Origin of the sequence: Bacillus sp. AY18-3, from assembly GCF_008042305.1 — a bacterium.
In the GTDB taxonomy this organism is placed as follows: Bacteria; Bacillota; Bacilli; order Bacillales; family Bacillaceae_G; genus Bacillus_A; species Bacillus_A wiedmannii.
This window is the reverse complement of the sequence record NZ_QKQR01000021.1, coordinates 57,672-114,341: the sequence shown is the minus strand read 5'-3', so window position 1 is coordinate 114,341 and position 56,670 is coordinate 57,672. Positions and strand designations below refer to the sequence as shown.

Annotated in this window: 66 protein-coding genes, 1 pseudogene, 1 riboswitch and 1 other annotated feature (2 of these 69 running past the window's edge); of the genes and pseudogenes, 15 read left to right on the top strand and 52 right to left on the bottom strand. The window is 36.6% G+C overall.

Annotated features, from left to right (window positions below):
- A protein-coding gene (locus DM800_RS19170) for a YhfC family intramembrane metalloprotease (RefSeq protein ID WP_116868002.1) crosses the window boundary here: on the top strand, positions 1-709 show its 3' portion. It extends 107 nt beyond the left edge of the window; only the last 709 of its 816 coding nucleotides appear in the window; the start codon falls outside the window, past its left edge; its stop codon occupies positions 707-709.
- A gap of 23 nt (positions 710-732) precedes the next feature.
- Here DM800_RS19170 and DM800_RS19165 read toward each other — a convergent pair whose 3' ends face one another.
- Positions 733-1,176, bottom strand: coding sequence for a hypothetical protein (locus tag DM800_RS19165; RefSeq protein WP_088064728.1), 444 nt, complete (start codon positions 1,174-1,176; stop codon positions 733-735).
- 134 nt (positions 1,177-1,310) lie between these two features.
- Between DM800_RS19165 and DM800_RS19160 the strand changes: the two genes are divergently transcribed.
- Entirely contained in the window at positions 1,311-1,865 is a 555-nt protein-coding gene (locus DM800_RS19160) for a histidine phosphatase family protein (protein ID WP_088080791.1), read from the top strand.
- 74 nt (positions 1,866-1,939) lie between these two features.
- Positions 1,940-2,419, top strand: a complete 480-nt coding sequence (locus DM800_RS19155) for a YbaK/EbsC family protein (RefSeq protein WP_048542306.1) — start codon at positions 1,940-1,942, stop codon at positions 2,417-2,419.
- 20 nt (positions 2,420-2,439) lie between these two features.
- Here the strand turns inward: DM800_RS19155 and lipA are convergent, their stop codons facing one another.
- Complete coding sequence (lipA, locus tag DM800_RS19150; protein ID WP_000166369.1) at positions 2,440-3,336, bottom strand: lipoyl synthase; 897 nt, start codon at positions 3,334-3,336, stop codon at positions 2,440-2,442.
- A gap of 189 nt (positions 3,337-3,525) precedes the next feature.
- Here lipA and DM800_RS19145 point away from each other — a divergent pair, with 189 nt between their 5' ends.
- Entirely contained in the window at positions 3,526-4,509 is a 984-nt protein-coding gene (locus DM800_RS19145) for a M23 family metallopeptidase (RefSeq protein WP_000944677.1), read from the top strand.
- 36 nt (positions 4,510-4,545) lie between these two features.
- Here the strand turns inward: DM800_RS19145 and yunB are convergent, their stop codons facing one another.
- The 3 genes from yunB to DM800_RS19130 all read right to left on the bottom strand — a co-directional run bounded on the left by yunB (position 4,546) and on the right by DM800_RS19130 (position 7,091).
- On the bottom strand, positions 4,546-5,277 hold the full coding sequence (gene yunB / locus DM800_RS19140) for a sporulation protein YunB (protein WP_046954393.1): 732 nt from the start codon (positions 5,275-5,277) through the stop codon (positions 4,546-4,548).
- Between the two features lie 54 nt (positions 5,278-5,331).
- Positions 5,332-5,634 (bottom strand): YunC family protein, encoded by a 303-nt coding sequence (locus DM800_RS19135; RefSeq protein WP_000248463.1) that lies wholly within the window; start codon positions 5,632-5,634, stop codon positions 5,332-5,334.
- A 65-nt stretch (positions 5,635-5,699) separates the two neighbouring features.
- Positions 5,700-7,091, bottom strand: coding sequence for a bifunctional metallophosphatase/5'-nucleotidase (locus DM800_RS19130; RefSeq protein WP_147787357.1), 1,392 nt, complete (start codon positions 7,089-7,091; stop codon positions 5,700-5,702).
- Between the two features lie 546 nt (positions 7,092-7,637).
- On the opposite strand from DM800_RS19130, the gene DM800_RS19125 reads away from it, so the two are divergent.
- Both DM800_RS19125 and DM800_RS19120 read left to right on the top strand, forming a co-directional pair.
- The gene (locus tag DM800_RS19125; protein ID WP_098133972.1) at positions 7,638-7,967 is read left to right on the top strand and encodes a PadR family transcriptional regulator; all 330 of its coding nucleotides are present in this window, start codon (positions 7,638-7,640) and stop codon (positions 7,965-7,967) included.
- Positions 7,967-8,713 (top strand): VanZ family protein, encoded by a 747-nt coding sequence (locus DM800_RS19120; RefSeq protein ID WP_147787356.1) that lies wholly within the window; start codon positions 7,967-7,969, stop codon positions 8,711-8,713. The genes DM800_RS19125 and DM800_RS19120 overlap by 1 nt, the downstream gene beginning before the upstream one ends.
- 215 nt (positions 8,714-8,928) lie before the next feature.
- Here DM800_RS19120 and DM800_RS29660 read toward each other — a convergent pair whose 3' ends face one another.
- The 20 genes and pseudogenes from DM800_RS29660 to DM800_RS19025 form a co-directional block, all read right to left on the bottom strand.
- Positions 8,929-9,054 carry a hypothetical protein gene (locus DM800_RS29660; RefSeq protein ID WP_255447010.1) on the bottom strand — a complete coding sequence of 42 codons (126 nt, stop codon included), beginning with the start codon at positions 9,052-9,054 and terminating at the stop codon, positions 8,929-8,931.
- 74 nt (positions 9,055-9,128) lie between these two features.
- Positions 9,129-10,526 (bottom strand): Fe-S cluster assembly protein SufB, encoded by a 1,398-nt coding sequence (gene sufB / locus DM800_RS19115; RefSeq protein ID WP_001118829.1) that lies wholly within the window; start codon positions 10,524-10,526, stop codon positions 9,129-9,131.
- Between the two features lie 48 nt (positions 10,527-10,574).
- Positions 10,575-11,006, bottom strand: a complete 432-nt coding sequence (sufU, locus tag DM800_RS19110) for a Fe-S cluster assembly sulfur transfer protein SufU (protein WP_000009525.1) — start codon at positions 11,004-11,006, stop codon at positions 10,575-10,577.
- Positions 10,996-12,216, bottom strand: a complete 1,221-nt coding sequence (gene sufS / locus DM800_RS19105) for a cysteine desulfurase SufS (RefSeq protein WP_001020765.1) — start codon at positions 12,214-12,216, stop codon at positions 10,996-10,998. Before sufS ends, sufU begins: the two co-directional genes overlap by 11 nt.
- On the bottom strand, positions 12,216-13,508 hold the full coding sequence (gene sufD / locus DM800_RS19100) for a Fe-S cluster assembly protein SufD (RefSeq protein WP_088064731.1): 1,293 nt from the start codon (positions 13,506-13,508) through the stop codon (positions 12,216-12,218). Before sufD ends, sufS begins: the two co-directional genes overlap by 1 nt.
- Positions 13,509-13,523: 15 nt before the next feature.
- On the bottom strand, positions 13,524-14,309 hold the full coding sequence (gene sufC, locus DM800_RS19095; RefSeq protein ID WP_000929162.1) for a Fe-S cluster assembly ATPase SufC: 786 nt from the start codon (positions 14,307-14,309) through the stop codon (positions 13,524-13,526).
- A 238-nt stretch (positions 14,310-14,547) separates the two neighbouring features.
- Positions 14,548-15,354 (bottom strand): methionine ABC transporter substrate-binding lipoprotein MetQ, encoded by an 807-nt coding sequence (metQ, locus tag DM800_RS19090; protein WP_147787355.1) that lies wholly within the window; start codon positions 15,352-15,354, stop codon positions 14,548-14,550.
- A 71-nt stretch (positions 15,355-15,425) separates the two neighbouring features.
- Complete coding sequence (metQ, locus tag DM800_RS19085; protein ID WP_147787354.1) at positions 15,426-16,238, bottom strand: methionine ABC transporter substrate-binding lipoprotein MetQ; 813 nt, start codon at positions 16,236-16,238, stop codon at positions 15,426-15,428.
- Between the two features lie 24 nt (positions 16,239-16,262).
- Complete coding sequence (locus DM800_RS19080) at positions 16,263-16,928, bottom strand: methionine ABC transporter permease (protein ID WP_000359548.1); 666 nt, start codon at positions 16,926-16,928, stop codon at positions 16,263-16,265.
- Positions 16,921-17,946, bottom strand: a complete 1,026-nt coding sequence (locus DM800_RS19075; RefSeq protein ID WP_000601756.1) for a methionine ABC transporter ATP-binding protein — start codon at positions 17,944-17,946, stop codon at positions 16,921-16,923. The genes DM800_RS19080 and DM800_RS19075 overlap by 8 nt, the downstream gene beginning before the upstream one ends.
- A gap of 299 nt (positions 17,947-18,245) precedes the next feature.
- Positions 18,246-18,353, bottom strand: a riboswitch (SAM riboswitch).
- A gap of 125 nt (positions 18,354-18,478) precedes the next feature.
- Complete coding sequence (locus DM800_RS19065) at positions 18,479-18,823, bottom strand: hypothetical protein (protein WP_048542324.1); 345 nt, start codon at positions 18,821-18,823, stop codon at positions 18,479-18,481.
- A 154-nt stretch (positions 18,824-18,977) separates the two neighbouring features.
- Entirely contained in the window at positions 18,978-19,286 is a 309-nt protein-coding gene (locus DM800_RS19060) for a thioredoxin family protein (protein WP_076541789.1), read from the bottom strand.
- 3 nt (positions 19,287-19,289) lie between these two features.
- A complete protein-coding gene (locus tag DM800_RS19055) occupies positions 19,290-19,634 on the bottom strand; it encodes a toprim domain-containing protein (protein WP_000640866.1) in 345 nt (114 codons plus the stop codon).
- Positions 19,635-19,715: 81 nt separating this feature from the next.
- Positions 19,716-20,246 (bottom strand): hypothetical protein, encoded by a 531-nt coding sequence (locus DM800_RS29275; RefSeq protein WP_179955687.1) that lies wholly within the window; start codon positions 20,244-20,246, stop codon positions 19,716-19,718.
- A 101-nt stretch (positions 20,247-20,347) separates the two neighbouring features.
- On the bottom strand, positions 20,348-20,731 hold the full coding sequence (gene gcvH / locus DM800_RS19050) for a glycine cleavage system protein GcvH (protein ID WP_000026896.1): 384 nt from the start codon (positions 20,729-20,731) through the stop codon (positions 20,348-20,350).
- Positions 20,732-20,772: 41 nt separating this feature from the next.
- Positions 20,773-21,138: an arsenate reductase family protein gene (locus tag DM800_RS19045; protein ID WP_000218969.1), complete on the bottom strand. Its 366-nt coding sequence runs from the start codon at positions 21,136-21,138 to the stop codon at positions 20,773-20,775.
- 608 nt (positions 21,139-21,746) lie between these two features.
- Positions 21,747-21,989: a DUF3937 family protein gene (locus DM800_RS19040; RefSeq protein WP_141499166.1), complete on the bottom strand. Its 243-nt coding sequence runs from the start codon at positions 21,987-21,989 to the stop codon at positions 21,747-21,749.
- A 121-nt stretch (positions 21,990-22,110) separates the two neighbouring features.
- Positions 22,111-22,236: pseudogene (locus DM800_RS29960) on the bottom strand (quinol oxidase); the annotation flags it as partial.
- Between the two features lie 13 nt (positions 22,237-22,249).
- Complete coding sequence (locus DM800_RS19030; RefSeq protein WP_137012387.1) at positions 22,250-22,363, bottom strand: tail length tape measure protein; 114 nt, start codon at positions 22,361-22,363, stop codon at positions 22,250-22,252.
- 55 nt (positions 22,364-22,418) lie between these two features.
- On the bottom strand, positions 22,419-22,946 hold the full coding sequence (locus DM800_RS19025; RefSeq protein ID WP_098078325.1) for a hypothetical protein: 528 nt from the start codon (positions 22,944-22,946) through the stop codon (positions 22,419-22,421).
- Between the two features lie 143 nt (positions 22,947-23,089).
- Here DM800_RS19025 and DM800_RS19020 point away from each other — a divergent pair, with 143 nt between their 5' ends.
- Positions 23,090-23,737 (top strand): phosphatase PAP2 family protein, encoded by a 648-nt coding sequence (locus tag DM800_RS19020; protein WP_048542336.1) that lies wholly within the window; start codon positions 23,090-23,092, stop codon positions 23,735-23,737.
- A gap of 55 nt (positions 23,738-23,792) precedes the next feature.
- On the opposite strand, the gene DM800_RS19015 is transcribed toward DM800_RS19020, so the two are convergent.
- The 10 genes from DM800_RS19015 to DM800_RS18970 all read right to left on the bottom strand — a co-directional run bounded on the left by DM800_RS19015 (position 23,793) and on the right by DM800_RS18970 (position 34,336).
- Positions 23,793-24,806: a PTS sugar transporter subunit IIC gene (locus DM800_RS19015; protein WP_000666174.1), complete on the bottom strand. Its 1,014-nt coding sequence runs from the start codon at positions 24,804-24,806 to the stop codon at positions 23,793-23,795.
- 22 nt (positions 24,807-24,828) lie between these two features.
- A complete protein-coding gene (locus tag DM800_RS19010) occupies positions 24,829-25,779 on the bottom strand; it encodes an L-lactate dehydrogenase (protein ID WP_088608556.1) in 951 nt (316 codons plus the stop codon).
- A 245-nt stretch (positions 25,780-26,024) separates the two neighbouring features.
- Positions 26,025-26,273 carry a spore coat protein gene (locus tag DM800_RS19005; RefSeq protein ID WP_001002991.1) on the bottom strand — a complete coding sequence of 83 codons (249 nt, stop codon included), beginning with the start codon at positions 26,271-26,273 and terminating at the stop codon, positions 26,025-26,027.
- Positions 26,274-26,286: 13 nt separating this feature from the next.
- Positions 26,287-26,472: a hypothetical protein gene (locus DM800_RS19000; RefSeq protein WP_001180550.1), complete on the bottom strand. Its 186-nt coding sequence runs from the start codon at positions 26,470-26,472 to the stop codon at positions 26,287-26,289.
- A 693-nt stretch (positions 26,473-27,165) separates the two neighbouring features.
- Positions 27,166-27,723, bottom strand: a complete 558-nt coding sequence (locus tag DM800_RS18990; protein ID WP_147787352.1) for a TetR/AcrR family transcriptional regulator — start codon at positions 27,721-27,723, stop codon at positions 27,166-27,168.
- A 3-nt stretch (positions 27,724-27,726) separates the two neighbouring features.
- On the bottom strand, positions 27,727-28,449 hold the full coding sequence (locus DM800_RS18985) for an MBL fold metallo-hydrolase (RefSeq protein WP_147787351.1): 723 nt from the start codon (positions 28,447-28,449) through the stop codon (positions 27,727-27,729).
- A 139-nt stretch (positions 28,450-28,588) separates the two neighbouring features.
- Complete coding sequence (locus DM800_RS18980) at positions 28,589-30,373, bottom strand: acyl-CoA dehydrogenase family protein (protein ID WP_000416287.1); 1,785 nt, start codon at positions 30,371-30,373, stop codon at positions 28,589-28,591.
- 115 nt (positions 30,374-30,488) lie between these two features.
- Positions 30,489-30,632, bottom strand: coding sequence for a hypothetical protein (locus tag DM800_RS29270; protein WP_088608559.1), 144 nt, complete (start codon positions 30,630-30,632; stop codon positions 30,489-30,491).
- A 128-nt stretch (positions 30,633-30,760) separates the two neighbouring features.
- On the bottom strand, positions 30,761-31,933 hold the full coding sequence (locus DM800_RS18975; protein WP_001206340.1) for an acetyl-CoA C-acetyltransferase: 1,173 nt from the start codon (positions 31,931-31,933) through the stop codon (positions 30,761-30,763).
- A 21-nt stretch (positions 31,934-31,954) separates the two neighbouring features.
- Entirely contained in the window at positions 31,955-34,336 is a 2,382-nt protein-coding gene (locus tag DM800_RS18970) for a 3-hydroxyacyl-CoA dehydrogenase/enoyl-CoA hydratase family protein (RefSeq protein WP_147787350.1), read from the bottom strand.
- 237 nt (positions 34,337-34,573) lie between these two features.
- On the opposite strand from DM800_RS18970, the gene DM800_RS18965 reads away from it, so the two are divergent.
- Both DM800_RS18965 and DM800_RS18960 read left to right on the top strand, forming a co-directional pair.
- Positions 34,574-34,720 (top strand): YuzL family protein, encoded by a 147-nt coding sequence (locus DM800_RS18965; protein WP_001096344.1) that lies wholly within the window; start codon positions 34,574-34,576, stop codon positions 34,718-34,720.
- A 97-nt stretch (positions 34,721-34,817) separates the two neighbouring features.
- Positions 34,818-35,657: a D-alanyl-D-alanine carboxypeptidase family protein gene (locus DM800_RS18960; protein WP_147787349.1), complete on the top strand. Its 840-nt coding sequence runs from the start codon at positions 34,818-34,820 to the stop codon at positions 35,655-35,657.
- 22 nt (positions 35,658-35,679) lie between these two features.
- Here the strand turns inward: DM800_RS18960 and DM800_RS18955 are convergent, their stop codons facing one another.
- From DM800_RS18955 to DM800_RS30070, 4 genes are all read right to left on the bottom strand, one after another.
- On the bottom strand, positions 35,680-36,597 hold the full coding sequence (locus tag DM800_RS18955) for a proline dehydrogenase family protein (protein WP_046955846.1): 918 nt from the start codon (positions 36,595-36,597) through the stop codon (positions 35,680-35,682).
- A gap of 310 nt (positions 36,598-36,907) precedes the next feature.
- On the bottom strand, positions 36,908-37,153 hold the full coding sequence (locus tag DM800_RS18950) for a YusU family protein (RefSeq protein WP_087986005.1): 246 nt from the start codon (positions 37,151-37,153) through the stop codon (positions 36,908-36,910).
- A 48-nt stretch (positions 37,154-37,201) separates the two neighbouring features.
- Complete coding sequence (locus DM800_RS18945; protein ID WP_001018862.1) at positions 37,202-37,504, bottom strand: MTH1187 family thiamine-binding protein; 303 nt, start codon at positions 37,502-37,504, stop codon at positions 37,202-37,204.
- A 77-nt stretch (positions 37,505-37,581) separates the two neighbouring features.
- The gene (locus tag DM800_RS30070; RefSeq protein WP_147787348.1) at positions 37,582-39,582 is read right to left on the bottom strand and encodes a methyl-accepting chemotaxis protein; all 2,001 of its coding nucleotides are present in this window, start codon (positions 39,580-39,582) and stop codon (positions 37,582-37,584) included.
- Positions 39,583-39,770: 188 nt separating this feature from the next.
- Here DM800_RS30070 and DM800_RS18935 point away from each other — a divergent pair, with 188 nt between their 5' ends.
- Positions 39,771-40,529: a TrmB family transcriptional regulator gene (locus DM800_RS18935; RefSeq protein WP_087986003.1), complete on the top strand. Its 759-nt coding sequence runs from the start codon at positions 39,771-39,773 to the stop codon at positions 40,527-40,529.
- 30 nt (positions 40,530-40,559) lie between these two features.
- On the opposite strand, the gene DM800_RS18930 is transcribed toward DM800_RS18935, so the two are convergent.
- The 7 genes from DM800_RS18930 to DM800_RS18905 form a co-directional block, all read right to left on the bottom strand.
- Entirely contained in the window at positions 40,560-42,716 is a 2,157-nt protein-coding gene (locus DM800_RS18930) for a SpaA isopeptide-forming pilin-related protein (protein WP_147787347.1), read from the bottom strand.
- Between the two features lie 267 nt (positions 42,717-42,983).
- Positions 42,984-43,151, bottom strand: coding sequence for a hypothetical protein (locus DM800_RS29265; protein ID WP_176546143.1), 168 nt, complete (start codon positions 43,149-43,151; stop codon positions 42,984-42,986).
- Positions 43,152-43,233: 82 nt separating this feature from the next.
- Positions 43,234-44,418: an MFS transporter gene (locus DM800_RS18925; RefSeq protein WP_142291827.1), complete on the bottom strand. Its 1,185-nt coding sequence runs from the start codon at positions 44,416-44,418 to the stop codon at positions 43,234-43,236.
- A 110-nt stretch (positions 44,419-44,528) separates the two neighbouring features.
- Positions 44,529-45,842, bottom strand: coding sequence for an APC family permease (locus tag DM800_RS18920; protein ID WP_088064746.1), 1,314 nt, complete (start codon positions 45,840-45,842; stop codon positions 44,529-44,531).
- 65 nt (positions 45,843-45,907) lie between these two features.
- Positions 45,908-46,144: a binding site (T-box leader), on the bottom strand.
- A gap of 451 nt (positions 46,145-46,595) precedes the next feature.
- Positions 46,596-47,396, bottom strand: a complete 801-nt coding sequence (locus DM800_RS18915; protein WP_147787346.1) for a hypothetical protein — start codon at positions 47,394-47,396, stop codon at positions 46,596-46,598.
- Positions 47,397-47,525: 129 nt separating this feature from the next.
- A complete protein-coding gene (gene yidC / locus DM800_RS18910; RefSeq protein WP_000920534.1) occupies positions 47,526-48,308 on the bottom strand; it encodes a membrane protein insertase YidC in 783 nt (260 codons plus the stop codon).
- Positions 48,309-48,336: 28 nt separating this feature from the next.
- Positions 48,337-48,621, bottom strand: coding sequence for a hypothetical protein (locus tag DM800_RS18905; RefSeq protein ID WP_000394932.1), 285 nt, complete (start codon positions 48,619-48,621; stop codon positions 48,337-48,339).
- Between the two features lie 276 nt (positions 48,622-48,897).
- On the opposite strand from DM800_RS18905, the gene DM800_RS18900 reads away from it, so the two are divergent.
- The gene (locus tag DM800_RS18900; protein ID WP_000530033.1) at positions 48,898-49,791 is read left to right on the top strand and encodes a YitT family protein; all 894 of its coding nucleotides are present in this window, start codon (positions 48,898-48,900) and stop codon (positions 49,789-49,791) included.
- Between the two features lie 110 nt (positions 49,792-49,901).
- Here DM800_RS18900 and DM800_RS18895 read toward each other — a convergent pair whose 3' ends face one another.
- The gene (locus DM800_RS18895) at positions 49,902-50,423 is read right to left on the bottom strand and encodes a GNAT family N-acetyltransferase (RefSeq protein ID WP_097906570.1); all 522 of its coding nucleotides are present in this window, start codon (positions 50,421-50,423) and stop codon (positions 49,902-49,904) included.
- Positions 50,424-50,884: 461 nt separating this feature from the next.
- Here DM800_RS18895 and DM800_RS18890 point away from each other — a divergent pair, with 461 nt between their 5' ends.
- Entirely contained in the window at positions 50,885-51,271 is a 387-nt protein-coding gene (locus tag DM800_RS18890; RefSeq protein WP_001077770.1) for a DUF3938 domain-containing protein, read from the top strand.
- A 397-nt stretch (positions 51,272-51,668) separates the two neighbouring features.
- Here the strand turns inward: DM800_RS18890 and DM800_RS18880 are convergent, their stop codons facing one another.
- The 4 genes from DM800_RS18880 to DM800_RS18865 all read right to left on the bottom strand — a co-directional run bounded on the left by DM800_RS18880 (position 51,669) and on the right by DM800_RS18865 (position 53,919).
- Entirely contained in the window at positions 51,669-51,809 is a 141-nt protein-coding gene (locus tag DM800_RS18880; protein WP_000404783.1) for a DUF3985 family protein, read from the bottom strand.
- 96 nt (positions 51,810-51,905) lie between these two features.
- Complete coding sequence (locus tag DM800_RS18875; protein WP_147787345.1) at positions 51,906-52,988, bottom strand: site-2 protease family protein; 1,083 nt, start codon at positions 52,986-52,988, stop codon at positions 51,906-51,908.
- A gap of 12 nt (positions 52,989-53,000) precedes the next feature.
- Complete coding sequence (locus DM800_RS18870; RefSeq protein WP_088064750.1) at positions 53,001-53,708, bottom strand: DUF3169 family protein; 708 nt, start codon at positions 53,706-53,708, stop codon at positions 53,001-53,003.
- A complete protein-coding gene (locus tag DM800_RS18865; RefSeq protein ID WP_087981953.1) occupies positions 53,698-53,919 on the bottom strand; it encodes a helix-turn-helix transcriptional regulator in 222 nt (73 codons plus the stop codon). The genes DM800_RS18870 and DM800_RS18865 overlap by 11 nt, the downstream gene beginning before the upstream one ends.
- A gap of 164 nt (positions 53,920-54,083) precedes the next feature.
- Between DM800_RS18865 and DM800_RS18860 the strand changes: the two genes are divergently transcribed.
- The gene (locus DM800_RS18860; RefSeq protein WP_147787344.1) at positions 54,084-54,878 is read left to right on the top strand and encodes a hypothetical protein; all 795 of its coding nucleotides are present in this window, start codon (positions 54,084-54,086) and stop codon (positions 54,876-54,878) included.
- Between the two features lie 55 nt (positions 54,879-54,933).
- Here the strand turns inward: DM800_RS18860 and DM800_RS18855 are convergent, their stop codons facing one another.
- Entirely contained in the window at positions 54,934-55,548 is a 615-nt protein-coding gene (locus tag DM800_RS18855) for a DedA family protein (protein ID WP_147787343.1), read from the bottom strand.
- A gap of 413 nt (positions 55,549-55,961) precedes the next feature.
- On the opposite strand from DM800_RS18855, the gene DM800_RS18850 reads away from it, so the two are divergent.
- Both DM800_RS18850 and DM800_RS18845 read left to right on the top strand, forming a co-directional pair.
- Positions 55,962-56,405 (top strand): DUF3978 family protein, encoded by a 444-nt coding sequence (locus DM800_RS18850; protein ID WP_147787342.1) that lies wholly within the window; start codon positions 55,962-55,964, stop codon positions 56,403-56,405.
- 30 nt (positions 56,406-56,435) lie between these two features.
- A protein-coding gene (locus DM800_RS18845; RefSeq protein WP_000735054.1) for a L,D-transpeptidase crosses the window boundary here: on the top strand, positions 56,436-56,670 show its 5' portion. The gene runs 227 nt beyond the window's last position; 235 of the gene's 462 nt are visible here — the first part of the coding sequence; the start codon lies at positions 56,436-56,438; its stop codon lies off the right edge, out of view.

Sequence of the window (56,670 nt, the reverse complement as noted above, 5' to 3'; positions counted from 1 at the left end):
TATTGCGTTTGTTTATTTCCGTAAAAAATATAATATTAATTGGAAAGTGGTCGGCGTTGGTGTTCTTATCTTTATTGGATTTACCCAAATTCTCGAAACACCGTTCCACCTATTTATGCGTGGTAATCCAGCAATCGCTCCATTTTTAGAAAATCCGTTTGTCTTTGCAATTTATGGCGGACTAACTGCTGGTATTTTTGAAGAATTAGGACGCTTCGTTGCCTTCTTCTTCCTACTAAAAAAATATCTAGAATATAAAGATGGCTTCGCTTATGGAATTGGTCACGGCGGGATTGAATCCATTTTAGTTGGCGGATTCTCTGCATTGCAGACACTTATATTCGCTAATGCTATTAACAATGGTAGCTTCGCTCAAATGGCAGAAAAACTACCACAATTAAATCTTGTAAAGGATATGTTAATAGAACAACCTGCTTATTTATACTTCCTTGGCAGCTTGGAAAGAATTATGGCTCTTGTATTGCAAATTGCCTTTACAATGCTTGTCTTATACGCAGTAAAACAGAAGAAATATATCTTCCTTGTTTACGCTATATTATTCCACGCATTTGTAGACTTTTTCGCGGCACTTTATCAAACAAAAACAATTAACATCTTTGTTGCAGAAGGAATTACCCTTCTCTTCACAATTGGTGCTGTCATTCTTATTCGTAAAATGAAAGAGAAATTAATGAGTGTACCGGAATAAAAAATAACCCACCAGCTGGTGGGTTATTTTTTACCACGATTTTCGCAATGATGATAACTCTTGCCCTCTTGCAGCTCCCTCTTTGTTTCTGCATCTATAACAATGTACTTATGAAACTCTTCTGCTTCATTTTGAGAAAAGGAAGCAAAAAAATAAACTTGGCGATCAGGGTGAACAAAAAAATCTTGAAGTACCACGCTACTACGACAACCCACGGCTGCTTTTTTTCTGAAAGAAAATTCTTTATCCGGCACTTCTTTAAATAGAATCTTTTTTCGAACGCTATATGCTGCATTGTTGTATTCTTTATAGATTTTCTTATCTAACTGTTCGTAAAACACATCTTCACTCACAAATGATTTATTTCGATTGCTTGGATAATTTAATTTTTGATTGGATTCTGCATATGTTGTGGACAAGTGTATAAAAAAACAAAGACCGAATATAATACATATCATTTTTTTCATCATTACACCTCAAATGTTCATTTATCCACATTACTTTTCCACATATTTAAATCAATATGCCGTTTCCAATAAAAAGGAATTTTTCCCACATTTGTCGAAGTATATAGCGTCAACTTGAAAGATGGGGATGAATTGTGAAGAAATTGATTGTAATACGACATTGTTCAGCAACTGGACAAGAACGTGATGCCGAATTAACGATTGCAGGAAAAAATCAAGCAAACACTCTTGCTACATTCCTCTTAGAAAACCAATCACAAATAGATCATATTATTTCAAGCCCATTTGTGCGAGCTATCGATTCTATTCGGCCCTATGCGCTTCAAGCTAACTTGTCTATCCAAGAAGATGAACGATTAGCTGAACGCATATTAAGCGACGTTCCAATGGATGATTGGTTGCAAAAACTAGAATCTACTTTTACAAATATAGATATCGCCTTTTCAGGCGGAGAGTCAACAAAACAAGCGACGGATCGTGCTATATCACTTATCCAAGACGTTTTAAAGTTAAACCATACTACAACACTACTTGTTACACACGGCAACTTACTGACGCTCATTTTAAAGCACTTTGATCATACGATCGGCTTTATTGAATGGAGAGCTTTAACGAATCCTGATATTTACGAAATTACACTCGATAAACAATGTATCCTAAAACGATTATGGGAAGCACCGTCCAAGTAATATCTCTTTCCAACACATTCAGTTGACGCCACGAGAAGAAACTGTACTAACAATAGAAAGGGGTATCACTCCATATGTACGAAGATGTACTTGCTTTACTACATAAAACAAATGCTTCTTACGAAAAGTTTGAACACGAACCAGTACTCGATTATGAAACAGATCGTATCGTACGTGAAAGGCTTGGCTTACACGGCACTCCAAGTAAAAGCTTATTTTTAAAATCAAAGTCTGGAGATTATTACGTATTTTTTACGTTAGAGGGTACAAGGCTCAACCGAGGAGAGATGAAAGAAATAACAGGAGAAAGCTTATCTCTCTGTTCTCCTGATGAGCTAAGAGAAGAAACAGGCTGTACTCCAGGATGTGTAGCTCCTTTCGGTTATTCACAAAATGTAACGATTATTGTGGATAGTGCTATTTATGCTTACGATAAAATTTTAATTACACCTGGTGTACCTGAATTTACAATTGAATTATCCACAGAGGAATTAAAGAAAATCTTATTAACATGCCCAAATACTGTTTTAGAATATAAACAAAAAGAGAGCTAATGATTAGCTCTCTTTTTTCATTATTTTGCTTCTGCTGTTTTTTCTTTTGCAGAACGAACCTGCTCGTCCGCATGGTAAGAAGAACGCACAAGTGGGCCAGCTTCACAGTGGCTAAAGCCTTTGCTAAGTGCAATTTCTTTAAGCTCTGCAAATTCTGCTGGTGGGTAATATTTAAGAACTGGTAAATGCTTCTTAGATGGCTGTAGGTATTGTCCAAGAGTTAAAATATCCACATTGTTTGCACGTAAGTCATCCATCGCTTCAATTAAATCTTCTCTCGTTTCACCTAAGCCCACCATAATGCTCGATTTAGTTGGAATATCAGGCTGCATTTCTTTTGCTCGACGTAAAAACTCTAATGAACGATCATATTTTGCTCTAGCGCGAACTCGGTCAGATAATCGACGTACTGTTTCAATGTTATGGTTTAAAATATCTGGTTTTGCATCCATTAACATTTTTAAGTTTTCTTCTACTCCACCCATATCAGATGGTAATACTTCGATTGACGTAAATGGATTTTTACGACGTACAGCGCGTACTGTTTCAGCAAAAACAGCTGCTCCCCCGTCCTTTAAATCATCACGTGCAACCGCTGTTATAACAACGTGCTTTAAGCCCATTTGTACTACAGAATCTGCTACGCGTTCTGGCTCTTGTAAATCAAGCTCAGTTGGTAAGCCTGTTTTAACCGCACAAAAACGACAAGCACGTGTACAAACCGCACCTAAAATCATAAATGTTGCTGTTTTTCTTACAGCCCAGCATTCATGAATATTCGGACATTTTGCTTCCTCACAAACTGTATGAAGATTCTTAGAACGCATCATTTTCTTTAAGCCTGTATAGTTTTCATTCGTGTTTAACTTAATTTTCAACCATTCGGGCTTGCGCTTATATTCTGTTTGTTTTGTCATGGTTATCAACTCCGCACAATATGAAATAATTTACCGTGTTCGCTTCTTTCAATGTAACATATCTATTCTAACGTATGAAAGCGATTTGCTCAAATGAAGATTCTAAGATTTTTTCCAATCGTTCCCTATAATGAAATACTCCGTATATCCCACACTAAAAAGAGTGATGTTGTGAAAGGAGTCTATTTCATGCTTCGAAAAATTTCTCTTTTGCTTTCGATTTGCTTTCTTCTCCACCAAAATATCGCTTACGGTGAAGATAATCAGCAAAGCATATACGAAAAGCGCATGGCACTATATAAAGAAACCGAGCAATCTTCAGGCATTCCGTGGTATTACTTAGCTGCAATGGATCAATACGAAAGAAATATACGGAGCGTAAGAAAAGATATTCCGAAAAAACCAGATGCCATTATCTCCCTTTATTTCAAACCAGAAATATGGGCTGGTCCCGTTAATGGTAACGACACTCTCCCCCATACAATTTCTCTATTTGGCGGATTGGGTTTAGATGGTGACAAAGATGGATTTGCAAACGCAAATAACGACCGTGATCTTCTGCATACAGCAGCGACAATTTTAAAGAAACAAGGAACGTCCGAAGACCGTGTTCACATTATGCTTTGGGAATATTATAGACGTGCGAAAACAGTTGAATTAATTACCGAATACGCCCAAATTTATAAACATTACGGACGTATTAATTTAGAAGGAAATGCTTTCCCTCTTCCGATTCGTAGTGACCATAGCTACCGTAGTACTTTCGGTGCTGGAAGAAGTTTTGGGGGAAGGAGAGTTCATGAAGGAACTGATATTTTTGCAGGCTATGGTGTACCAGTAAGATCTACTTGCTATGGCATTATTGAAACAAAAGGCTGGAACCGTCTTGGCGGATGGCGCATCGGTATTCGCGACCTTCATAATAATTACCATTATTACGCTCATTTAGGCGGATTCTCAAAAGAAATACAGCTTGGACAAATTGTCGAACCAGGAAAAGTAATCGGATTTGTCGGTAGCACCGGTTACGGCCCTCCCGGCACAGCTGGAAAATTCCCGCCCCACCTACATTTCGGTATGTATAAAGACAATGGTTATACAGAATGGGCTTTCGATCCATACATGCATTTAAGTCTGTGGGAGCGAAAAGAACGCACGAATACAAAACGATAACCGTAGCATATTGCTACGGTTATTTTTTTAATTCGGCTAACTATCCGTTTTCTTTTTATCAGGTACAACAACACTCCCACTTCCATAATAAGTAGGCACTTCCCCTTGAACAATACGCGTTGCAATCGGAACATCTTGTTTTACCTTTATTTCTTTCGTATGAAATGGAATAATCACTTGCAACGTGACTTCCATCTCCATAATAATTTGAATCGCTGTCGTATTGATCCCGTGCGGTTCAATTTTTTGTTTAATATCCGTATTCACATGACCAATCGTCGTGAAATCAATTGGAATATCGGGACCTATATTTCCAAGAAGCGCATTATCCGTTACACGACCAAAAGGAACTGCCATCGTTGCTCCATTTTTTTCAGAAATACCTAGCCCCTTCAAATCACCTTGTTCTACTTGCTGTAAATATTTTTCTATGTATGTGGTCGTTGACGTTACGATTTCATTTACTTGCTTTGTATTTAAATTAATTGTGGATACTTTCCCGTTTTTATCATTTTGTACTTTCATTAATGAATCGACATCAAACCCTTCATTAATTCTATCTTTTACCGCCTTCGTCATAACCGCTGTCGCCATTTTATGCGTCTCTACTTCCCCATATTTAAGTAATGTCGGCTGAATGCTTTTATTCACAATCCATAATCCTTGCACGAGTAATATGACAAAAAGAATAAACGACATAAGCAGTATGTGCCGAAAGGAAATTGGTCCCCTTCGAAACCGCGAATTTTTCGAACGAAATATACTCATAAAAAAACCTCCTTCTTATATCATTTCTATGCAAGAAGGAGGGACGATATATGCTTATCTCATTTTTAATAATGCTTCTTTTCCGATTGTGCCTGCCGTAATACCTAATGCTTCGGCTTCAATCGTGACTGATTCTAGCGGCGCTTCAAGAAGTTGTTCAATCGTTCTTACACCAACCGCACGGCCAGCAATAATTCCTCGATCACCTAACTTCTCATTTAAAAGACCTACATCTAATGCACCGCACATAATATATCCTTTATCGCTCATTACAGCTAGCAAATTTGTCTTTGGAAGTTTGACGCTAACCGCAATAAACGTATAATTATCGATTATAATTGGCTCCACATTAACCATAGTCCACACTCCTCTCTTTCTTATCTGTATGACAAGAGAAAAATGAGTGTTACAAGTTAACTAGCCTATAGTTTGACGGAAGATGTATGAGTTATCAACACGTCTGTTAACACATCTCTGAGTAACTCTGGCATATAATATTGTTTGTCAGAAAGTGTGGATAGCTCTGGGTATAAGTATCCGAATGTAAACATATCAATCGTTCCTACCGTATATATACGATCTAATTCCAGCGATTCCCCGTTAATCAATACATCTTCCAGTAAAATTTTATTCCCAGGAATCATATCTGGAATGACTTCGACACCAGCGTAAATCATTTTCCCCATCACTTTTCCACGAAATCCGAATCCTTTTACCTCAAGGTTCTCCATATTCGGGCGACGTGCTTTCAAAATAACTTCTCTTAACGTTTTCCCCGGCACTTTTAATAAACATGGATTAATTGGATGTGGACAAATTCTGTGAATATCTCCGCGCGTCACAACACCTTCTTCTAATCCTTCAAGAAGTACACCAGCGTTCACCATGCCAATCTCTGCACCGCACCACGTTTTCAGCGCATTTGCTAACATGTGCGAAAATGCTGTCTCATGAAACCAATCGACTGGTAAAGATTCCTTTAAATGAACGACAGGCTCTGCCATAATCTGTTTACTTTCTTCCTGCAGCAATTCAATTGTGGATAACGGTTTGCTATAAGCACCTAAACGTTCTGTCTTAATCGCTCTACCGTCCTTTTTCAACAGCTTCTTCGTCTCTTTATCCACAGTAAGCTGAACGTGCCCAACGTAACGTCCCCACTTTTCACAACAACAAAGTAAAGTATTATTCATAAGAATGCCACGCTCAAATAAATGGTGCGTATGTGCACCTAAAATAACATCTATATCATAATGCTCTGCCATATACTCATCCATGCTTTTTCCAAGATGAGAAAGGACAACCGTAATATGAGCCTCATTTCGCACTTCTTCTAAAATAGACTCTAAATGGATAAGCGGATCTTCAATATGCCAATCGAGCATATGATAAAACTCTGGATACGCTACTGTTAATCCGATAAAGGCAATCGTAATTCCATCTGTCGTTGTATGTAATTTATAAGGCTTTGCCCACGCTGGACGTACCCCTTCTTTTTCAAATAAATTCGCAACGAGCACCTCAAATCCAGCAGCATCATATAGACGATTCAAATGCTCCTTCGCTAACGTAATTCCTTCATTATTTCCGATCGTTACATAATCATATAACGCCTCATTCAAAAGCTTCGTATTGCCAAGTCCATTCGTCGCTTCCGAAATACTATGAAAACGATCCACATGATCGCCGATATCAACCGTCAAAACGGTCTCTCCCGCTTCCTGTCTTCGCTTTTTCTCCCCTTGTACAAACCGAGAAATTTGCGGCCAATTTTCAAAATGACTATGTATATCGTTTGTATGATAAAGGTGGATGATTGTTTCTTTATTTATATTCAGAGAAAAAACCTCCTCTCAGTTCCTTACTGCCATTTACGCTACACGTACGCAATAATCCTGTAAATACTTTTCGTCTTTTCTTGCTATTTTACATTGTACTCGCATTATAAGAAAAAGCAAAAGATTGTCCTTTTTGATAAGAAAACTTTTTCTAGTGTGTGGAAGGGTTTTAGATGATTGAACGGGGGATTTGTTGGGGTTCCGGGGATTTGTCAAAAAGTTTAACAAAGAGTTCGGTAGGTGGGCTTCAATTGAATTTTCCAATAGATTGTCAGTGGATTTGTCAGTATCTTTGCCTTACTTCCAGTCGGTCTCTTTTCCTACAACATGTTGTGGGGTATATACGGAATTTCTTTTGTCTTACTTTGTCAATAAGTCGATATCCCTTGTCGAACCGTCGATATATTTGAATAATCGCTGATATATTTCAATGCATACTAGATGGGGTATCCTCCGGAAAATATACCTTGTAATACGACATATGTCGTGTTACAATCTCACCATAAGGTGGTGAACCATAAAATGGATAAAGAGATATTAAAAGGAAGTATTGATATTTTACTGCTCTCCATCATTAAACAGCACGATACGTACGGATATGAAATTATTCAAAAGCTAAAAGAAAACAGCAATGATCTATACACGATGAGCCAAGGTACACTCTATCCAGCACTTAAGCGCTTGGAACAAAAGGATTTAATCAATTCCTACTGGGGTGAATCTGAAACTGGTATGAAACGAAAATTTTATCACATTACTACGAACGGCAAGAAAATTTTAGAAGAAAAACTAACAGCGTGGGATTCAGTTACAGCTCTTATTAAAACTTGTCAGAAAGGAGCTTTAAATTAATGACGATTGAAAAATACATAAAGAGTATCGTTCAAAAAACAAACCTCTCGCAACCTGATAGAGACGAACTTTACTTCGAAATTTACGATCATCTTACAAGTTTAAAACAAGAATTTCTCGATCAAGGAAAATCTGAAGAAGAAGCTACTACATTAGCCATTCAAAACTTCGGAGAAGCCTCTACTTTAGGAACTGAAATTGAAAAAGCGATGCAATCTTCTACGCAAAAATATGTACAGTGGATTGGTTGGGGATTATTTTTACCGTATTCATTTGTTTTATTATTTAAACTGTTGCTCGGGAGGCAAGCTTTTTACTTTGGTAATCTGAAGTACTTCTTTGAAACAGGTGACTGGCATTCTATACACGGTGGGTTAATAAACTTAATTCCACTCAAAAGTACAATCAGCTATCTAAGTGGATTCGATCCTACACATTTACTAGATCCTTATAATATAGAAATCGTACTTATGAATACATTAGGGAACGTCATCATATTTATCCCATTCGGATTCCTTCTGCCGTTATTATTTAAACAAATAAACAATGTAAAAATGGCATCAAAAATTTTCATTAAGTTTATTTTATTAATTGAATCATTACAACTCCTTACTTTTACTGGTGTTTTCGATATTGATGACATCATATTGAATATGCTAGGTGCTTTAATTGGATATGGTTCGTTCATTGAGATGAAACATATTTGGGAGCGTATTAAATCTGTGGATAAGGTGGATACGATTTAGGTTCGGGGTATACAGCCTGTTCTTCCTGTCGTAATTTGTTGATAAGTCGATATATTTAGTTAAACACCGACTGGATATCCCAGCCTGCCCTGAACTGACCTAAACTGAACCCAATCAAGCACAACATAAAAAAGCGCCCTGCATAGCAGGGCGCTTTCTTCATACATATATTATCCAGTTCCAGCGGCTAGAATGTTCGGTGGCTTCACTTCTTCCTATGAGGCAAAAAACGCCTCTACGTCAGAAGCTCCATCCCCCTCACATTCTGAACGAGCCACTTCCACTTTTAAATATTGTCCAGCTTCGCCTCCTAGACCCTCATGTCTAAGAACCTTCCGCACAAGAAAATAAACAGCATCTTCTGTGCGAAAGAACCTTAGCCAACGGGTCTGAATAGTCGGATCCGCATTTCTATTTAACCAATAGAACCTTCCATCTCAAACTTGATCAGGCGGTTCATTTCAACTGCGTATTCCATTGGAAGTTCGCGAGTGAATGGCTCGATGAAGCCCATTACGATCATTTCTGTAGCTTCTTGCTCAGAAATACCGCGGCTCATTAGGTAGAATAATTGTTCTTCTGATACTTTCGATACTTTCGCTTCGTGTTCAAGTGAAACGTAATCGTTTTTGATTTCGTTGTAAGGAATTGTATCAGATGTAGATTGGTTATCCATGATTAACGTGTCACACTCGATGTTAGAGCGAGAGTTTTTCGCTTTTGGTCCGAATTGTACGATACCACGGTAAGTTACTTTACCACCATGCTTCGCAATCGATTTAGAAACGATTGTTGAAGACGTGTTTGGTGCTAAGTGAATCATTTTCGCACCAGCATCTTGATGTTGGCCTTTACCAGCAATCGCGATAGATAATGTTAAACCACGAGCGCCTTCGCCTTTTAAGATAACTGCTGGGTATTTCATCGTTAATTTAGATCCGATGTTACCGTCAATCCATTCCATCGTTGCGTTTTCTTCACAAACCGCACGTTTTGTAACTAGGTTGTATACGTTGTTCGCCCAGTTTTGGATTGTTGTATAACGGCAATATGCATCTTTCTTAATGATGATCTCTACTACCGCACTGTGAAGTGAGTTAGTCGTGTAAACAGGTGCTGTACAACCTTCTACGTAGTGTACGTGTGCGCCTTCGTCTACGATGATAAGCGTACGCTCGAATTGTCCCATATTTTCAGAGTTAATACGGAAGTACGCTTGAAGTGGTGTATCCACTTTAATACCTTTTGGAACGTAGATGAATGATCCACCAGACCAAACTGCAGAGTTTAATGCAGAGAATTTGTTGTCTGTTGGTGGGATTACTTTTCCGAAATGCTCACGGAAAATATCTTCGTTCTCTTTTAATGCGCTATCTGTATCTTTGAAGACGATTCCTAGAGCTTCTAGGTCTTCTTTCATGTTGTGGTATACAACTTCAGATTCGTACTGTGCAGATACACCAGCTAAATATTTTTGCTCAGCTTCAGGAATACCTAATTTATCAAATGTCGCTTTAATTTCCTCAGGTACTTCATCCCAAGACTTCTCAGATTTCTCAGATGGTTTTACGTAGTACGTAATTTCATCGAAATCTAAGTCGTTTAAGTCGCCGCCCCATTGTGGCATTGGCATTTCATAGAACTTATCCAGTGATTTTAAACGGAAGTCTAACATCCACTGTGGTTCTTCTTTCATACGTGAAATCTCTTCAACGATTTCTTTTGTTAAACCGCGTCCAGCACGGAAAATCGAAACGTCTTTGTCTTTGAAACCATATTTATAATCGCCGATATCTGGCAGTTGCTTCGCCATGTTGGTGTGTCCCTCCTTAGATAACCTCGTTTTTAGGAACCTTTTACATTACTTATCTTCGTTTAAGCCCTTTTCTAACGCTTTCCACGCTAATGTTGCACATTTAATACGTGCAGGGAACTTGCATACGCCTTGTAATGCTTCAATATCTCCTAAATCAATGCTGTCATCGTACTCTTTTCCTAGCATCATGTCAGAGAAAATTTTAGAAAGCTGAAGTGCCTCTTCAATTTTCTTACCTTTTACTGCTTGTGTCATCATCGAAGCTGAAGACATTGAGATAGAACACCCTTCTCCTTCAAACTTCGCCTCTTGTACAATACCTTCTTCTACTTTCATCGTAAGTTGAATACGATCGCCGCAAGTTGGATTGTTCAAGTTAACAGTAACACTATCTTCTAACACGCCATTGTTACGAGGATTCTTATAATGATCCATAATAACTTGACGGTATAACGTATCTAAATTATTAAATGACATTTGTGAAATACTCCTTTGTCTTGATTAGTGATTCAACAAATGTATCAATTTCTTCTTTTGTATTATATAAATAGAAGCTCGCACGTGCTGTAGAAGAAGCTTTCAGCCACTTCATAAGCGGTTGTGCACAGTGGTGTCCTGCGCGAACCGCAATGCCTTCTACATCTAATACAGTTGCTACATCATGAGGATGTACGTCTTCAATATTAAATGTAACAAGACCAGCGCGATGCTTTGGACCATAAATTGTAACGCCATCTACTTCTGATAGTCTTTCTAAAGCATATTGCGCTAATTCATGTTCATGCTTTTCAATATTATGAAGACCGATTTCTTCTAGGAAATCAATTGCCGCACCAAGTCCAATTGCATTACCGATAATCGGTGTACCTGCTTCAAACTTCCACGGAAGCTCTTTCCAAGTAGATTCTTGTAAATCTACGAAATCAATCATTTCACCGCCAAATTCAATTGGCTCCATATTGTTCAGCAATTCTTTTTTACCATATAATACGCCGATACCTGTAGGTCCGCACATCTTATGAGCAGATAATGCGTAGAAATCACAGTTTAAATCTTGTACATCCACTTTCATATGAGGTGCACTTTGTGCTCCATCAACGATCATGATTGCACCGTTTTCATGTGCAATTGCTCCGATTTCTTTTACAGGGTTAATCGTTCCAAGTACGTTTGATACTTGCATAATAGAAACGATTTTTGTATTCGGTGTAACTGTTTGACGAACATCTTCTAAAGAAATTGTACCGTCTGGTTGAAGCGGAAGGTATTTTAAAGTTGCACCAGTTTTCTTCGCAACTTGTTGCCACGGAATGATGTTACTATGGTGTTCCATGTAAGAAATAACGATTTCATCGCCTTCTTTTACATTTTCAAGACCATAGCTAGCCGCTACTGTATTTAATGCAGTTGTCGTTCCGCGCGTGAAAATAATCTCTTCCATTGATTTCGCGTTAATAAACTTGCGAACTTTCTCGCGTGCACCTTCATACGCGTCGGTAGCTTTCGTACCGAGCGTATGAACACCGCGATGCACGTTAGAATTATATTCTTTATAGTAACGTTCTAACGTTTCAATGACTTGAATTGGTTTTTGAGAAGTTGCTGCACTATCGAAATATACAAGTTGTTTGCCGTTCACTTTTTGATCAAGAATTGGAAACTGTTTGCGTATTTCATGAATATTCATTAGCGAACTTTCCTTTCAATTACCTCAACAAGCTGTGCCTTTACTCCTTCAATTGGAAGCTCATTTACTACAGGTGCTAAGAATCCATGGATGACTAAACGTTCTGCTTCGCGTTTTGGAATACCACGGCTCATCAAGTAGTATAATTGGTACGGATCTACGCGGCCTACTGAAGCTGCGTGACCTGCCATTACATCATCTTCGTCGATTAAAAGAATTGGGTTTGCATCACCGCGAGCTTTTTCATCTAACATAAGAACGCGAGAAGATTGTTGTGCATTTGATTTAGATGCACCATGTTCAATCTTACCAATTCCGTTAAAGATAGATGTTGCACTATCTTTTTGTACACCGTGTTTTAAAATCCAACCTTCAGAGTGTTTACCGAAGTGAACAACTTTAGTTGTAAAGTTTTGTGTTTGGTTACCACGACCAATTGTTACTGTTTTTGTATCAGCATATGATCCGTCGCCCATTAAATTCGTAACGTTCTCTGAAATTGTGTTTCCGTCATTCATAAGGCCTAGAGCCCAATCAATGCGGCCGTCGCGTCCAACAACACCGCGGCGGTTAACGTAAGTTGTTACGTCTTTTGCTAATAGATCAACCGCACCAAATTTCACTTGTGCGCCTTGTTCCACGATTACTTCTGCTACGATATTTGCAATACCTTTAGCATTTTCATTTGCAACGTAGTTTTCTACATAAGTTGCAGTACTGTTCGCATCAGCTACGAATAATACGTGGTTATATACGTTAGCTTCTTCACCGTCTACTAAGAATACAGCTTGAAGTGGAGTTTCAAGAACAACGTTTTTCGGAACATATACAAATGCACCGCCGTTGATTAATGCAGCATGAAGTGCAGTTAAACGATGCTCGTCTACCTTCACGCCGTCTTTCATTAAATACTTTTGTAATAGTTCAGCATGCTCTGTTGCAGCTGTTAGGATGTCTGTAAAAATAACACCTTTTTCTTTTGCTTCGTCTGCTAAAGAAACGAATGCAGTTGTACCAGTACGTTGTACTAATACGCTGTTATTTTCATCGATTAAGTTTTTCACTGCTTCTGGAAGCTCTGTTAAAGAACTTACAGGCTCTTGCTTAGCAGCGTCGCCTTTTCCGATAAAGTCCCATTTTTCAATTTTCGTTTTATCAGGCGTTGGCATTGGAAGTTCAGTTGCTTGTGCAAGAGCTTGTAAGCGGAACTCAGTCAACCAAGCAGCTTCGTTTACTTCGCTTGCGCGCTGACGGATTGTTTCTTGATCGAAAGGTAATGTACCGATTGTCATGTTTATGCTCCTCTCTTACGCTTCTTGCTCTGCTGTTTCGTCTTCAATACCTAATTCTTTTTTAATCCAGTCGTAACCTTCAGCTTCTAGACGTTGTGCAAGCTCAGGGCCACCAGATTTAACGATACGACCGTTCATCATAACGTGAACGAAGTCTGGAGTGATGTAGTTTAATAAACGTTGGTAATGCGTAATCATTAGGCAACCGAACTCTTCGCCACGCATTTGGTTAATACCTTTAGATACAACTTTTAATGCATCGATATCAAGACCTGAGTCGATTTCATCTAAGATTGCGATTTTTGGCTCAATCATCATTAATTGAAGAATTTCGTTACGTTTTTTCTCTCCACCAGAGAAACCTTCGTTTAAGTAACGTTGTGCCATTTCTGGATCCATTTCTAGGAATTCCATGTTTTTATCTAAAGTACGGATAAATTTCATAAGAGAAATTTCATCGCCTTCTTCACGACGTGCGTTAATTGCAGAACGTAAGAAGTCAGCGTTTGTTACTCCGCTAATTTCACTTGGATATTGCATTGCTAGAAATAGACCTGCTTGTGCGCGCTCATCTACTTCCATTTCTAATACATCTTCACCGTCGATGATGATGCTACCTTCTGTTACTTCATATTTTGGGTGACCCATAATTGCAGAAGATAAAGTTGATTTACCTGTTCCGTTAGGTCCCATAATTGCGTGGATTTCTCCACCTTTTACTTCAAGGTTTACACCTTTTAAAATTTCTTTACCGTCGATTGATACGTGTAAGTCTTTAACCGTTAATGTAGAACCAGCCATCTCAATACCTCCATTAATCCTCTATATACATTTTAAAAATTCCTAAAACGTTCATATTCTCATTTTATTCTCATTCTAATTTTATATCAAATAAAATGATATCGCAAACGACGAAAAAAAGTAACAATTTTTTCACAAATGTATATAAGTATTTCCCTTGCATCTTTATATGATACACCTTTCTTCTTATTTATATAAAGAAAAAAGGACTGGTAATTTTCCAGTCCTTCCCTTATATTTATTCACTTACCGGAAGTACAGCACCTTTATATTCTTTATTAATAAAATCTTGAATTTCTTTTGAATGCAGTACTTCTACTAGTTCTTTAATTTCTTTTTTCTTCTCGTCACCTTTACGAACTGCAATAATATTTGCATACGGAGAGTCTGATCCTTCAATCGCAATTGCATCCTTTGTTGGATTTAATTTCGCATCAATTGCGTAGTTTGAATTAATGAATAAAGCATCACCTTCATTATTTTCATATAGCTTCGGTGAAAGTCCCGGTTCTACATCTGTTTTAAACTTTAAGTTTTTCGGATTTTCTACAACATCTTTTACTGTTGCTTTAACAACATCTACACCGTCTTTTAATTTAATAACGCCACCTTTTTGTAACAATGCGAGCATACGGCCACGCTCCGCTACGTTATTACTCATAATAACTGTTCCGCCATCTGGCAATTCTTTTAAACTTTTATACTTCTTAGAATAAATGCCCATTGGCTCTAAATGGATTTTTCCTGCGTTTAAAATTTTATATCCCTTTTCTTGAATTTCTTTATCTAAGTAAGGAATGTGTTGGAAGTAGTTCGCATCAATTTCCTTATCCGCTAACGCTTTATTCGGCAAAACATAATCCTGGAACTTTTTAATCTCTAATTTAATGCCCTTTTTCTCTAGTATCGGCTGTGCCTTTTCTAAAATAACAGCATGCGGCACGTTAGAAGCTCCCACCACAAGCTTATTCTCTTCTTTCCCTCCGCAAGCAGCTAATGTAAATACAGACAGCGCTGTAACAACTGACAATAGAATCTTTTTCATATGATGTCCCCTTCTCCCCTATAGTTATGTAGTTATAAAAAAGGCTGGCATACACCAGCTCTTTTCAGCAATTATTCTTTTACAGGAACAACCGCTCCTTTATATTCTTTATTAATAAAGTCTTCGATTTCTTTAGAATGCAATACTTCTACAAGCTCTTTAATCCCTTTTTTATCTTTATCACCTTTACGAACCACTAATACGTTTGCGTATGGAGAATCATCACCTTCAATTGCAATTGCATCTTTTTCTGGATTTAATTTCGCATCAATTGCATAGTTCGAGTTAATTAAAACAGCGTCGCCTTCTTTATTGTTATACACTTGTGGTAACAAACCAGGCTCGATATCCGTTTTGAACTTTAAGTTTTTCGGATTATCTGCAATATCTTTTGGAGTTGCACTAACTGGATCTACTCCGTCTTTAATTTTTAAAATGCCTTCTTTTTGTAAAATTGCTAAACCACGTCCATGGTCAGTAACGGAATTACTCATAATAATTGTCGCCCCGTCTGGAAGTTCTTTTAAGCTCTTATATTCTTGAGAATATACACCAATTGGTTCCAAGTGAATTTTCCCTGCTATTTCAAAATCATATTTTTTATCTTTCATTTCTTTTTCTAAATACGGAATATGCTGGAAGTAGTTTGCATCTAAATCCTTATCCGCTAACGATTTATTTGGTAACACGTAATCTTGGAACTTTTTCACTTCTAATTCAATTCCTTTTTTCTCAAGTAACGGTTTTGCCTTTTCTAAAATTTCAGCGTGCGGCACGTTAGAAGCCCCCACAACTAGTTTCTTTTCATCTTTATCTTTCCCGCCACAAGCAGCTAACCCCAAAATAGAAGTTGAAATAAGTGCTGTAAGTAATAATTTTTTCATTTGAAACATCCTCCTGTTTTTTTATTATCGTTTATCTATTCGAGTCGTTACACTATCACCAATCCACTGAATGAAAAATACCACTAGTAATACACAAATTGTCGCAACGATTGTTACATCGTTATTTCCTCGCTGGAATCCTTCTAAATAAGCAAGTGTTCCAAGGCCACCAGCACCAACAACCCCCGCCATTGCTGTATAGCCTACTAAAGCGATTGTTGTAACCGTAATACCAGATACTAATGCTGGTAACGATTCTGGAATTAATACTTTCAAAATAATAGTGCTTGTTTTTGCTCCCATTGCTTTTGAAGCTTCAATTACACCTTTATCAATTTCACGAAGTGCAATTTCAACCATTCTCGCGTAAAACGGTGCCGCTCCAATAATTAAAGCTGGCAGTGCTGCACTCGCTCCAAGAATTGTTCCAAGCAGAATCTTTGTGAATGGGATTAATAAAATGATTAAAATGATGAACGGTATCGAGCGGAAGATGTTTACGAACGCTCCAATCGCCGTGTTAACCGATTTGTTTTCCCATAAATTATCTTTCGCTGTCATAAAGAGTAACAATCCTAAAATTAGTCCTAAAACAAATGTGGCAAGAGCTGCGATTGCCGTCATATATAACGTTTCACCAGTTGCTTCTAACATTTGATTCCAATCAATATTTGTGAGTAACTTATCCATGTGCAATCACCTCCAGCTCTACTTGATCTTGATGTATTCCCTCTATTGCTTGCTGAATCGCTGTTTCCTCACCATTTAAATGAACAACTAAACTACCGTAAGAGCCGTTATTTGTTTGGGCGATGTTTCCTTGCAAAATGCTAACTTCTATATCACTACGTTGCATTAATCTTTGAAGTACTGGTCTTTCTACAGCTTCACCGATAAACTGCAAACGAACTACTTTACCATCTGGATACTTTTCAATTAAACTTTCAATCGTTTCATTTGTATCTTCAGAATCCGTTAACTGCTGTACAAATCGTTTCGTAATGTCTTTCTGCGGATTGCGGAATACATCAAGTACTGGACCCGTTTCTACAATCTTCCCTTTCTCCATTACCGCCACTCGATTACAAATCTTTCGAATCACGTGCATCTCGTGTGTAATGAGTACAATTGTTAAACCGAGACGCTTATTAATATCTAATAATAAATCTAAAATTTGATCTGTCGTTTCTGGATCAAGAGCTGATGTCGCTTCATCACATAAAAGCACTTGTGGATTGTTAGCTAATGCTCTTGCAATACCAACGCGTTGCTTTTGTCCTCCGCTCAGCTGAGATGGATACGCGTCCCCTCTTCCTTCTAATCCAACAAGATGAATTAACTCATCCACTCGTTTTCTTCTCTTCGCCTTATCAACACCTGCAATTTCAAGTGGGAACTCGATATTTTCGCGTACAGTTCGTGACCAAAGTAAGTTGAAGTGCTGAAAAATCATTCCGATTTCTTGCCTTGCCTTACGAAGTTCACTCCCTGTAATTGCTGAAATCACACGATTTGCAATTGTAATTTGGCCAGAAGTTGGTTTCTCTAACTGATTGAATAATCTGATTAAAGAACTTTTCCCAGCGCCACTATATCCGATCACACCAAATATTTCACCTTTGTCTATTTTTAAATTGGCATTATCTACAGCAGTGACATCACCGCTTTTTGCTTTATATATTTTCTTTACATTTTCTAACAAGATCATGATGTTCACCCCTTTTTTTGTTTAAAAAGCGTAAGCGGCTCGTTTAGAACAAGAGGACGCCCGAATCCCTGACGAAGAGGTGCTTTTTGCCTCATAGGAAGGGATGAAACGACCGACTGTTCTAGCCGCTGAAGCTAGATTTTTGGTCGACTCCGCAATTTTTTATTTTTAATGCGTGTAGTCCACCGTTATCACTACTTTTATTGTTTGAATGTCCTCCACATTCAAACAATAAAAAAACCTTTCCGCTTTAGAGAAGCAGAAAGGTTTATATGCGTATATAACAACATTATCCCTCTCTCTCATCTCTCAAAGCATTTGCTTTGCAGGAATTGGCACCATTTCAACATAAGTTGACGGTTGCCGGGCTTCACAGGGCACAGTCCCTCCACCTCTCTTGATAAGAGAAATCAGATTACATTTTCGTCTGATTTGTAATTTATGAAATTGTCTATATTTTATGAATTGAATTGTATCAATATCCACACACCATGTCAACAGAAATTTTCGTAAAAAATGAAACTTCAGAATTTTAAGCACCTACTGACATCGGTTTACATATATGGAACATCGATTCAACTAATAGCATCGTTCGATACGTTCCCGAATATTGTACACGTCCATCGTTCATTAGTGTTTGCAATCGTACATTTCCGTTCACCAATTGTTTTACATCTTCCTCATCTACACAAACGATTTGCTCCGTTCCTCTTTCCTCATGTAGCAGCTCTATATAATCTCTTGAAATTTGTAACGAACAACTTTCATCTCCAAAGCGAAAATTAACAGTTTTTTCTCCTTGTCTTAAAAGCGGCTCTAAATGATATTGACCATTAGCGTAATTTACAAATGATTGCAGCAAAGAATATAATTTCACCCTAAATCACATCCTTCATATCACTTTCTATTACACATACCATTCCCTCTCACTAAAGAGCAATCCTGTTACTTTCGCTCGACAAATACTGTAACCACCCTGCATCTCGACATATTTCCCGAGAAATATGTCGAGGCGGCAAAAACTTTGCCGCCTACTTTAATTCCGTATATAAATATTCAACCGAATGAAATGCATATATCTTCTTCATGAGTGTCCCATTTTCAAAAACAAGTAAACACGGTACACTTTCGATTCCATACTCTTTCGCTAAATGCGGAGCATAATTTAAATCTAACATTCCAATTTGGAGGTCTTCAATTGTCATCTCAACAACTGTTAACATCTTTTTTGCTAATTGGCATGTTCCACACATTGGAGTATATACATATAACACTGTTTTTTCTTCGTTCTCTATTAGGGCTGTAGCTTCGGCTCCTGTCCAATCAATCACTTCTATCATTCCTTACCGTAAATATTCTGTATAAACGTCAATGTCAGCTCCCCATAATACATTTGCTAAGTGTGAAGATGGCGCAGTTGCCACTTCTCGGTACGAGCGATCAATGTAAATATGCTCTGCTTGCGGAAATTCTTTTCGAAATTGCTTCCTTAACTTTTCTCCAGCATCATCAGCATCCACTAGTACATACACTTCCTTATCAAAAAACTGATCAATGAGCTCATCCATTTTCGATAAACCAATTGTACCATTTGTACAAACAATTTCCACCGGTTCACGAATAATAGATTCAATCTTTCTTCTATCTGATTTACCTTCTACAATAATGACTTTTTCTACATAAATCATATGTCATCACCCGATCACCATATACTATACAACCTTTAACTTAGTATATAGTATATTCGTTATTTTCATGTTGTTTCCTGTTTATTTTTGCAAAAGAAAAGCGGAAGCGGCTTGCTCAGAACAAGAGGACATTGGAACTCCTGAACTAGAGGCGCTTTTTGCCTCAAGTTCAGGAGTGAAATGACCGACTGTTCTAGCCGCTGGAGCTGGATCACAAAGAAAAGCGGAAGCGGCTCGTTCAGATTGTGAGGGGGATGGAGCTTCTGACGTAAAGGCGCTTTTTGCCTTGTAGGAAGAATCGAAGCCACCGAACAATCTAGCCGCTGAAGCTGGATCATAAAGAAAAGCGGAAGCGGCTCGTTCAGATTGTGAGGGGGATGGAGCTTCTGACGTAAAGGCGCTTTTTGCCTTGTAGGAAGAAGCGAAGCCACCGAACAATCTAGCCGCTGAAGCTGGATCATAAAGAAAAGCGGAAGCGGCTCGTTCAGAACAAGAGGGCATTGGAACTCTTGAACTAGAGGCGCTTTTTGCCTCAAGCGAAAGAGTGAAATGACCGACTGTTCTAGCCACTGGAGCTGGACAATAAAAAATTAAACGAAATCGTTTTTTCAAAAAACACTCTCCTACACGATAATTAGTATATGATTCTACGTTCATTATTTTACACAAAATAAAAAAGGACAGCACAAAGGCTGTCCTTTAGTCGACTATAATTAGTCTTGGTTTGTCATTTCTGCATATTTTTCTGCAGTTAATAACTTCTCAACTTGGCTTGCATCAGAAAGTTCAACTTTAACCATCCATGCACCCTCGTATGGAGATTCGTTAACAAGTTCTGGTTGGTCACTTAATTCTTCGTTTACTGCTACAACTTTACCACTTACAGGTGCGTATAACTCAGAAACTGTTTTAACAGATTCTACGCTTCCGAATGGCTCGTCAGCTTCGATTGTTGCACCTACTTCAGGAAGTTCAACGAATACGATATCGCCTAGCTCACCTTGTGCAAAGTGAGTAATACCGATAACAACTTCATTACCTTCAGTTTTTACCCATTCGTGTTCTTCAGAGTAACGTAAATTATTTGGAATGCTCATGACTGTACCTCCAGTGAATGTATTAATTATGTAAAAATACCTTATTGGTACTTTTTCCACACACTTTCAAACTGCTCTTCGTTAAAACCAAGTGTTACATTCGTTCCATTTGTTACGATTGGACGTTTAATCAACATGCCATCAGATGCTAAAAGTTCGTACATTTCGTCTTCACTTGCATCCTTTAACTTATCTTTCAGACCAAGTTCGCGGTAACGCATTCCACTTGTATTAAAGAATTTTTTTAATGGTAATTCACTTTTTTCATGTAAATTACGTAAATCTTCTTTTGATGGTGGATTTTCAACAATATGAATCATCTCATATGCTACATCGTTTGCCTCAAACCATTTCTTTGCTTTTTGACATGTGCCACACTTTGGATATGAATAAAATGTTACTGTCATAAATTCACCTACTTTTTTACTAACCTTTACCTTTATCATATAGAAAACGTTTTATTATTTCAAACGATTATTCGCTAAACTTTTACTTATTTCGTGATAAATTTTAATAATCCTGCGAATTTTCCTTATTTTCCCGCCATTTGTTAAGAAAAAATAAATATATATTTTTTTAGATTCTTCTCTCATCACTCGCCGAACATATATCTTAAACAAACGTTTGATTAACTCCCTATTTTTCTTTGCTAACTCTTGGGCTACATCGGTTTCTTCCTACCGAACATACATCTTAAACAAACGTTTGATTAATTCCACATTTTTCTTTGTTAACCCTTGAATTGCATCGGTTTCTTCCTACCGAACATACATCTTAAACAAACGTTTGATTAGCTCCCTATTTTTCTTTTCTAACCCTTGGGCTGCATCGGTTTCTTCCTACCGAACATACATCTCAAACAAACATTTATTTAACCATTTCATCCTATAGTCACAAAACCTGGAGACACTTTACATGACAAAGATGTACAGATAAAAGGAACTAACGATTTTGACCGTAATAGTGAGAGTATGCCATGATGTTGAAGAAATTACTGCAAATAAAAAAGACGCATTTAAATGGATGCGTCTTTTGGTGATGTTTCTTTTGTGAAATCATATAAAGCAATTGCGCCTAAAATAACCAATATACTTTCAGGGGCATCTAACAAAATAGTTCTCCAAGTTTCTGATACTACCCATCTAATCCCTGCCGCTGATTCAAGATATGTTTGAAAATAACTGATTGTAAAATCAATTACATATAAACATACTAGTAATGTTAGACCAAATCGAATTAATTTCTTGTTTTTAAACATGTAACACCTCTCAAAATTCATTGGATATTTCTGATTTTAGTTCGTTACATACAAAAATCCTTATATTTAATTTTAACATACGAAAATATCCAAATAAATACAATATGCATATTTGCATATTTCATAAATACTGAGGAATTACTGTTAATAAAAAAACCCTACTAGTGTAGGACAAAATAGCTTTAGCAATCCCAACAAGTAATCGCATAAATAACGAAATCATTTGAACCACTATATAACCGATTCCTGGATGCGCTTCATTAAAACTTTATAATTAAATCTGCAATAGCTGATATAAAATTATAAATCGGTATCATTACAGCAGCGAATGCATCTGGCATACATTGTAAAGCTTTCTTGAGCTTCTCAATCACATTGTTATATGCTTCTACATAAAAAAATAAGAAGCCTCGTTTACAGGCTCCTTCATCATCTATTCAAATAATCTGCAATTGTTTGAAATACGACGATATACATATTATGAATACTTTCTTCAGTATTTCCACCATTGGACAAACCGACTGCCCATTGTTGTCCTTCACCACTTCCGATATTTGCAAAGCCTTGCGTATACATAGCATTTACATCTTTTCGTGCACTGTTATACTCTATCCCCTTTGTAATAAACGTTGAATATGATTTATCTTGCAAACCGATAAAAAATACTGGTTTCTTTAGCGATGAAAATACATTTTTATACTGCTCTGTTGAGGCTTCTTGAAAGTGATCTTTCATTATTAAAAAACCATCCACTTCCTTAGACTTCTTTTCCAGTTCCTCTAACTTTATTTCCTCAAACTTTATATTCCTAAACGTATCTTTCGGCTTTTCTCCAATAACTCCAATTACGAGTGCTCTTCCGTTATATTCTAATTTCTCTCCTTCTTTATCCTTTGCACACCCCGCACTGACTAGGCATATCAATATAAAAAATAAGAAATACGATAAACGCTTCATTTAGCACCCTCCCCTTCTTTTAAGTCAAGTGACAAAAACGTAAGGTGAATTCAAGAAAATGTAAGTAAAATCGATAGCTCAAATGACGTTTCTATATTATAATCAATTGAATTTATTTACATTACTACACATAGGAGATTATCATGAAGAAATTTAAACTTTCATCTTTTCTTCCGTTAAGTTATATACTTCTACTCGTACTCGTAAGTCCCCTTTACGATGTATTAAATAAATCTACTGTACACGCAGTAGATGTCACAACTGTAGTAGATGATTGGATTCCATTTGTGAAAGCATTTATTATTCCTTATTTACTTTGGTTTCCTTACTTATACGGCGCACTTATTTATTATTGCTTTGCGAATCGAAAACAATATTATGTCACTTTAAGTAGTATAATTCTTGGAAAACTTGCTTGTTTTTCTATTTATTATTTTTGGCAGACAACTGTACCACGTCCAACAGTCGTTGGATCCGACGTATTTTCCGAACTAGTCCGCTATATTTATAGTATCGACCAACCGGTAAACTGTTTCCCTAGCATTCACGTTCTTACTACCTTTGTGATTATGCTAGCTGCCTTTAAACGTAGAGAACAACATGCTTTTGAATATTATATTCTTACCTTCTTCGGTACGCTTATTATTTTATCAACGCTATTTACGAAGCAACACGCATTTGTAGACGCCATTTCTGGAATGACGCTTGCAAGCATACTTTACTTCGGCGTTCAGCTTTTATTAGCAAAAGAAACTGTACGTGTTCCAGTAAAACAAAATCACAAAATGTAAAAAGCAGACTGTGGCTTCCAGTCTGCTTTTCTCTATATAAAAGGAGATTTTCAATTTAAGATTGCGGTACAGTCATATCACCAGAGTGAATACGACCTGCTTTTTTAAGAGCAATGTAAAGTATATAAGAAACAGCTACTGGAATGATGATATAAGTGATTACCATCGCTGGGACAACTTCCCATCCTTCGCTAGAAATTAAATTAATTGGTGCGATAAGAGAACTTAATCCAAGACCTGCAATTTCTTTTCCTGCTTCTAGTTGGAAAATTAATGCGGATACTGGACCAACTATAGCACTGGCGACGACAGTTGGGACGAGAATCATTGGATTTTTAGTGATATTTGGCAACTGTACTTTCGGAGTACAAAGCGCTTGAGCTAATATGCCGCCTAAATTATTTTCTTTCGCTGAGATTACAGAGAATCCGATAAACTGAGCAACGCAGCCTGCAAGAGCAGCACCACCTGCAACACCGTCTAAGCTAAGTGCGATCGCTAACGCAGCTGATGAAGCTGGAGAGATAAGTAATAGTCCCCAAACGACTGCAATAACAATAGAAGCGATGAACGGGCTACCAGCTGAGCTATCTTTAATGAATGCTCCAATTGTATTTAACACAGGAGTAATATTATGAGACAACCAAATACCAACTAAACCAGAACCTAATATTGCCGCAAATGGAACGAGCATCATATCTAACGCAGTTTTTCCACTTAAACGTTTACCAATATATACAGCTAAAGTCGCTGTTAATAATGCACCGATTGGCTCACCTGTTTTAATAATTAGACCTGCTTCAGTAATTGAAATGGATCCAGCACCAATCGCTCCAGCTACCATAGCCGAGAAGATTACAAGACCATTTGCACCAAGCATAAAGGCAATTCCGGCACCAATGGCCGGTGCCATAAGCGATTTTGCAACAACTCCGATTGTAATAAGCAATGGAATATCAACAATTCTTCCTATATTTTCGATTAGTAAACCAATTCCAAGGGATACGAAAATACCTTGTGCGATTCCAGCAGATGCTTTAAATACACGAGACATTATATATTCCTTCATTTGTTTCACCTTCTCCTATAAGTTAGTAACCAATTGTTTTCATATAATCACGTAAAATATCGTTTGATTTTGCGAATCGAGATTCTTCATCCTCTGTTAAGTTTAGTTCTACAATTTCTTTTATACCATCTCTAGTAATAATAGCTGGCACTCCTGTACAAATATCATACTCACCGTACTCCCCATCTAAAATAGCTGATACAGCAATGACACGGTAATCATCGTTAAAGATTGAGCTCGCAATATATGCTAGAGAATTTCCGATTCCGTAATAAGTAGTACCTTTTCGTTTATAAATTTCCCATCCAGCTTTTGCAGTCTTCTCAACAATTTCATCTAAATCTATTTCACCAAATCGGTCTTTTTTCTCTTCTAAAATTTGTAGAATCGGCTTTCCGCCAACAGTTACGTGAGACCAAGCAACCATTTGAGAATCACCATGTTCTCCTAGAGAATACCCATGAATACTACGAGGATCTACATGTAACATTTCAGATAAAATTGTTCTTAAGCGAGAAGAATCTAGTGATGTACCAGTACCGATCACACGATTTCTAGGTAATCCAGATAATTTCCACACTTGATATGTAATAATATCAACTGGGTTCGATGCAAGTAAGAAAATACCATCAAATCCACTTTCCATTACGCCGCCAACAATACTTTCCATAATCTTCGCACTCGCTCCTAAAGTATCTAAGCGACTTTGTCCAGGTTTTGGTGCTGGTCCTGCTGTAATAATAACGATGTCCATATCTTTGCAGTCTTCATAGCTTCCTGCATATACTTTTGTTCTTGTATTTGTAAAGTTAATGCAGTGTGATAAATCCATTGCTTCCCCAACTGCACGTTCATGATTTATATCAATTAATAATAGTTCTTCGCAAATGCCTTGATTTACAATGGAATATGCACAACTTGATCCAACTAATCCAGTACCGATAATTGCAATTTTTCTTGTATTTCTTTTCATAGCAATCTCTCCTAATTGATCATATAATCTATTTCTTTTGTTCTTTACACTCCTCATTATATAGATTCCCACGATATAAACCATGGATACTTTGTGAAATATTGAGCAAGCTTTTGTCCTTTTTGTGAATTGTTATATTCCATTTTCGTCATATTTGTTACAACTGAAAAAATATTTATTATATATTTATTGACATGCCCAAAACAAAAAAACGAGCGACTTCATTCGCTCGTTTCTTCATCCCATTATTCCGCACTTAATTGACCTTTTAATTGCTGTACAATCATTGGGTTAGCAGGTGCTGCTGGTTTGTAATAACTCTTTTGCTTTGCGTACTCATACATATTACGTTGACGCATCTCATCCTGATTACGAATTTGGATTAACGTTTGATGTAACTGTTCATTATCAGACTGAGAAATATAATTTGCATAACTTGTTAAACTTGCATTTAATCCTGCTAAATAATCATTTACCATATCTTTTTCATTCATCTGTCGCTTCCTCCTATCCTAGAAAAGTCATCAATTGCTGTTTCGTATTTCGTGCATCTTGTGCATCCTTTTGTAGCATTTGTTTCAGTTGTGGATCTGTACAAGCCTGTGCGTACTGGTCTAACTTATTAATAATTGTTGCATGTCCACCAATTAAATGGCGTAAGTTTTCTACTTCAAGCTCTGTTAAATTTTGCATAGAATACTCCTACCTTTCTTCATACATTCTCCTTTAGTATTCTATTCTTTCTAAATCATATTCATTAAAAATCTTTCTTACATTTCAAATCAATCAAATCTATTTAGAAATACTAAAAAACGTTGTAATTACAGAAAAGCACAAATATTCAAGAGGTAACTTATAATAACAATATAATCCCTAAACAAACCATGGTAGGAAGGTGTAATCATGCCAAAATATTTTAAAGTTATCTTCTTAATGGCTTATGCAATCCTATATGTAAAATTGTTGATTGATATATTAACTTCAAAACCACTGTTCATTTCTATACCTTTACATATGTTATTTCTCATTTGTTTGCTATTTATAGCACTTAACAATTATAAAAATCGTAACACTACCTTTTTCCTAGTATTTATTAGTGCCACCCTATTAGTAAGCGTTAGTTTCATTAAAAGTACTCTTATATAAAGGAGCAATGAACATGAAAACCCATAATTTCCTTACAGAAATCCAGAAAGGCTCTGAACCTAATCCCTATCAAGATCCTATCGCATTCAGTTTCGTTTGCTTTTTCTTAGCGATATATACATTTTTCAAACCTGCAAAATGATATCATTTCATGAGAAAAAGCCTACCATTCTTTTCGAATCATATGCACAAAAAAACCTTAGAATTGCTTCTAAGGTTTCCGGCTATCTCGCTTCCTGTTCACTTTCGCATTACATGTAATCCTTTAATAAACGTTTCCAATAATACATGTAAACTTATATCCAAATCTAACGGCAGACCAAATCCACCTTGCTGTTCAATCGACGCAAACCCGTGACAAATACTTCTGAATCCACGTGTCGCATGAAGTGCATTCTCTCCTTCTAAGCCGTACTGTTGTAACACCTGAAGACAAAGCTTTACAATTCCGTCACCTGCTTTTCTTACTTCTTCATCTCGTAAAAAAGTTGCTTCATACAGTCCAGGATGTTTGCGTACGAATGCTACATACGCTTCTCCCAAAGCATGAATTGCTTCATCCATCCGTTTACCCTCGGCCGCTTCTTCCAGTCTGTTATACAGCTGTTTGATTCCGTAAATGCCAAGATTTTTCCGTACATCTTGTAAACCTTTCACATGATTGTATAGCGAGGGTGAACGTACCCCTAATGTTTGCGCTAATGAAGCTAACGTTACTTCTTGTATTCCATTTGTATCTGCAATTTCTGCTGCTGTTTCTACAATTTTCTGTAATGTAAGTCCGATTCTCGGTGACATAAATTAGCCCTCTTTTCTACTTTCTATATTCCGCTTAGCTTCCTTAATAGCAAGTTTTATGATAGCACCTGGATCATTTATCATTTTCCCATGTCCTGCCGCAAGTAAGGAAGGCTCATATTCGCTTAGCTTCTCTGCACTTTGTAATGATATTTCTTTGCTCCACGTTGCCATCGCAGGAAACGGAAACCAAAATTTCATTTGTCCCGAAACAGCCATACCTCCTCTTGTTTGGAAGGCATCCCCGACAATAAGAGCTTTATTTCGTACATCAAGAAGCGACATGGAGCCTGGCGTATGTCCCGGTGTCATAATCGCAAGAAGCGATCCAACTCGGTCGCCATCTTCCAATAAAACATCAGGTACCGTTTTTACCTTTTTAGGTACACCGCCTTTTATCGGTATATTCGGTTCATCCTTTTGTAACGTCGTATCTCCTTCTAAAAGCTTTGCGTCCCGTTTAGAAATATAGACTGGAACATTAGGAAGCACTTCCTTTAATGCGTCTAATGCACCAATATGATCATCATGCGCATGTGTTAATACAATCTTAGTAATTGGTTTTCCTATTTTCTCAGCCGCCTGTAAAATACCTTTTGCGCTATATGGCAAAGCCGCATCAATTAAAGTTAAACCATCTTCTTCCTCGACAAAGTAACAATTCACAGGAAACACTCTTGGCAAAAATGACAATTGATATACTGTTTTTTCATGTATCACTCTCATATTTCCATCTCCCTTTTCACGAAAACTAATACCGTTAGTTTTATTATACTAATGGCATTAGTTTTTTGCCACTAAAATTTTCATTTTTGCAAAAAAAAAGAAAAGTAGCCGTTTATACGACTACTTTTCTTTACAGCTATTAAACTGTGTAACGCTCATCTTCTAAAATTTTCGCAGCGATTTCACGTTTCTTCGGAATTACGTTAAGTGGTGTGTGGCGAGTTAATTTACGTAATGATGATAACATCATGCGTAGCATGTCGCCGTTTTCAACTGCGATAAGTGTTTCTTTCGCATCTGCTTCGATTTCGTTGAACGCTTCTTGGCAGAATACTTCAGTGTATAACACTTTTTGTTTATTCTTTTCAAGACCAGTTGTTTTAATTGCCTTTTCTGTACGAAGAACAGCTGACTCCATTGCGTATAGGTTGCTTACGATGTCAGCGATATTCACAAGAATTTCTTGCTCTTTATCTAATGCTTTACCGTATTTTTGAGCAGCTAATCCAGCTACCATTAAGCCGATTTTCTTCGCGTTAGTTACTAAATATTTTTGAAGTGCTAATGGCTCATCGCCTACTTCTTCTGGCATCATCATCATTAACTCTTCTTGTAATTTTTGTGCTTTTTGAAGAAGTGGTAATTCACCTTTCATCGCTTTACGTAAGAACGTACCTGGTACGATTAGGCGGTTAATTTCGTTCGTTCCTTCGAAAATACGGTTAATACGAGAATCGCGGTACATTCTTTCAATCTCATACTCTGCCATAAATCCGTAACCACCGTGAATTTGAACACCTTCATCAACTGTATAATCTAGTACTTCAGAACCGAATACTTTATTTAAAGAACACTCGATTGCATATTCAGCGATAGAAGCTGCTACTGCTTTACCGTCCTTTACTTCCTCTTCAGATAATGTGCTCATGCGGCTTTCGAATAAACCTACTGTACGGTATACAGAGCTTTCAGCTGCATATGTTTTCGCTGCCATATTCGCAAGTTTCTCTTGAATTAATGGGAAGCGAGCGATTGGTTGTTTGAACTGTTGACGTTGGTTTGCATATTGTGCTGAAATTTCTACTGCACGTTTCGCAGATCCAACTGTACCAACACCTAATTTATAACGGCCGATATTTAAAATGTTGAACGCGATAATATGACCTTTACCGATTTCACCAAGTAAGTTTTCTTTCGGTACTAATGCATCTTCTAAAATTAACGTACGAGTTGAAGAACATTTAATACCCATTTTCTTTTCTTCTGGGCTTGTAGATACGCCAGCATATTCTTTCTCTACGATAAATGCTGAGAAGTGCTCTCCATCAATTTTTGCGTATACGATAAATACGTCAGCGAATGCAGAGTTTGTAATCCATTGCTTTTCACCATTTAATACGTAATGTGTACCTTCTGCATTTAAACGTGCAGTTGTTTTCGCACCTAATGCATCAGACCCTGAACCTGGCTCTGTTAATGCGTATGCCGCTAATTTTTCACCAGTTGCAAGTAATGGTAAATACTTTTTCTTTTGCTCTTCATTACCGAATAACACGATTGGTAATGATCCGATACCTACGTGAGCACCGTGAGTAATTGCAAAACCACCAGCGCGAGAGAATTTCTCTGCGATTAACGCTGAGCTTACTTTATCAAGGCCAATTCCGCCGTACTCTTCTGGTACGTCAGCGCCTAATAAACCAAGTTCACCAGCTTCTTTTAAAAGACGAACAGAACGATCAAACTCGTGTTGCTCTAAATATTCAAGCTCTGGAAGAACTTCATTTACGATAAAGTCCTCTGTCGTTTTTGCAATCATTTTATGCTCAGATGAAAAATCCTCTGGCGTAAACACTTGATCAATCGTAATCTCATCAACTAAAAAGCTACCGCCTTTAACCGCATTTCCTACTGTTTTTTCCATGAAAATTTCCTCCTTCATATTTTCATAAGCAGCTTCTTTCTTTTTGAAAGAAACTGGCTCTCAATTTTATTTTTTATAAACCTTTGTTGCTTCCATTCTTTGTATTGGCGGCATCTCATTTTGAGCGAGCCGCTTCCACTTTTTTTAATCTAGTTCCAGCGGCTAGAATGTTCGGTGGCTTCGCTTCTTCCTGCGAGGCAAAGAACGCCTCTACGTCTGAAGCTCCATCCCCCTCACATTCTGAGCGAGCCGCTTCCACTTTTTTTCATAATCCAGTTCCAGTGGCTAGAACAATCGGTCGTTTCATCCCTTCCTGTGAGGCAAAAAGCGCCTCTACGTCAGGGCTTCCAACGCCCTCCTGTTCTGAGCAAGCCACTTCCACTTTTTTTATAGTAATTCAAACACTCCTGCTGCTCCCATTCCGCCGCCGATACACATTGTTACGATACCGAATTGTTGGTTGCGGCGTTTCATTTCGTGAATAAGAGATAGTGTTAGTTTTGCTCCTGTACAGCCAAGTGGATGTCCAAGTGCTATTGCACCGCCGTTTACGTTTACTTTTTCTTCATCTAAACCAAGTTCACGAATAACTTGGATCGATTGAGAAGCGAATGCTTCATTTAGTTCGAATAGGCCAATATCAGATAGCTCTAAACCAGCTAATTTTAACGCCTTTGGAATTGCAGCGATTGGGCCAATTCCCATTACTTCTGGTGGTACACCAGCTACTGCAAATGAACGGAATTTCGCAAGTGGTTTCATGCCATCACTCACTGCTTTTTCACGATCCATTAATAGTACAGATGCTGCACCGTCACTCATTTGTGAAGAGTTACCAGCTGTTACAGAACCGCGAACGTTAAATGCTGGACGTAATTTACCTAAAATGTCTAGCGACGTTTCTGCTCTTACACCTTCGTCTTGTGCGAAAATGATTGTTTCTTCTTGCAGTTTATTGTTTGATCCAACAGTACGTAACGTTACATCTACAGATACTGTTTCATCAGCAAAGTTACCTGCAGCTAATGCTTTCGCAGCACGTTGATGACTTCTTACTGCAAATGCATCTTGTTCTTCACGAGAAATTCCATATTTCACAGCAACTTGCTCTGCTGTATGTCCCATACCCATATAATATTCTGGAGCTGCTTCAACAAGGCGACTATTTGGACGAACAACGTGTCCCATCATCGGAACTAAACTCATTGATTCCGCTCCGCCTGATAATACAGCTTCCGAGTGACCAAGCATAATACGCTCCGCTCCGTAAGCAATACTTTGTAACCCTGAAGAACAGTAACGGTTAATTGTAATAGCTGGAACATCGTAAGAAAGTCCTGCTAGTCCGCCGATATTACGAGCCATATTTAACCCTTGCTCTGCTTCTGGCATCGCACAACCGAAAATTAAATCATCGATTGGTCCTTCATAATTCGCACGCTTTAATGTTTCCTTTACTACTAACGCCCCTAGATCGTCAGGACGAACTGTTTTTAATGAACCCCTCTTTGCTTTTCCAATTGGTGTTCTTGCTCCCGCAACAATGACAGCTTCTCTCATGAACGATATCTCCCCTCGTTATTAGTTACGTAATGGCTTTCCTTTTACAAGCATGTGCTGCATTCTTGCTTGTGATTTCATCTCACTTACTAAGCTAATAAATGCTTCACGTTCTACATCTAATAAATACTGCTCATCAACTTCTGTTCCGTACGGCACTTTTCCGCCCGCGATGACATATGCAAGTTTCTTCGCAATGTGAAGATCATGTTCAGAAATGTAACCTGATAAGTGCATTGCTTCTGCACCAAGTACAAGAGTTGCATATCCTGTTTCACCAACAACTGGTATCTTTTTACGAATCGGCGCTTTATAGCCAGCTTCATATAAAGAAAGTGCTTTTTGTTTCGCATCATATAGTAAGTGATCACCATTCACACTAATACCGTCTTTATCGCCTAAGAAGTTGTTCGATACAGCTTCTTGTGCTGATGTAGAAACTTTCGCCATCGCTACAGATTCGAATACTTTATTCGCAACTTTTTGCAGATCAAACTCTACACCGTTTGGCATTTTATTTAAGTGTTTAATGTATAGCTCTTTATTACCGCCTCCGCCAGGGATTAAGCCAACACCAACTTCTACTAAGCCCATATACGTTTCACTAGAAGCTTGAATGCTCGCTGCTGGTAAACAAACTTCTGTACCTCCACCAAGCGTCATACCGTATGGTGCTGCTACAACTGGCTTAGAAGAGTATTTAATTTTCGTCATTGCATCTTGGAAGTTCTTCACAACCAACTCAATTTCAAAGTAGTTGTCATCTTGCGCTTCCATTAAGATCATTGCTAAGTTCGCACCAACGCAGAAGTTCTTCGATTGGTTACCGATAACAAGACCTTTATAATTCTTTTCTACTTCATCAACAGCGTAGTTAATCATTTGCGTAATATCCATACCGATTGCATTGCTCTTCGAATGGAATTCTAAGCAAAGGATGCCATCACCTAAATCAATTAAGCTCGCTCCGCTATTTTTCTTTAATACGCCATTTTTCGCTTTTAATTGCTTAAGAGAAATTGCCTTTTTATTACGTTCGATTAGCTTATATTCGCCATTATCGTAATAGTAGCTATCTCCGTTATCATGTTTGTAGAAAGTAGTGAAACCTTTCTCTAACATTTCTTTCACCCAAGTCGGAACAACTACGCCGTTTTCTTCCATCTTTTGAACGGACTTTTCAACGCCGATTGCATCCCAAACTTCAAACGGTCCTTGCTCCCAGCCGAAGCCCCACTTCATCGCTTGGTCAATTGCAACGATATCGTCAGCAATTTCTTTATGAAGTTTTGCAGAGTATAAAAGAGTTGGTGTGATGATGTTCCATAACAACTCTCCTGCGCGGTCTTTCGCGTATACAAGCGCTTTCAATTTATTCGATAAACCTTTTTCTTGTTTACTTAACTCGATAGATGCAGCTTTTAATTTTTTGCGAGCTTCGTATTCCATCGTTTCAGGATTTAGTTCTAAAATTTCTTTTCCTTGTTTTAAGAAGAAGCCTTGACCTGTTTTACTTCCAAGCCATTTTTTATCAAGCATGTCATGCATGAAGGCTGGTACTTTAAATACATCACGCTCTTCTTCTTGTACGTTTTCATATACGTTATTTGCAACGTGTACGAATGTATCTAAACCGACAACATCTAATGTACGGAACGTTGCGCTCTTCGGACGACCAATAAGTGGGCCTGTTACAGCATCAACTTCCCCAATGCTATAGCCGCGTTTTATCATCTCTTGAAGAGTTACTAATAAACCATACGTACCGATGCGGTTTCCAATAAAGTTTGGTGTGTCTTTTGCGATAACAACGCCTTTTCCAAGAACATCTTCGCCAAATAGTTTCATGAAGCTTAATACTTGTGGATCTGTTTCTTTCGTCGGTATTACCTCTAGAAGTTTTAAATATCGTGGTGGGTTAAAAAAGTGTGTGCCTAAGAAGTGCTTCTGGAAGTCGTCTGAACGACCTTCTGCCATTTTTTCTACTGAAATGCCTGACGTATTCGAGCTTACAATAGAACCCGGTTTACGAACAGCATCTACTTTTTCAAATAGTTTCTTTTTAATATCTAAGTTTTCAACTACTACTTCAATAATCCAATCTACATCAGCTAGACGCTCAAGATCATCTTCTAAGTTACCTGCTTCAATCAGTGCTAGATTTCCTTTCACTGTCAGAGGAGCTGGTTTTTGCTTTAATAGTTTTTGCACAGCCGTATTACTAAAACGATTTCTCACACTTTTATGTTCTAATGTAAGTCCCTTTGCTTCCTCTTCTTTTGTTAGCGCAGGTGGTACAATATCAAGCAATAATGTCGGAATACCAATATTAGCTAAGTGTGCCGCAATCCCTGAACCCATTACGCCTGAACCTAGAACAGCAGCCTTTTTAATTTGGAACATCCATTTCTCCCCCTATTCTTGAATGAATGCTCATTCAATTTTTCGACATAAGTCGCAATCAATGAGTGAGCCTCTACTAATAAATATATGATACAGTTTGAATTTTCGCAATATATTTATTGATAAAATTTTCTGAAATAAATATATTTCTTTCATTTGGCTATGCTATACATGTGTATTTTCTTCATTAAAATGCACTTTTCCTTTTTATAATCTGACGAAACTGGAGGAATATATATGGCAAAACTTAAGAAGAACCCTTCAAAGGCTGGAATTAGCGCAGCAAGCGTAACTGGAAATGCAGGTCCTCATAATCACGGTGTGGAAAAGGGCCGTCAAGGTAATAACCAACAATATAAGAAGCATAATATGGGCGAAAAATAACGGTATATTTTTGGGCAGAAAACGTGGCATAATGGGTAATGGCTGCTTTTTCTGCCCAATTTATTTGTACATATGGAAAACAAAAGAGGGAACGATGATGAAACGAACAATAGTTATGATTGTAATGATTGCTACACTATTTACAGGGATGATTTTCTTCTCTTATGCACAAAGGCAACAAGCTGTAAGAGCGGATCAACCTAACATTACTGGGCAATATGGCATTACAATCGATGCAGACACAGGTGAAATTTTGTATGGGAAACGGGAAGATGAACGCTCTTATCCGGCTAGTATAGGGAAAATGATGACTACCTTACTCTTACTAGAGAATGTAAAAGAAAATGATGAAATTACAGTTACAGAGAACGCAATTAAAACAGAAAGTCAAAGTAAGAAAATTAAACTTCGTGCCGGGGAAAAGTTAAAGCGGGATGAGGCATTAAAGCTTATGCTTATCATTAGTGCAGACCCGATAGCTGAATCCATCGCAGAACATATCGCAGGATCAAAAAATGAATTTGTAAAAATGATGAATGCAAGAGCGAAGGAACTTGGTACAAAGCATGCGACTTTCAAAAACGCAAGTGGTGCTGATGCACTTGGAAATAAAGTATCGCCATATGACATTGCTATGATTACGAAAGAAGCATTAAAGTACCCAGTTGTTTTAGAATATATGAATTCAACACGTACAACTCTACATACTTCAGAACGCTCTCCAAACATCGCAAACTATGGACGAGAAGAACTATATGACGATCCATATGCAATTGGAAGTAAAAGCGGTCTATCAGCACTCGGAAAATATACGGTCGTAACAGTGGATGAAAAAGACGGTAAACGCGTCATTAATGTTGTTTTATCTTCTACTCGCACGCAGCTATATCCTGATACGAAGAAAATGGCACATTACGCATTTCAGCAATTAAAATAACCAAGGAGTATTTTCTCCTTGGTTATTTTTTAACCATACCTTTTAACACGAACGCAACGTTTGCTGGACGCTCTGCTAGACGACGCATGAAGTAGCCATACCAGTCATTTCCATAAGGCACATAAACACGCATTTTGTAACCTTCTTTTACTAGCTCAAGTTGACGCTCATTACGAATACCATATAACATCTGGAATTCAAATTGGTCTCTTGGAATGTTGTGTTCTTCGGCAAGTTTTTTTGTATATTCAATAATCGCTTCGTCATGTGAAGCAATCGCAGTATAATTTCCATTTAATAAGTGCATTTTAATAATTTTTTTATAGTTATCATCTACATCTTTCTTCTCCGGGAACGCTACCTCTTCAGGTTCTTTATAAGCTCCTTTTACAAGACGTAAATTAGGACTATAAGCATTTAATTCTTCCATATCTTTTTCTGTACGATATAAGTAAGCTTGAATAACTGTACCAATATTATCGTACTCAGATTTTAACTGTTTAAAGATATCAATTGTCTTTCCGCAGCGTGTATAGTCTTCCATATCAATGGTAACAAACACACCATTTTCTTTTGCAGCTTCTAAAATACGGCGCATGTTGTTCATTACGATTTCATCAGAGATATCTAATCCCATAGAAGTCATTTTTAAAGAAAGCTGCGAATCAAGACCTTCTCTTCCAATTGCACGGATTGCTTCAATCGATTGGTTAGCCATTTCATTTGCTTCCGCTTCATTATCAACGAATTCCCCTAAATAATCGATTGTTACACAAAGTCCTTGCTTGTTCAATTGTTTAATAGCTGCTGTCGCTAATTCAATTGTCTCCCCTGCGACAAAGCGACCTGCACCAAAGCGTAAACCGTACTTTTTAGCCAGTTTTGTTAGCGCTTTATTTTTTGACAAGAAAAGAAACGAATTTCGCATTAATTGTTCCATGTAATTCACCCCTATGACTGTAATTTATCTGTTTTTTACCCCTCTTCAAAATTATATCATTGTTTAAAATTATTGGATACAAATAATTATTTAGATAATTTATAAAATACTATAAAAACATTTAAAAACCTATATTCTCGCTTATAAATATGCAGGGAATATTTTTCGACATTTAGAAAAAACGACTTTACTAGGCACAAAATAAGCATGTCGAAAATATTCGACATGCTTATAAAACCCTTTATATTCCATGTAAATTATATAAGGATATTAATACAGAAAACTTGAGATTATATTTACCTCAAGTTTTTTATTGCTCATTTCTCTTCTCTTCATTCAACTTTTTAATATCTGTAATTAACTGTACCATCTCTTCTTTCGCATCAGGATATGTCTCATTCCAATGCTTCACTAAAGCCGGCATCGTCTTCGCTATGTAAGAATACAGTGCCCATTTCTGCACCTGTTCTTTTCTCTCTGCATTGCTCTCTCCAAGTAATAGTTCTGTGTATTTTTCTAGTAACCCGTCAAATTGTTCGTTAAACTTTTCACTCATCTTATCTACCTCCTATATGAAAAAAGCAGCGAAGATCGCTGCTTTTCCTTATAATTTTGATCGAACAGAGTTTAATTTCTTTTCCATCGTGCTTACTTTATCACGACGATCATCGATACGAATTGTTGTTGCAACGCGCTGTGCACCTTTCGTATATGGAACTTCATGCATTTGTTGAATTACTTCTAGAATGACAGGAAGATCTCCTTCAATTACTGTATTCATTGGTGTTAATTGATACTTCACGCGATCTGCATTTTTCTCTAGCACCTTTTGTACTTCTGCTACATATTCACTAACACTTGGATTACCAGTTCCTACTGGAATAATCGATACGTCAACAATTGCCATAGTAGTCTTCCTCCTATAATTGCTTCTTATATATCCATTGTCTATTTTACCGAAATACTCATCATTTTACTAATTTGTTATTCCTCTATTTTAAACTGCTCAACCAATCTTTCTAAGTCTCTCATATGCTCCGTCAAACTTTCCATCGTATGAGCTACCTTTTCTAGATGACTCACTTGAGATTCAGTTGCAGCATTTACTTCTTCCGAAACAGCTGCGCTTTCTTGACTTGTACTAGCAATTGTATGCATTACCGTTGTAATTTCTCCTTGCTCGTAACCGATGTTATGTACCTCTTCTACAATTTGTTCGACTGAAGTACTAATTGTATTTACAACTGACATAATTGTGCGGAATTCCGTTTCTGCCTCTGTCGTAACTTTATTTTGTATATCTGCAATATCTTTTAATTTACTTATAACCTCTACAACTCGCTTTACCTCTACTTGTACATCGCCAATCATCGTTGCGATTTCTCCTGTCGCCTCTTTCGATTGTTCCGCTAACTTTCGAACTTCTTCGGCAACAACAGCAAAGCCTTTACCTTGTTCCCCTGCACGCGCCGCCTCAATCGAAGCATTTAAAGCAAGTAAATTCGTTTGATCCGAAATACCTTTTATAAGCTCTACAACATTTTGAATCGATCCAACTCTTTGCTCTAACTTTCCGGATGCTTCCTCTGTATGAACAACAATCGAAGATGATTGGCCCCTTGTACGAACTAAATTACGCATCGTATTTAATCCTTGCTTAGATGCCTCTTCAGCTTTGCCAGCCACACCTTTTATTTCACCAACCGAATTATTCATTTGTTCCACTGACTGCGCCATATTCTCGAGTTGCTCTGAAACTTCATCTACACTATTAGCAAGAGTAGAAGCTCCTCCGCTCACATCATCCATTGCACCTGATACTTCTCTACTAGCTGCTACAGTTTCATTCGTTAAATAATGTAGATTATTCGTTGATTGTTGCACTGTTAATACACTATTTTTAATTTTACTTACCATTTCATTCATTTGCTCAACCATATGATTAAAATGATTCGTCAGCTCTCCAACTTCATCCTTACTTGTCACTTTCATTTGCAACGTTAAGTCACCTTCTGCTACTTTTTGAACGTGATTTGTTAATAGTTGCAATGGTCTTGCTAATCTTCTTGAGAACAAGTATGAAGCTGCGATTCCAACTAATAAACTAATACATGCCATTATAAGGACTGTATTTCTCATACTATTTAATAGCCCATCAATCGTTTCTTTCGGATAAAAAATTCCTATTTTCCATTTCATCAAATCAAATGACTGGCTATAAACAACTACATCTTCACCTTTTAATGTAGTGACAGCATATTTTGTTACCTCTTTATTTAAACTCTTCACAAGTGGCTCTTTCGAAACATCTTTCCCTATTTTCTCTGGGTAAACAAGAGCCATACTTTTATCATTTATAATAAACATTTCTCCGCCATTATTGTATTGAATATTATGAAGTAACTTCTGAATTGTTCCGAGCGATACATCCATCGCAACAACACCTAACACAGATCCATCTTGAGCTGTAATTGCTTTAGAAACTCCCACACTTAACTTACCTGTTGCAATTTCATACATAGGTTGTCCCCAGTGAACCTTTTTCACATCAGCTTCTGATTCTTTATACCATTGTCTTGTCGTTGGATCATATCCTTCTGGCACTTGTCCACCTTCAGCAAGATTGGCACTTAATGTTTTTTTATCTTTCGTACTAATATATAAGTCTAAAATACCAGGATGATTCTTTTTGTACTCCGAAAACTCTTTCGTCAAAAATGCTTCTTCTTCTGGAGTAACTCCGTCTTGAAGTATATTACGAACCATCTCACTGTTCGCATAATATCCCATATCTTCATCCGTTCTTTGAACAAATGTCGTAAGTTGCTCTGTCACAAGATCCATCGTATTTTGAGAATACTGGTCTAAGGAGCGCACTTCCTTCTCTTTCTGTAATTGATACATAGCTGTACCTAATATTACAAACATCATAGAAATAAGCACCGAAAATACTACCGCAATTTTTAAACGTAAACTTCTCAACATCTTCCCCCAAGCATCCCCTTCTCGTTGTATTGTAATCATATTAATCACTATATTAAGTATAATGGATAAAATTAAAAAATTGAAATTAATTCTCATCTCAATCTGAGTAGAAAACCTACTACCACTTGTGCAAAAACAAATAGTTCATTATCCTTAAGCTATATCATCTCATTCGTTCGGAGGGAACTATGTTACAAAAATTCGGTTTCTCACAATATGAAAGCCAAGCTTATGAAGTTGTCGTATCAAGCAATGAACCATTAGATGCTACAACAATTGTGAAGCATTCTGGTGTTCCAAAAGCAAAAATATATGAAGTGCTAGCACGCCTGATTGATAAAGGAATGGTAATGGATTCTGTTTCAGAAAAGAAAAAATTGTATACAGCATTACCACTAAAGCTCGCAATTGAAAAATTAACGACAGAATTTCAATCAAACATTAAAGAATTAGAAACGAATATATCAAAAAAATCATTTACAGATGACCGTGTGTGGAGCTTAAAAATGCAATCTTCTATTCGAGTTCAAAGTAAAGAACTCATCGAAAGTGCAAAAGAATCAATTCGCATTTCAGCTTGGAATGACACTCTTTCAGAATACCTTCCTTCACTAGAAGAAAAAGCAAAACAAGGCGTCAAACTCGAGTCCCTTATAGTTGGAAAAGTAGAAACAGACTTAGAAAATATGCATTTTCTAATCCCAACTGAAGAACCTAACGCATTAGAACGCTACTTGCTACTCATCGTTGACGACCGCGAAATTTTATTTGCTGGTGTAGAGCAAGAGTCATGGCAAGCGATGAAAACAATGTCGCAACCTTTCGTAAAGTTCTTTACAGAATTTTTCTATCACGACGTTGCACTTGCAAAAATTACAGAAAAGCATCTGGATCTCTTCATGCAAGATGAGGAAATTAAGAGTTTGTTGAGGAAGTTAAGATACTAAAAAAACGCCTCTATTACAAGGCGTTTTTTTCTACATTTCTTTTCTATTTTTCATCCTTAACACATAAGCACCAGCAATAATAAAACCAATTCCTAAAACGAATAAAGCCGTAAATTCATTGCCGACGCCGCCAGTAGCTGGTAAACGCACTTCATTATGAGTATTATGTTGTTGCATCGGCTTCACATCAGCGGAAGGTTTCACTTCTCCACTCGGTGTTGGCTTATTTGGCTTAGAAGGAAGTGATGCCTTTTCTTCTTTCTTATTTTTCACAATATGTTTAATAATTTCTCCATTCTCTTTTATTTCAAATGAGAATGTCTCTTCATTTATTACATATCCATTCGGTGCTATTGTTTCTTTATACGTGTACTTTCCATATGGTAGTTTAAATTTCGCTATACCTTGCTCATTTGTTTTTCCTTTTACTACTTCTTTTCCCTGTTCATTATAAATTGTAAACTCTGCATTTGGCAGTTTCGTATTCCCATCCGCTACATCTACTTTCGTTATTTCTAGTTCACCTTCTACTTTTTTATCTTGAACGATATGTTTAATAATTTCTCCATTCTCTTTTATTTCAAATGCAAACGTCTCTTCACTTATTACATATCCATTCGGTGCTATCGTTTCTTTATACGTGTACTTTCCGTATGGTAGTTTAAATTTCGCTATACCTTGCTCATTTGTTTTTCCTTTTACTACTTCTTTTCCCTGTTCATTATAAATTGTAAACTCTGCATTTGGCAGTTTTGTATTCCCATCCGCTACATCTACTTTTGTTATTTCTAGTTCACCTTCTACTTTTTTATCTTGAACGATATGTTTAATAATTTCTCCATTCTCTTTTATTTCAAATGCAAATGTCTCTTCATTTATTACATATCCATTCGGTGCTATTGTTTCTTTATACGTGTACTTTCCGTATGGTAGTTTAAATTTCGCTACACCTTTTTCATCCGTTTTCCCTTTTACTACTTCTTTCCCTTGTTCGTTGTAGATTGTAAACTCTGCATTTGGTAATTTTGTATTTCCATCCGCTATATTTACTTTCGTTATTTCTAGTTCACCTTTTATATTTTCATTTTTCAACTCTAATACAGCAGTTTCACCAGTTTTCACTTCAATTTTTTTAATACTTCCGTCTAACACATATCCAGCTGGCGCTTGAATTTCTTTGACGCTATATACACCGATTGGAAGATTCCCTAGCTCCGCAATCCCCTTGTCATTAGTCGTGACATTTTGTTTAAAGTTTTCATTAGAAACTTCAAACACCGCTCCTTTTAATAATTCCTTTTTTTCTCCTAATTTCATAATCTTTAAAGAGCCTACTGATTCCCAATTTACAACTAAATCTGTACTGATTTTCTCACTATTTCTTTGTAACAATACCGTTGTATTTTGAACTTTTTCTGATCCTTTAAAAGCTATTGCTTGTAAATTTGTTAAAGTAGACTTCACTTTCATTTTAAAATTACCACTACTCGTATCTTTCGGGATTAATATTTTAAATTTTTCGTTAATTGATAATGTACTTTTTTCTTCTCCATTTTCATTTACAATTCGAAGCCCTTTAGGAGCATTTTCAGGAAGAATTGTATAAGAGCCAGAAACCGCATTTGTTTGCACTGCATAAAATCCTGTTTCTAAATAATTACCTTTTTGTGTAGCAGTTTGTGGATCTACAGGATTAACTTTAAAAAATATATCTTGTGATCCAGTTTCTTTTTTTGAAGCTTCTACTAAACGCTTCATAAGATTATGTACTCGTTCATTTTTTGCAACTAAATCTTCTTCCGTTAATTCATTTGCTGCAATCCATACCGCTAATTGTGTAGCATAATGCGCCTCTTCTACTGTCGCTACCCCTAATTCAGATGGGCTTTTTTGAGGATATCCATTTAATAAAACACGATATACGGCATCAGATGATTTCCCCATCTCAGGCAAATCATCTCCATTTGGAGAACGCAAATCAGGCGTTAAACAATACGCAATACTACCCGAAGCCGTTTTAATTATTTCTGTCTTTATTTCACGCTGTTTCGACTTACTATAACTCCAATCCATTTTATATGTTTCTCTGTTCATTACTTCTGCCTTCACTTGCGGCATTGCAATTCCTAATAAAATAATAAGAGCGCTTAAAAAACTAAACCATTTACCTACCATCTTTCGTTTCATTCTCTCCACCACCATATATAAATTTCTACATGAAGCAATCTTACTGTTTCATTGTACTTATAGTGAAAAAAAGAGAATAGGTGGTTTTTTTGTAGTATCTTGTCGAATTGTTGAGAAAGTTCCAAAGTAATAAGCAACCTTTAAATTATTTGCTCTCATGCTGCTATTGACAAATGAATATTACATATTTTAAATTTCCAAAAAATAAAAAAGCACTTTATAAGTGCCTTCATAACTTACGAGAAACAAATTTTAAACGAATACATATTACTTATCTTTTTCCTTTATCTCCGTCAACAGCTCAATAATTTTCTCATTTTGCTCCACTTGTTTCTCTGAATTTTGATAGATGAAACGGACCCACCTTAATACAACAACAACTATCAATATCGGTAGTAGAGCAATTATCATGCCAAATACCGAGAAATTAGACATCATTCTCCATCACCTCGCTACATACAACTTTCTCCATCCACCTACTAAAACCTGCAATTTTTTACAAATAAAAAAGAACCTATCAAACGATAGATTCTTCTTTTGCAAACTGAGCAGAACGTCCTCTCGTAATCGAGAAAATTGCACAAAGTAGTGCTAATATAATAAAGCCGCCACCTACCCAAGCATTATATATAACAGATGATTTCTCAATAACAACTCCGCCTACTGTTGAACCGAGAGCAATCCCTAAGTGAAGCGCAGAGTTATTTAAACTTTGCTGAATACCAGCTGATTCTGGTGCAATTTCAATTAAATAATTTTGTTGTGCTGGTGAAATAGCCCAGCTAAGCATACTCCAAATTCCCATCATAATAATGAACAGCGGGAATGAAAATGTCATCATTGGCAATATGAAGATCGCACACGCAAATACGATAATAATTGAAATAATACTTTTCTTCGATCCCCATTTATCAGCAAGCAAGCCCCCAAGGCCGCCTCCAAGTACCGCTGCAATTCCGAAAATGAAGTAAAATACACTAATCCAATTTGCCTCAACATGCATCACATCTTTTAAAAATGGTGTTAAATATGCATATAGTGTTAAATGACCCGTTAAAAATAAGAATGACGTTAACTGTGCACTGACAATTTTTTTATCTTTTAACGTAGCGATTTGCTCTCTTATCGATAGCACTGATGTTGGTGGTACTTTCGTTAAGAATAATGAAATACATGCGAGTGCCATTACTGTTAAGATCGAAATGAGTACAAATGGTGCACGCCATCCATATGCATTTCCGAGTACAAGGCCAAGCGGTACTCCAAGTACAAGTGAACCACTAATCCCCATGAAGATGATTCCAATTGCACGCGCACGAAAATGTGGTTCTACAACGCTAGAAGCAAGTGTTACTGACAGTGCAATAATAAGCGAACCACTCGCCGCACAAATAACCCTTGAGAACATTAACATCCCATAATTCACACTAAATGCTGAAATAATATTTCCGATTAAGAAAATTGATAATGCCCCAATGTATAATCTTTTTCTTTCAAATTTTCCAGTTATCGCCAATAAAACCGGACCTGATAAAGCAAATACTACTGAAAATATTGTTATAAGCTGACCAGCTGCACTAATAGATACTCCTAAATCATTGGCAACTAGATCGAGCGTTCCTCCTATAATTAGCTCAACCGTTCCGACTACGAAAGCCGCAATAGCTAAAATATACACACGAAAATTCAAGTCTTTCCCCACGCTTTCTTTTTTTGGTTACTACGACTATAGTAACCAAAAAAGAAATTGAACACAAGTACAATTTTTTTACAATAAAAAAACAGGCGTATCATACGCCTGCCTTCTAATTATTAAACACTAGTTTTGTTCTTCTTATTTAAATACCAATATACCGGTAGTCCAGTAAAGACAATTCCAATTGATAAGAAACAACTTACCGGATCATTAATAATCGCACTTCCAAGTACAAACAATGATCCTAAAATCGCAACGATTGGTACAATCGGGAATAACGGTACACTGTATGCACGCTCTTTATTCTTGTTACGTTTTCTTAAAATGAAGACACCAATAAACGTCATTACATAGAAAATATAAATAATGAATACGGAAATCTCAGATAGCTTATTCGGATCACTAATAACCATTAAAATAATTCCTAAAATGATTTCAACAGTAATCGCATTTGCTGGTGTTTTAAATCTTGGACTTTCCTTTGCGATAAACTTAGAAAACGGAAGGTGTCCACGCTCTGCCATAGACATCGGAATACGTGGGAACGTTAAAATCTTTCCATTTAAACAACCGAAAATAGAAACGATAATACCGATACTAATGATTTTCCCGCCATATTCTCCAAGTAGCATGCCCGCAGCTGTCGCTGTTGCATTCTCTCCAAGGTCTACAATTTTCGCTGCTGGTAACACATTTAATAATGCCAAGTTAATTAGTACGTAAGCAGCCGTTACAATTAAAATCCCAACTGTCATCGCTTTCGGTAATAGCTTTGTTGGATTCTTCATTTCTCCGCCAATCGAAGCAAGTAGAATCCAGCCGTCATAAGCAAATAATGTTGCTAAAATTGCCATACCGATACTTTGATTTTCTGATATCGGCACTACTACATTAAAGATATCGCTATTTCCTTTCCAAAAACCTAACACAACAATTAATACGATTGGAATCATCTTTCCAATTGTCGTAACCGTTTGGACGATACCTCCATATTTTGTTCCCATACTATTTACAACGCCAAGGAACACAACTGTTCCAATAGCAATTGGTAAATTCCATACTTTATCTAAATAGAAAAAATTAATCATTAAAGAACTAAAGTACAATCCTAATGTTCCAATAATAGCTGGTCCATAAACAATTGTTTGCATCCAGCCTGATAAATATCCCCAAAAACTTCCGTAAATCTCCTCTAAATACGTATACAACCCACCATTTTTCGGGATTTGCGCTCCAATTTCAGCTACTGTTAAACCACTTGCTAACGTCAACAGACCACCAATTACCCAAGCAAGAATAGCCATATTAGAACTCCCCGAGTAATCTAATACGCTCCCTGGCTTCATAAACACACCAGATCCAATAATCGTTCCTACTACGATAGAAAGTGCTACTGTTAAACCAATTTTGTTCTTCTCATCATGATGCATGCTGCGTATCCTCCTTCCAATTCTAGTGTGATGCAAAAATGAAATAAAAAAACACTCCTCCCTAAAAAAGGGACGAGTGTTATATTCGTGGTTCCACCCTTGTTTCAATTCGTAAAGTAACATACTTCACCAATTTCTCAAGTCTAAATAACGGTTTTTGCCGGCAAGCAATTACTAGGTATCCGTTCACTGCTGCAGTTCAGAGGTGGTAATCCATTTTTCCGTATTAGGAAGCTCACAGCCAAAGGCTTCCCTCTCTGAGAATCGTAAAAAATTGATCATGTCCTCATCATCACTTCTTGATGTCGAATTTTGTAGTTATTGTTCATTATATTGAATTGTTAGAAAAAATCAATATATTTTTTTATATAACATAAGAAATGTTTCTCTTCTTATATTATAACAGAAGCTATAATATTTCTCTAATTCCCCAGTATCTTTGGAACAGCGTAGCGGTAAAAATTATCTCAGCGATTTTCAAAATATATCGATTTACCAACAAAAAACGACAATAAGTAAGAGGAGACTTTCTAAAAGAAAGTCTCCTCACATACATACCTTCCGGTTGCCCACACGGAAGATACGACTTTACTCAATTATTTCTCATCTTTTTTCATAAAAAATTTACCCCGCATTAACGGGCAGTAAAACTTCCACCTTAAAATCCAGCGAATACAAGGATGAAGTTGGAATATTAACTGCCCGTAAAAGCCCGATTGGTTCAACTAATAATCAGTGGAAATGCACCACTGATTAAAGTTTCACTTTATGGTGCGGTAAATCAACGTTCAATTCCTCTAATTGTTTCTTTTCATTCTCTAAAATCGCTTTTGCTTTTTCTTTCGTTGTCTCATCTAATCCCGCAAAGATGTCTTCATGCTTCTCTTTCTCTGGAAGTTCCACACCTAGTTTTGTTAATTCTTCTTTTGCTTGCTTATGTGTTAATTTCCCGGACTTTTCCTGTTCAAAAATAGACTTTGCTTTTTCTTTTGTTGCTTCGTCTAAGTTAGCAAGTATGTCTTTATGCTTACCTTTCTCTGGAAGTTTCACACCTAGCTTTGTTAATTCTTCTTTTGCTTGTTTACGTGTTAATTTGCCGGATTTCTCTTGCTCTAAAATTGATTTTGCTTTTTCTTTTGTTGCTTCATCTAAGTTAGCAAGTATGTCTTTATGCTTAACCTTCTCTGGCATTTTCACGCCTAACTTCGTTAATTCCTCTTTTGCTTGTTTACGTGTTAATTTGCCGGATTTCTCTTGCTCTAAAATTGATTTTACTTTTTCTTTTGTTTGATCATCTAATCCCGCAAACATATCTTTACGTTTTTCTTTCTCTGGAAGCTTTACACCTAACTCCTTCAACTGTTTCTTTGTATCGTCCATAATCGTTTTTACTTTTTGTTTTGTAGCGTCATCTAAATCTTTTTTCGCCGTTTTTGTAGACTGCTCAGCTGCTTGAGTATTCGTTGCCGCGAATGCCGGAATACCGACTCCTCCAATGATTCCGAATGATAAAGCACCTGCAATCGCTAAATACCCAACTGTTTTCTTCTTCATAGGAAATTTCCTCCTTCATATTTCTAAAGCATGTACACTTTCGTATACAATTCCTATAGTAATGTCGGTTTCTTAACATTTCCTTAACGACTTAACAAAAAAACGCCGCTCATCTCGAGCGGCGTTGTTCTAAGCTTTTTGTAATTGTAATTCTTCACGTTCCATTATTCTTCTTAATACAATTGTTTGTGTCATTGTAAATAAATTACCCGTTATCCAGTACAACACAAGTCCTGATGGCGCCGCAAATCCCATAAATAAAATCATTGCTGGCATCATAATTTGCTGCACTTTCAGCATCTGTACTTGTTCTCCAGGTGTAATATTAGATTGGAAAACTTTCATCTGAATAAATGTCGTTAACGCTGCGATAATCGGTAATATATGATAAGGATCTGCATGTCCTAAGTTCACCCATAAAAATGACGATGTGCGAATCTCTTCTGTTCGGCTAATCGCATAATACAAAGCAGAGAAAATCGGCATTTGTATTAATAGTGGCCAGCAACCAGCTAGTGGATTCCAACCGCCTGATTTCATTAGTTCCGACATTTCCTTTTGATACTGCTTTTGTTTTTCAAGATCTTTACCCACATCACCGTATTTTTGTTTCAGCTTCTGCAGTTCAGGTTGCATTTTCTTCATTTTCGCTTGACTACGATATTGTGAAACAGCTAATGGAATCATGGCTGAACGAATAACGAGCGTCATAATAATGATAGCAATCCCGAAGCTAGCTCCTGGTATGTGATGAGCAACAAATTGAATCATAAACGAGATTGGATATACGAAATAATGATCCCAAATTCCCGTACTATGTGCATCAATTGGGGCTGCATTACTGCAACCAGATAAAACAAAAACAAGTAATAATGATAAACTAACGAGCACAGCTCGGTATGATTTTAACATGTTCATTCCTCCAATGTTTCGTAATTATTTAGCGAAACATTGGTGTATACGGACCGACCTCGTCATTCTCTTCACTGGATTCTTGTCTGCGCACAGAACGAATCATTCCATATTTATAAAAAATAGAGAAAAGCGTTACATTACCAGTACCCTCTTCACACGTATTAACTAGTTTAAAAGCTCTTTGTCTACCGCTTGATGCTTGCTGACGCACAAAGCGAGAAACATTAGCAAGGAAGAAAACTTCTAATAAACAAAGTGCTGTCGTTACAAACGATATATATAGAATTGCATCCTGCAATAAAAATTCCATCGCTTCACATCCTTAATAAGGTCATTTTAGCACATTCAACAAACATTCTCTATTTCCTTTTATCGTCAAAAAAGTATTTTGCATATTTTCTCAAGAAAACTATGCTAAAAAACTAATGTATTCGCTTTCTTTAGTATATTCACACGTATCCTTGTATAGGTTTAATTTGTTAGAAATTTATAAAATTTTCGCATTATAATAAAACTATTGCCAGTTTTTGAAAAAACCTTTATTCTCTTCTTGTAATCAAAAATGAATATGGAGATGAAACATACTATGGGTCAACTAGGAGACGCCGATTACGTTCCCGACACCGCCTTTTTATCCTTCCCAGCAGCTAAAACATTTCACTTAGAATTTATCATACAGTTGGTTGTTATTTTCGTAGCCTCTATTTTGTATGCAATTTCTATGAATATGTTCTTTATCCCGCATAACATGATTAGCGGTGGCTTCGCTGGTGTAGGGATGATTATCGGTTATTTAATGCACTACAATATCGGTGCACTTATCTTTTTACTAAACATTCCTCTTCTTATTTTAAGTCACTTTTACTTAGGCAAGAAGACAACCTTTTTAACAGCGTACTTTGTAGCTATATCATCGTTAGCGATGAACATTATCCCTGTACACCAAGTTTCAGACGATATTTTACTGTCTTCTGTATTTGGTGGTGTAATCTGCGGAGCAGCTTCCGGAATCATATTCCGATTTGCTTCTTCAACAGGTGGCTTTGATGTTGTTGGATTGATTGTAGCGAAACATCGAGATATTTCAATTGGAGCAATCATCTTTGGATTCAACTTAATCTTACTTGTTGCAGCAGGATTTATTTTCGGATGGGATATTACGCTTTATACGTTAATTAGCCGGTTTGTAGTCAGCAAAGTTATCGATGCTGTGCATACGAAACATATTAAATTAACGATAATGACAGTTACAGAAAAAGGCGAGGAAATAAAAAGCGCACTATTGCATCACGGCATACGCGGGGTGACAATGGTAGATGCTGTCGGCGGCTATACAAACCATAAGAAAAAAATGATTTACACTGTCGTGACTCGCTATGAGTTAGGCGAAATGAAACGTATTATCCGTCAAGTGGATAACAAAGCATTCATGAACATTACTGAAACAGTTGAAATTGTCGGCCGTTTCAAACGCATATAAAAAAGGTTACTAAATGAAAGGGCATAACATATTAGTCATATACAATATGTTATGCCCTTTGTTATTCAACTAACGCACCCTTTAGCATAATAAAATCACGAAGTTTATTACTACAAATCGGAGGATAGCATTCCGTATACAATACTATCTGTCCATTCATTTTTACTCCAAAAATCTTGTATAAAATGGGCTTCCTTTCTCATGCCTATTCGTTCACACAATTTTTGTGAAGCTGTATTACGTGCATCAAGATTAGCTTGTATACGATGTACATGAAATTCATTAAATAATTTAAATACCAAACTACTTACTGCTTCTGTTGCCAAACCTCTCCCAGCTACTTCATTTGAAAAACTATAACCAATCTCAACAGTGTCTTTCATATTTGTGTACCATACGGATAAATCACCAACTACTTTAGTCTTGTATATAACTGCCAAACTTAATATTGATTCTTCATTAAGTACATTGTTTGCTAGCTTCTTATTAAATCTTTTCTGCATGTCTTCATGAGTCCACTTATTATGTAATAGGAACTTACATGTATCATCATTATTATAAATAGCAAATACATCCTGTAAATCAGTACTCTTAAAAGGTCTAATTATTAATCTTTCTGTTGTGATCTCCAAGTTAGCTCTCCTCCCTTACATTCATGCTACAAAATATTTTTTATAGTATGTAAGCCTCCTTCTTAGATCTCACCTTGATTACATATTTCATCATAATAAATTAAAATCCTTCTTCCACTAAACTGCATTGTTAGTGGTATTTCCTTGCGATTTTTATTTTTTACACTTATTACAAAATCAGATAATTCTATTATTGTGGCCCTAAATGTGTTATAATGAAAGCAGACTCACAAAAAAAGAGTATATAGACTTGGAAGTTTCTCTTATTTTTACAAGCAAAAAGAAACGAGCAGTCAGGTATATTTCAGACACCATACACGTAACGGTTTAAAAAACCGATCATCTTAGTTATTCTTCCATGATCTTTTTATAAAAAGATACGTACAACTAAAATTCACTTCAATATACTATACCTACCTTTTTGACTTCCAAATCATCTTATTACATAAGGAGATGAACATATGAATCAATATATAAGATATACAATAGCTGTCCTGTTTGCTATTATCGGCGGAACAATCTGCTTCTGGACAAACACTCAGCTTGGAGAGAATATCATTTTTAATGGAATAGAAACGCTTGTAAGCGCTTCAATTTTAGGTGGATACATTTTCTTCCTCTTCAATCCAGAAGAAAATGCGCAAAAAACAATGTTATTAACAATGATCGGAATCGTTGGCGGATGTATCTCCTACTCAATGACTAACTATACATTACCACTTCAATTAAGCTCAGCTTTCTTCCACGGTCTATGGACTTGGTTCATTGCATTCTGCCTAGCAGACGTATTCAACCTTTTACAAGACAATGAAGAAGAGAACGGTCGCCAAATTGAAAGTAACTCGTAAGCTGGAAGATATTCTTCCAGCTTTTTTAGATTGGTTTTCATACCCCTGTTGGTATTTACTGAAATATATCAGCGATTCTCCAAATATATCGGCGATTTCCCCACCTATATCAGCAATTTTTTCATTATATCGACGTTTCGACACGGGATATCGACTTACCGACAATTTTCAGCAACCTATGTAGGCTCTATGCCCTGTCACTATAATAAAAAAAGTTACCTTTACGGCAACTTCTTTTCTACATACCCCATCCGGTACTTTCCGGAATATATCAACGATTTTTCAAATATATCGATCGTTTCTCCACTTATATCAACGATTTTTTCATTATATCGACGTTTCGACACAGGTTATCGACTTACCGACACCCTTCGACACTCAAAACGCACAACATACCCTATCCCCCAAGCAATTTACTGCCGAACTCTACGATTAAAAAGATAACTAATAAGATCGCGAGTATCTTTAATGCTACATATGCTACTTTAAAAACAGCATAAATAAGCAAGACTATTAAAATAATCGTTAAAATTTCCATCTAGAATTCCTCCAAGCTTTGCTCTGCTTATCTTATTTTACTCGCCCCAGACTTTTTATGGAACGGCATAAGACGACATAGAAAAAAGAGGATACCTCACCCATCGTAAGATACCCTCTCTTTCAGCTGCTCAAACCATTCTCTCTCTAATTGTAAATATCCTATTTCACTCTTCTCGGCACTCTTTAATTCTTTGTCTGCTTTCCTCATATAAGTGTGGGATGCTTCCATATCGCCCTCTAAATATTTAACAATTCCTTGTGTGCGATAATACCCATGTAAGTCCACTTTTGTAATGGCCTTCCCATGTTCCTTCGCTTCTTGCAGAGAAAGACTATCCATCTGATAAAGAGCTTTATATAAAAGATACCAACTATGAAAACTACTAACAAAATATTTATTTTCTTTCGTGACAGAAAGTTGGGCGACTTGTTCTACATATAGTATTGCTCTTTCCATTCCCTTTTGATCCGATCGGGCAAGGAAGACGAGCATAAGTCCGCTCATGATCTCTCTTATATTTTTATTTTCTTTTATTTTATCTTCGCTAAGTTCTACTAATCTCTTATCCCAATCTTTCGGCCTCTTATAACTAAATAACTCACTCGATACTTGAATGTTATATACATGCTGCTTCGCCTTTTCATCATCTTTAATTAAAATAAGAAATTGCATACCATCGCTCATAAGCGTTCCTTTTATCGGCGCGATTGTAACCGCAAAAATTATAAAATGGAAAACAGAAAAATATAAAAGATATTGATAATAACTCACCATATATATGTAACCAAAAGTAATACCAAATAGTAAACTTGTAATTGGTCCACCTAAAGTCATCCATGCCCATTTTTTTGAAAGGTTAGGTGTTACTATAGAAGGCGGTATTAACATTGCCACGCCTCCGAAGTACGCCCATAATTTATTTTCTCGAATGCGTACTTTTCCCTTCTCTTTTTGAACAGTAATAGGCCCTACTGTCATAGATTTAAATGTTAAACCACCTATTACGCCGAATACGACATGTCCTAACTCATGAATGATTACCACTGCCAGAAAAATCCCCAATAATGCCCATATATTCAACATTGTTTCTAATTTCCCAGTTCGGATCACTCCGTATAAAATGGACAGAATGAGCGCCACTGTCAGTGAACCAGCTGGCCTTCTTAAAATATCCACCTTTTTCTCCCCTTAATAAATCATTTTTCTATGCATTTCATACATGAATTTTCCGAGATGCAATATCCAAATAAATGAGATTAGGCCAATTAATACAAAATCGATATCACTAGCCGCTGTATATATAACGGCAGCCCACCATACATATGCTAATATTGTATTCGTAAATTCATACGCTTTATATCCAGCCTCATGCACAATGTGCTTTAATCCCTCATCTGCATTTTTCGTCCACATTTTCATAGATTCCATATATGTTACACCTTGTTCAGGATATAGCTTGTTATAACGATTCTTTGTTATGAGCCCGATAACCACTACAATAGTTAAACAGACGATAGAAGCTACTAAATTCCACACTGCAAATGAAACATTTGTATCCTGCAACAGTGCACGTCTACATGTAATAACTGCATATACAAACCATGCTTGCGTAACTATATCACCTACACGTAAATATATACTTATAATGCCTAATTTTCTTCCTTGTACGCTCTCTTCTTCATCGCGTGCCTCCGCTAACATACGTGTATTCTTCCAAGTGTAGTACATCATTACGATTCCAAAAATAGTACATACACCTATAAATGTATTAGATGATAATTTTCTCGGTTCATCCGAGAGTAAATTTAAAGCTATATAAGATGTTAAAAAGCCACCCATCATACTTAATGCTATTTTCCCCACAACATCAAATTGTTTTTTTCGATTACTCTTCATCTCCATCTTCCCCCTCCACTAACGCAAATATTTCCTCCACCGGTACGTTGAAAATTTGTGCGATTTTTAGCGACAATACAATAGATGGTGCATAATCCCCGCGCTCAATTAAACTAATCGTTTGCCGTGATGATCCAATCGCTTTCCCTAAATCCCCTTGTGATAAACGATGCTTTGCTCGCAATTCCCTCACTCGATTTTGAAGCTTCATGTCTTCCCTCTTTTTCATTTATTTAATTAAAATTGTAAATAATATCCTTATTTTTGTCAATTATAATTGTCATTACGACTATAATAATTGACAAAAATAAAGATGTATTATGATGAAAATAACTTATATAATGAATGTGAAATATTAAACAAAGGAGGTTCCATATGAAGAAAACATCTACCTTTTCTTACGTTCTTACTAAGCTTACAGCAGCTTTATTATTATTATTATTACTTATTAGCACGCTTCTCTTAACAACTAGTCAACAAACATTATATAGTTTCTTAGCTGGATTACGAGAACTACTTTATGTTCCCTTCGCTCCTATTCTTGCGGCGTATGCAATTTTTTGTTCTATTTGCATCGATAAATTGAAATTAAAAACATATACAAGACTGACGACATTATGCCTTTATATTTTTTGCGGCTATTTATTTTCTCTTCCATTCCTAATATTTAAAGAAGCTAGTCTAATACAGTTCTTGTTTCTCGGATCAATTGGAGCAGTGTGTTCTCTTTTTTTCTACTTATGTGCAGTTATAGCAACAAAACTCAAGTGGATACAATATGTCGTGCCAGGCATTATGCTTATTATATTTATCACAATCAACTTTATCGATCTAGAAAAGGTTGGAACATCAAAAGAACAATGGGTCGAAACAAAAACAGAAAACTCTTTCGAAGCATCTTTTCAACATTTTAGTGGTGAACATAAAGTCCCCATTGAACTAAAACGAGGTGACATATTAGAATTTACCATTGAATCACGAGCTGAAAATCCGGATGGCTACATGGGAGCCGTAAAAATGGCTAGTGAGTTTCAAGAGGAAGAAAATTATTTAGCTTCAAACGGTCCTAATACATACCAATTTGCAGCAATTAAGACGGGAACGTATTACATTATAGTTAATGGCAATAAGTTAAAAGGAAAGTTGAGAATAGATTGGAATATAAAATAAAAAGGCAGTGCGTCTGCACTGCTTTCCTAAATTCTGACATAGAATGGATTCCATATTAACTTGCGTTTTGTAACAATACTCGTTTTAGCTGTTTGCGGAAACGTACTCCTAACGTAATTGCTACAATAACGATAACTCCAACAATGATTTTACCGATATGATCTTCTAGCACTCCAAAAAGATCATGTAAGTTGCCACCTAACCAGTAACCACCGATTAAGAAGAATGATACCCAAAATAGAGCACCTGAGTAAATTGTAATCGCAAAACGACGGAATGGTAAGTTAATAATTCCTGCAAAATATCCTGTAAAATGACGTACACCAGGAATAAAGAAACCGATAAAAATAAGGAAGTATCCATACTTATCAAACCACATTCTTGTTAAGTCGATTTTTCTTTGTGTTAAAAATACGTATTTCCCATACTTTTGAATAAAGGGCATACCTAATTTATTTCCTAAAAAGTATTGAATTGTCATTCCTACACTTGTCCCAATAAAGGATAGGATAATTAAAATCGGTAAACTTAAATCGCCCTTCTGTGCTAAAAACCCCGCATATGCTAACGTTGGCTCTCCCGGAAACGGAAGTGCAATATATTCTAACAGCAAACCAACAAGTACAACATAGTACCCGTACTGCTGAAATAATTCATGAACCCATTCCATGTCATCTCTCCTTTCAATCACGTACAACTTCTTACTATTATTGTATAAAAAAATTGTCGAAATAACTATCACAATAGCTTACATTTTTATTACATTTTTGTAAGGCTCACACTAAAGTTTTCTGTTCATTATTTGCTGCTATCCATTATCGTTTTAAAATAAGCTAACAACTATATATCAGACGACACAAGGGCATTAATATGCATTTTTTATCCAGTTTTTAACACTTAAAGTCACCTTATTTTGTTCTCAATAAAAAACCACCACAAACTCATACTAACTTCATATTAGCTTCATATACGTATTGTAAGATTATATCGGAATTTGTTGAAAAATTTAACTAATATATGACTAAGCATTAAATTGAATAAATATAAGTAGTTTTTCGAAATTGAAAAAAGGGTGAATAAGAAATGGAAGCTTATAAAATGCATGATTTTATTAATACAAATGTTGAATCTCATCAAAATAAAACCGTTTTTAATTTACACATATGTGAAACAAGTGAATTTGACGTAAGTTTAACAAAATCTACAACACTGTCTTTTATCGTTTCAAAAAAGAACATTAAGATTGTTACGAAAAAATGGATTAATTCAAATCAAGAAAGCATGATTGGTAAAAGCTACATCATTCCAACGAAAGCTTTCCACTACTTCTTACCAATTATTTCTGAAACTGAAGATGAGCTAAATATTCAAGTTCAAAGTTTTGGACTACATGGTGAACTTTTACTAAATGAAAGATTACTTATTGATAAAAACAACAAACAAAATCCAAAGATTACTACGTTCTTTGAAACATTAGATGAAAATGTAAATAAAGTATTACGAGGATTGCAAATTCATTGTATGTAAGACTATTACAATAGTAAAAAGGAGAATATAATGAAAAAACTATTATTAAGCGCACTATTATCATTAGGATTTTTAACTATTCCATTCACAAATGCTGAGGCAGCTACAACAAACGATCAGCTTATCGTGAACACACAGTTAAATAAAATGGATTATTATCAAAATGGACAATTTATAAAGAGTTTTACTGTCGCTACTGGAAAAGCAGCCACACCTACGCCTAAAGGTACTTTTCAAATCGTTAATAAAATTAAAAACCGTCCTT

What these genes read in the sequence shown, in the direction of transcription:
- DM800_RS19000 (WP_001180550.1), bottom strand. Translation starts at nt 26,472, where the DNA reads ATGCAAAATTTAACAGAGCTTGAAGTAGAAAACTTACGCCATTTAATT.
- DM800_RS18985 (WP_147787351.1), bottom strand. Translation starts at nt 28,449, where the DNA reads ATGAGAGTGATACATGAAAAAACAGTATATCAATTGTCATTTTTGCCA.
- DM800_RS18945 (WP_001018862.1), bottom strand. Translation starts at nt 37,504, where the DNA reads ATGGCAATTGTTGACGTATCGATTATTCCAGTAGGAACTGGTAATCCA.
- DM800_RS19015 (WP_000666174.1), bottom strand. Translation starts at nt 24,806, where the DNA reads ATGAAGGAATATATAATGTCTCGTGTATTTAAAGCATCTGCTGGAATC.
- DM800_RS18860 (WP_147787344.1), top strand. Translation starts at nt 54,084, where the DNA reads ATGAAGAAAACATCTACCTTTTCTTACGTTCTTACTAAGCTTACAGCA.
- sufC (WP_000929162.1), bottom strand. Translation starts at nt 14,309, where the DNA reads ATGGCTGGTTCTACATTAACGGTTAAAGACTTACACGTATCAATCGAC.
- DM800_RS19145 (WP_000944677.1), top strand. Translation starts at nt 3,526, where the DNA reads ATGCTTCGAAAAATTTCTCTTTTGCTTTCGATTTGCTTTCTTCTCCAC.
- DM800_RS18865 (WP_087981953.1), bottom strand. Translation starts at nt 53,919, where the DNA reads ATGAAGCTTCAAAATCGAGTGAGGGAATTGCGAGCAAAGCATCGTTTA.
- DM800_RS18880 (WP_000404783.1), bottom strand. Translation starts at nt 51,809, where the DNA reads ATGGAAATTTTAACGATTATTTTAATAGTCTTGCTTATTTATGCTGTT.
- DM800_RS18965 (WP_001096344.1), top strand. Translation starts at nt 34,574, where the DNA reads ATGGCAAAACTTAAGAAGAACCCTTCAAAGGCTGGAATTAGCGCAGCA.
- DM800_RS18990 (WP_147787352.1), bottom strand. Translation starts at nt 27,723, where the DNA reads ATGTCACCGAGAATCGGACTTACATTACAGAAAATTGTAGAAACAGCA.
- DM800_RS18890 (WP_001077770.1), top strand. Translation starts at nt 50,885, where the DNA reads ATGAATCAATATATAAGATATACAATAGCTGTCCTGTTTGCTATTATC.
- DM800_RS18900 (WP_000530033.1), top strand. Translation starts at nt 48,898, where the DNA reads ATGGGTCAACTAGGAGACGCCGATTACGTTCCCGACACCGCCTTTTTA.
- DM800_RS18975 (WP_001206340.1), bottom strand. Translation starts at nt 31,933, where the DNA reads ATGAGAGAAGCTGTCATTGTTGCGGGAGCAAGAACACCAATTGGAAAA.
- sufD (WP_088064731.1), bottom strand. Translation starts at nt 13,508, where the DNA reads ATGACAATCGGTACATTACCTTTCGATCAAGAAACAATCCGTCAGCGC.
- DM800_RS18855 (WP_147787343.1), bottom strand. Translation starts at nt 55,548, where the DNA reads ATGGAATGGGTTCATGAATTATTTCAGCAGTACGGGTACTATGTTGTA.
- DM800_RS29265 (WP_176546143.1), bottom strand. Translation starts at nt 43,151, where the DNA reads ATGTCTAATTTCTCGGTATTTGGCATGATAATTGCTCTACTACCGATA.
- DM800_RS19055 (WP_000640866.1), bottom strand. Translation starts at nt 19,634, where the DNA reads ATGATTTATGTAGAAAAAGTCATTATTGTAGAAGGTAAATCAGATAGA.
- DM800_RS18920 (WP_088064746.1), bottom strand. Translation starts at nt 45,842, where the DNA reads ATGCATCATGATGAGAAGAACAAAATTGGTTTAACAGTAGCACTTTCT.
- DM800_RS19165 (WP_088064728.1), bottom strand. Translation starts at nt 1,176, where the DNA reads ATGAAAAAAATGATATGTATTATATTCGGTCTTTGTTTTTTTATACAC.
- DM800_RS18935 (WP_087986003.1), top strand. Translation starts at nt 39,771, where the DNA reads ATGTTACAAAAATTCGGTTTCTCACAATATGAAAGCCAAGCTTATGAA.
- DM800_RS19075 (WP_000601756.1), bottom strand. Translation starts at nt 17,946, where the DNA reads ATGATCTTGTTAGAAAATGTAAAGAAAATATATAAAGCAAAAAGCGGT.
- DM800_RS19040 (WP_141499166.1), bottom strand. Translation starts at nt 21,989, where the DNA reads ATGTTTAAAAACAAGAAATTAATTCGATTTGGTCTAACATTACTAGTA.
- lipA (WP_000166369.1), bottom strand. Translation starts at nt 3,336, where the DNA reads ATGACAAAACAAACAGAATATAAGCGCAAGCCCGAATGGTTGAAAATT.
- sufU (WP_000009525.1), bottom strand. Translation starts at nt 11,006, where the DNA reads ATGTCATTTAATAATTTAGATACGTTATACCGTCAAGTTATTATGGAT.
- DM800_RS30070 (WP_147787348.1), bottom strand. Translation starts at nt 39,582, where the DNA reads ATGTTGAGAAGTTTACGTTTAAAAATTGCGGTAGTATTTTCGGTGCTT.
- sufB (WP_001118829.1), bottom strand. Translation starts at nt 10,526, where the DNA reads ATGGCGAAGCAACTGCCAGATATCGGCGATTATAAATATGGTTTCAAA.
- DM800_RS18950 (WP_087986005.1), bottom strand. Translation starts at nt 37,153, where the DNA reads ATGAGTGAAAAGTTTAACGAACAATTTGACGGGTTACTAGAAAAATAC.
- DM800_RS19060 (WP_076541789.1), bottom strand. Translation starts at nt 19,286, where the DNA reads ATGATAGAAGTGATTGATTGGACAGGAGCCGAAGCTACAGCCCTAATA.
- DM800_RS18850 (WP_147787342.1), top strand. Translation starts at nt 55,962, where the DNA reads ATGGAAGCTTATAAAATGCATGATTTTATTAATACAAATGTTGAATCT.
- DM800_RS18970 (WP_147787350.1), bottom strand. Translation starts at nt 34,336, where the DNA reads ATGTTCCAAATTAAAAAGGCTGCTGTTCTAGGTTCAGGCGTAATGGGT.
- DM800_RS18955 (WP_046955846.1), bottom strand. Translation starts at nt 36,597, where the DNA reads ATGGAACAATTAATGCGAAATTCGTTTCTTTTCTTGTCAAAAAATAAA.
- yunB (WP_046954393.1), bottom strand. Translation starts at nt 5,277, where the DNA reads ATGAGTATATTTCGTTCGAAAAATTCGCGGTTTCGAAGGGGACCAATT.
- DM800_RS19005 (WP_001002991.1), bottom strand. Translation starts at nt 26,273, where the DNA reads ATGAATGAAAAAGATATGGTAAATGATTATTTAGCAGGATTAAATGCA.
- DM800_RS19135 (WP_000248463.1), bottom strand. Translation starts at nt 5,634, where the DNA reads ATGGTTAATGTGGAGCCAATTATAATCGATAATTATACGTTTATTGCG.
- sufS (WP_001020765.1), bottom strand. Translation starts at nt 12,216, where the DNA reads ATGAATATTCATGAAATACGCAAACAGTTTCCAATTCTTGATCAAAAA.
- DM800_RS18980 (WP_000416287.1), bottom strand. Translation starts at nt 30,373, where the DNA reads ATGGAAAAAACAGTAGGAAATGCGGTTAAAGGCGGTAGCTTTTTAGTT.
- DM800_RS19125 (WP_098133972.1), top strand. Translation starts at nt 7,638, where the DNA reads ATGGATAAAGAGATATTAAAAGGAAGTATTGATATTTTACTGCTCTCC.
- DM800_RS19080 (WP_000359548.1), bottom strand. Translation starts at nt 16,928, where the DNA reads ATGGATAAGTTACTCACAAATATTGATTGGAATCAAATGTTAGAAGCA.
- metQ (WP_147787354.1), bottom strand. Translation starts at nt 16,238, where the DNA reads ATGAAAAAATTATTACTTACAGCACTTATTTCAACTTCTATTTTGGGG.
- DM800_RS19155 (WP_048542306.1), top strand. Translation starts at nt 1,940, where the DNA reads ATGTACGAAGATGTACTTGCTTTACTACATAAAACAAATGCTTCTTAC.
- gcvH (WP_000026896.1), bottom strand. Translation starts at nt 20,731, where the DNA reads ATGAGCATTCCAAATAATTTACGTTACTCTGAAGAACACGAATGGGTA.
- DM800_RS19010 (WP_088608556.1), bottom strand. Translation starts at nt 25,779, where the DNA reads ATGAAAAGAAATACAAGAAAAATTGCAATTATCGGTACTGGATTAGTT.
- DM800_RS18960 (WP_147787349.1), top strand. Translation starts at nt 34,818, where the DNA reads ATGAAACGAACAATAGTTATGATTGTAATGATTGCTACACTATTTACA.
- DM800_RS19120 (WP_147787356.1), top strand. Translation starts at nt 7,967, where the DNA reads ATGACGATTGAAAAATACATAAAGAGTATCGTTCAAAAAACAAACCTC.
- DM800_RS19020 (WP_048542336.1), top strand. Translation starts at nt 23,090, where the DNA reads ATGAAGAAATTTAAACTTTCATCTTTTCTTCCGTTAAGTTATATACTT.
- DM800_RS18905 (WP_000394932.1), bottom strand. Translation starts at nt 48,621, where the DNA reads ATGGAATTTTTATTGCAGGATGCAATTCTATATATATCGTTTGTAACG.
- DM800_RS18930 (WP_147787347.1), bottom strand. Translation starts at nt 42,716, where the DNA reads ATGAAACGAAAGATGGTAGGTAAATGGTTTAGTTTTTTAAGCGCTCTT.
- DM800_RS19025 (WP_098078325.1), bottom strand. Translation starts at nt 22,946, where the DNA reads ATGAAGCGTTTATCGTATTTCTTATTTTTTATATTGATATGCCTAGTC.
- DM800_RS18915 (WP_147787346.1), bottom strand. Translation starts at nt 47,396, where the DNA reads ATGAAGAAGAAAACAGTTGGGTATTTAGCGATTGCAGGTGCTTTATCA.
- yidC (WP_000920534.1), bottom strand. Translation starts at nt 48,308, where the DNA reads ATGTTAAAATCATACCGAGCTGTGCTCGTTAGTTTATCATTATTACTT.
- DM800_RS18870 (WP_088064750.1), bottom strand. Translation starts at nt 53,708, where the DNA reads ATGAAGAGTAATCGAAAAAAACAATTTGATGTTGTGGGGAAAATAGCA.
- DM800_RS19045 (WP_000218969.1), bottom strand. Translation starts at nt 21,138, where the DNA reads ATGACAGTAACATTTTATTCATATCCAAAGTGTGGCACATGTCAAAAA.
- metQ (WP_147787355.1), bottom strand. Translation starts at nt 15,354, where the DNA reads ATGAAAAAGATTCTATTGTCAGTTGTTACAGCGCTGTCTGTATTTACA.